This window comes from Streptomyces varsoviensis (genome assembly GCF_000718635.1).
Taxonomy (GTDB): Bacteria; Actinomycetota; Actinomycetes; order Streptomycetales; family Streptomycetaceae; genus Streptomyces; species Streptomyces varsoviensis.
The window spans coordinates 115344-173014 of the sequence record NZ_JOBF01000003.1 but is presented as its reverse complement, the minus strand read 5'-3'; the positions used below and the strand labels follow the sequence as shown (position 1 = coordinate 173014).

Below are 57671 nucleotides of genomic sequence, written 5' to 3'. Positions count from 1 at the left end.
CCGCGTCGTCGGCGAGGGTGTCGACGTAGTGCTGGACGGCGTAGTCGGGCAGCGGACGCGCGGCCTTGGTGGCGAACTGACGGCCGAAGTAGAGCTGCTCCCGTCCGCTGACCAGCTCCTCGTTGACGCCCGCGAGGCGGTTGAAGGCGAAGTGCCAGAGGCGGTCGTTGGCCGCGTCGCTGCCGAAGAGGGGCGGCGTGGGGGAGAGCCCCGGGATCGCGGCCTCGGCGACGGCCAGCCGGTCGAGGCGGCCGGGGTGGTCCGCGGCCAGGGCGTAACCGGTCCACATCCCGACGTCGTGCCCGACCATGGCGAACCGCTCGTGCCCGAGTGCGTCCATCAGCGCGACCATGTCGCGGGCGAGCGTGCCCGTGTCGTACCCGTCCCGCGGCTTGTCGGACAGCCCGACACCGCGCGGATCGACCGCGACGACCTGGAAGTCCCTGGCCAGCGCGGGCATCAGGAGGCGCCAGGCGTACCAGGTCTGGGGCCAGCCGGCCAGGAGCAGCAGCGCGGGGCCCGCGCCGCCGGTGACGGCGTGCAGGCGCAGTTCGCCGGTGTCGACGTAGCGGCTGGTGAAGGTCTCGGCGAACCCCGCCGGGAGCTGCGGCGCTCCGGAGACGGAGCCGGGGCCTTCGGGGGCGGGCAGGCTGGTGGTCGACGACAGAGTCATGATCATCCTTGTTGGTGTGGTGAAGAAGCTGCTCGGCGAGACGGCGGTCGTCCGCGCGGGGGCGCTTTGGCCGTGTTGGCCGTTGCTGTTCAGGCGGTCATTCGCGCGGGGCCGCAGTGGCCGGTGTCGCCAGGCGGTCGTTCGCGTAGGGGCGCAGTGGCCGGTGTCGCTCAGGCCGTCGTTCGCGCAGTGGCGCCCTTGTCGCTCAGGCGGTCGTTCGCGTAGGGGCGCGCTCGTCGCTCAGGTGGTCTTCGCCCCGGCCGTCGCGGCCGCGGGGCGGTTCAGCGCGCCGGCGAGGGTGATCGCCACGACCGTGGCGGCGAGGATCAGCGTCGCGATGTCCTGGTTGATGGTCTGGTCGAGGATGCCGAGGGCCAGCGTCGGCACGATCGTGCCGGTGTAGGCGGACAGGAAGTACGTGGCGAGCAGGTCCGCCCGGCGCCGCGGGTCGGCCAGCCGCTGGGTGACTTCGATGCCGCGCCGGAAGACCAGGCCGATGCCGATGCCCGCGAGCAGCGTTCCGGCGGCGAAGGTGGGCAGGGACCGGGCCCACAGGCCGGCCTCGAACACCGCGACGCCCGCGATGAGGAACGCCGGAGCCGCCCGGCGCCCGGAGATCCACCGCTCCGGGGCGGTGAGCTGCGCGATCAGGGCGACGATGAACAGCAGCCCGACCTGGGCGCCGATGGCCGCCGCGTTGTGGACATGCAGTTGTTCCCGCAGGAAGGACGGCACCAGTGACGAGAACAGCCCGCTGACCGCGAAGGCGGCAAGGACGCCAGTGGCGGCTCGCAGGAACTCGGACCGCGCCGCCCGCTGCTCGGGTACGGACGGACGGCGTACGGACAGCGTGGGGCGCCGCCGGACCGGGACGGTCTCCGGGGTGACGATGACGGCCAGGAGGGCGGGGACCAGAGTGCCGAGGTAGACCCAGAACACCAGGTGGGTGGGGTCCGCCCCGTACTGGGCGAACAGGCCGGCGGCTATGGTGCCCAGCCCCAGGCCGCCCATGTTGGCCACGGTGGAGATGGTCGACGCCCGCCGCGCGTGTCCGGTCCCGGCGAGTTCGCCCAGCGCGGCGGTCGCCGTGGCGGTGAAGACGCCGGTGCCCAGGCCGCACAGGAACCGCGCGGCCAGCAAGGTCGGGACGTCGTCGGCGACGAGGAACAGCGCCGTGCTCGCGGCAGCGGCCAGGAGCGCGGCGGCCAGCAGCGGGCGGCGGCCCACGCGGTCGGAGAGCGACGCGAAGACCAGCAGGGCGAGCACGGTTCCCAGGGCGTAGACGGCGAAGACCAGCGTCGTGGTGAAGGGCCCGAAGCCCATGCGCGGCGCCCAGAAGGCGTACAGCGGGATCGGCAGCGTTCCGCCCAGCATGACCAGGGTGTAGACCGCTGCTACGAGCCAGAACCCGGCCCGCGTCCGGCCCCTGTCCGTGGGCGGTGCGGTCTTGGGGCGGATGTCTGACGCGTCTGACGCGACGGACGCGTCAGAGGCAACTGAGGCGACGTTATCGATCATCGTTCGGCCTTTCGGGCGCTGTAACCACTGAGCGTCACGTTAGCCATCTTGGAACGATCAGTCAAAGATGCGTCCGTGAGTCGACGGGTGGCCGGTCGACCGATCGATCCAAGATGCGGGTAGGCTTGCGACGGGCGGGGGGCAGACAGCGGACAGGCGACGGAGAGGGAAGGTGCGCACCATGGCCGGCCGAAAGCAGTTCGACACCAGTGCGGCCCTGGATCAGGCCATGCGAGTCTTCTGGCAGCGCGGCTACGCCGACGCCTCGCTCGACGCCCTCGGCTCCGCGACGGGCCTCGGCCGCGGCTCCCTCTACGGCGCCTTCGGCAACAAAGACGCCCTGTTCCGCCAGAGCCTCGACCGCTACGCCTCCATCTACGGCGCGCGGTACGAGCAGGCGCTCGCCGCGCACCCGGGGGAGCCGGTACGCGCGGTCGAGGCGTTCTTCGACGTCATCCTGGACCGCATCGCCGACCCGTCCGTCCCCGTGGGCTGCCTCATCGCCCAGTCCGCCGCGCAGTCGCCGACCCTCCAGGACGAGAGCGGCAACCACGTACGCGGCCTGCTCGACGCGCAGCGCCAACGGGTCCGCGCGGCATTGGCGGACTCCTCGGCCGACCCCGCCACGCTCGACGAACTCGCCGCCTTCGTCGTCTCCGTCAACCTCTCACTGGCCGTACTGAGCCGCGCCGGCTCCTCGGACGCGGAGCTGCGGTCCGTGGCCCGGCTGGCTTGCACGACGGTGGGGGACACCCTGGCTCGTACGGCCGGCGGTTGATCTATCGCGGGGCGGCAGGGGCGCTCCGGCCCGTACGGCCGGTGGCTGATCCGGCGCGTGGCCGCCGGGGTGCCTTGGCTCGTACGGCCGAGGGCTGACCTCGGGCGAGGTGGCGTCAGCGTGGATGGCCTGGAAGTGGACGATCTAGAACACGTCGCGCAGCGTCTCCAGGAGGCGGGCGATGTTGGCCTCGTCGCGGCGGTAGTAGGTCCACTTGCCCCGCCGGGTCGCGATCACCAGCCCCGCTTGCCGCAGCATCGCGAGGTACTGCGAGGTCGTCGACTGTCCCAGCCCCGCGCGCCGCTGGATGTCGGTGACGCAGACGCCGATCTCGACGTCCTCGGGCTCCTGGCCGGGGAAGCTCATCGGCTCCTTGAGCCACACCAGCATCTGGCGGCGGGCCGGATTGGACAGGGCCCGGAACACAGCCAGCAACTCCGCCTCCGAGAACACATGGTGATCGTAACGCACGCTCACATTGACGATTCGCGATATTACGATCTAAGGTCCCCGCATGTCGACTTCGATGCGTGCGGTGGAACTCGTCCGCTTCGGCGGCGCGGACACCGCGTTCGCCACCCGGGAACTGCCTCGGCCCACCCCCGGCCCGTGCCAGGTACTGGTGCGCGTACTGGCCACGTCCGTGAACCCCCTCGACCTCCAGACCCGGCGCGGCGACTACCGCGACCAGGTCGCGCTGCCCACGGTGATCGGCAACGACGTCTCCGGCGTCGTGGTCGAGGCGGGCCCCGGGGCGGACGACTTCCAGCCGGGCGACGAGGTCTGGTACCTGGCGCCGGTCTTCGCCGGGCAGGGCACCTACGCCGAGTACCACGTGGTCGACCAGGCCCTGGTCGCCCGCAAGCCCGCGCGCCTGTCGCACGTGGAGGCCGCCGGTCTCGCGCTCGTGGGCGTGACGGTGTGGGAGGCGCTGGTCGAACGGGCCGGGGTGCGGGCCGGGGAACGGGTCCTGGTGCACGGCGGCGCCGGCGGCGTCGGCTCGGCCGCCGTCCAGGTGGCGAGCGCGCTGGGCGCCGAGGTGGTGACGACGGCGCGGGCCAGGGACCACGAGTTCGTCACCGGCCTGGGCGCGGATATCGCGATCGACTTCTCGGCCGGTGACTACGTGCCGCAGGTGCGGGAGTTGGGCGGGGTGGACGTCGTGCTGGACACGGTCGGCGGGGACACCCTCACCCGCAGCCCGGAAGTCCTCGCCGACCGGGGTCGCGTGGTGTCCATCGTCGACATCCCCGAGCCCCAGAACCTGCTCGCCGCCTGGGGCGTGAACGCCACCTACCACTTCCTCTTCGTCACCCCCGGCCGCGCGCGGCTCAGCGCCCTCGGCCGCCTGGTCGACCAGGGCAGACTCCGCCCCGTCATCGGCGCCGTGCTCCCCCTGTCCGACATCGCCCAGGCGCACACCCTCCTGGAGGGCGGCACCATCGGCGAGGGCCGCCGGCGCCCCCGCGGCAAGATCGCCATCGCCGTACACCCCGAGGCCGAGGCCGAAGCCCCGCACCGGACCACGTACGCGCCTTAGCTCGCTGTTCGGGGTTGGCGCCGAAGTCTGGGCGCGCCGTGAGCAACAGGCCGGGCCCCCTCCACGCGGCGAGAGATCGCTTGGGCGGCCCTGGCGTCACCCCGCCGTTCCCGGCCCGGGCCCGATCCGTGTGGAGGCGAAGGCGGCGACGGTGGCCCGGGGCGGTGCGGCCCGCCGGGGGTGCGGGCGGGGGTGGCCCGCGGCGAGGACGTAGAGGGGGGTCTGGCCGATGTTGTCCAGCGCGCAGCGTTCGGCGAGCGGTGTATCGCAGAAGGCGCCGGTCTGGAAGGGGCCGAGCCCGAGCGCGGTGGCGGTCAGCGCGAACGTCTGCCCCAGGTGGCCGGCGTTGAGCAGAGACACCCGATAGGCCCGCGGGGTGGCGTATTTGCAGCTCATGCGCTCCAGCCGCGCAGCCAGAACGACGAGGAAGGCGGCCTCCCCGGCCCACTCCTGGCCGGCGCACAGTGCGCCGGCTTCCTCACGGGTCAGCCCCTCGGCGAGGAGTTCGAGGGAGTGCTGCAACCCGTTGTAGTGGTACCAGCCGGCCGCCAGGCCGCTCACGTTCAGGACGCCCAGGTAGGCGTCGAGTTCCTGTCGCGCCCCGCCCTGCGGGCTGGTGCGGCGGTAGAGCGCGGAGCGGCCGGAGTCGATGAAGTCGACCGGCCCGAAGCACGTGGCCAGAAGCGTCGCCAGCGTCTCGACGGAGACGGGCTCGTCCGTGAAGTCCCGGTGGGTGCGCCGCTCGTACAACACGTGTCCATAGGGAGTGTCCAGTTCCGGCCTGCCGCCCGCCCGCGGCAGCAGCACTCTGGCGGCGTGCGGGTACTCCGTGAACAGCACCGGCTCCAGGGCCTCGCCCCGCACCGAAGCGTCCGGGTCGGTTTCCGCGTCGCTGTCGTCGTAGATGTCCTGGGACGCGTAGTGCAGGAACGCGGCTTCCGGCGCCCACGCTCCCCAGCGGCGCTCGATCTCCTCGTCCCGCGCCGCCCGCGGGGTGTCCTCACGGACCAGAGCGCCGGCCTCGGCCAGCGCGGCCACGGCCTCCTCGACCGTGCCGGCGGTGAGGTGGTCCAGACTCTTCGCCGGCCCCGGGCCCCTGACCCGCCGCCGCGGCGGACCGGGGGCTGCGCGCTCTGCGACCGCGGTGCCTAGGCGGCCGTGAGGCCGTCCTTCACCGCCGCTACGAAGGTGGTCCAGGCGGTGGGGGTGAAGGAGAGGGTGGGGCCATGCGTGCGCTTGCTGTCGCGGATCGGGACGATTCCGTGAGTCTGTACGGCGGTAGGGGCCCATTCGACGCATTCGCCGCCGTTCGCTCCGCTGTGCGTGGACTTGAACCAGCGGAGTGTTTCGGTTGTCACGGGGGCGTCCTTTCGTGCCTGGTGGCGCATGGCCCCTGACCCGCCGCTGTGGTGGCTCGGGGGCCATGCGCTCTGCGGTCACGGGCTTAGGCGACGGTGAGGCCGTCCTTCACTGCCGCTACGAAGGTGTTCCAGGCGGTGGGGGTGAAGGAGAGGGTGGGGCCGTCGGTGTTCTTGCTGTCGCGGACGGGGACGGTGCCGTGAGGAGCGGCGAGGTTGGCGGCGATCTCGATGCACTGGCCGCCGTTGCCGCTGTACGAAGACTTGAACCAGCGGGGGGACTCGGTCGTCACAGGGTGCCCTTTCGTACCTGGTTGATCATGGCCACAGACGCCGCCTGGGAAGGGGCTTCTGCCTGCAGTTGATGGTAGGCCGTCAGCAACGGGACCACGCAGGCACTTTCGCGCTCGAAATGGCCTTGCTGTGCGGATTCGGCGTACGACGTGAGCGACCGATCCGCCATCGTCAGTACAGTTATGGGCAGGTTGAAGGGGCGGCGCTCCCCCATATCGAACGGCGCGACCTGGAGCATGGTGTTCGGCAGCTCAGCAAACTCGACTAGGCGCGCCAACTGGGCGTCCATTACTGCCGGTCCACCGACGAGGCGGCGGATACAGCTTTCGTCCAACACTACGAAGACCAACGGCGAGTTTGCCCGAGTGAGTGCGGCTTGCCGCTCCGCAATGAGCGCTACCCTCTCCTGTGCCTGCTCGGATGTGATCGCCTTGCGCTTGACGCCGGCTTCTTCGATGCGCGACGCGTACTCCGGCGTCTGGAGCAGGCCGGGGACCACTCCCACCTCGTACAGTCGGATCTCGACCGCCCGGCTCTCGTAGCTGACGTACTCCGGGAAGCCTTCGAGCAGGCATCCGTGCCGCAACTCTCGCCACTCTCGTTCGAAGCTGTCGGGGCTGTCCGTGAAGTTGAGGGCGTTGTCAACTTGGCGAGCAAAACGAAGAGTTGCAGTTTTGCGGCCAGTTTCTACGGCCGAGATGTGTGTACTGGAGTACCCCGTGTGCTCGGCGAGACCTTCTTGTTTCCAGCCGCGCGCTTCGCGCTCCTTGCGTAGTCGGGCTCCGAACGCCGCTTGGGGGCCGCTGTCGGGGTTCAACTCTTTGATGTTCAAGGGCTCACGAGACCTTCCGTGCTCGACTGACACGTTGAGCGGGCCTCGACTGTAGGGCACTCTGATTCCGCTTGGTAGTGGGTTCACTACAGAGAGGAGCTGCAATGCCCTCGCACATTGCTCCGGACTGTCACCATGGGCCCCAGAGGGGCCCAGAAAACCCGGGCGCAAAAGGCGAATCCCTGGCGGAACTGGAGCGGGTGATCGCGGCCGGTGGGTTCTGGCGCTTGGTGCCGGATTGGGTGGCGCGTGAATACGCGGAGCCTACGCGGGAGTTGACCGAGCGGGTGCGGAACGGACTGAGGCGGTTGAATACATGAGGAGTGCGGCGCGGGAAGCGCTTTCGCGGTTGATGGAGGAATTGGGGGCCGACGGTGTGCTCCTGGTGCTCAAACCGACTTGGTCGGTGTCCAGTGCGTCCGGAGCGGTGCCGGTTGAGCCGGTCCGGCGGGCCGGTGTTTCGACAGGGTCCATCGCGTTTCCGCCGTGTACGTGCGCCGAGCACCGGGCGGGACGGGGCAAGCCCGATACGGCCGTGCGGCTCAGCGCCAAAGGCGGTGCTGAAGGCAACGGAAGCGGAAGCGGAAGGGGGAGCGGGGGAACGGACGGGGGCGGCGAGGGTTCCTAGTCCGGCCCGTACGCCCCCACCAGCCCGTACGCCCGTACCGTCATACGCGGCGGCCTGCCGTCTCAGCCGTCCAGGGTGATCGCGCTCTTCGCGCGGTCGCGCGCTGCCTCTGTTTCCGGTTCCAGGGGGCTGCGGCCCGCCAGGGCCTGGTTGAGGTGGATGTAGGGGCGCATGCGGTCCTCGGCGCGGGCGTAGGCGGCGCGGTGGTCGCCGTCGGAGGTGGCCAGGGAGTCGGCCAGTACGTACGCGCCGACCAGGGCCAGGCTCGTGCCCTGGCCCGTGATCGGAGAGGGGCAGTAGCCGGCGTCGCCCACTAAGGTCACGCGGCCCTTGGACCAGCGGTCCATGCGGACCTGCGCCATCGTGTCGAAGTAGAAGTCGGTGGACGCGGCCAGGTACGTCAGGAGCCGCCGGCTCTCCCAGCGCAGGCCGGCGAGGCGTTCGGCGGCCAGCGCCTTGTGGGCCTCGGTGTCGCGGTAGTCGTAGTCGGCCAGTTCGCCCTTGAAGCCCAGGGTGACCCTCAGCTCCGAGTTGTCGGGCACGGGGTAGGCGATGAGGGCGAAGGGCAGCACGCCGTCGGTGACGCGGATCTGCCAGTTCTCCAGGCCGAGGAAGTTCTCCGTGCTGAAGATGGCTATCTGGTGGCCGAGTTGGTGGAGCAGCGGCTTCTCGGGGCCGAAGGCCAGGGCCCGTACGGTGGAGTGCAGCCCGTCGGCGCCGACCACATAGTCGAACGTGCGGGGCGCGCCCTGCTCGAAGGTGGCCCGTACGCCGTGCGCGTCCTCGTCGAGGGTGGCGATGGAGTCGCCGTACACGTACTCGACGTCGTCCCGGGTCGCCTCGACGAGAAACCGCGAAAGGTCCTCGCGCATCAACTCGACGTCGGTGCTGTCCAATCGGCCGCCGGTGAACGTCCGCTCGGTGGTGCGGTCGAGCTCGTTGCCGTCGCGGTCGAGAGTGGTCATGCCGCGCATGCTGGTACGGGCCGCGCGCACCTGGTCGCCGAGGCCCATCCGGTCGATGACGTCGAGTGCGGAGCCGCGGATGTCGATGGCCTGGCCGCCGGGGCGGGGGGCGGGGTTGCGTTCGACGATGGTCGGGGCGAAGCCGCGGCGGCGGAGCCAGTAGGCGAGGGCGGGGCCGGCGACGCTCGCGCCGGAGATGAGAACAGTCTTCATGCGATCTCCTCAGTCCTTCGGCCTCCGGCGTGCGCCGCACGGAGGTCGCACGAAGGCCGCACGGAGGCCGTGCGGCATCCGTGCGGCGCACGGGAGACCGACCCGATCGAGAGGACACCTCGATGCAACAGCACATTACGTCCGGGGAGTTCGAGTCGACAGGGGCTCAGGAGACGCAAGGGGCTGAGGTCGCATGGGGGACAAGGGCTGTGGGTGCTTCGGTCTCGCTATTCTTTGCTGTTTGCTGACCGAAGTCCGACCCGCGCCCGGTGTTCGGCCGGCGACCGGAGACCGCCCCCGGCCGGCCGCTGACGGAGGCCCGCCCCGAGCGCCCGGCCGGCCGGGCGGCCAGGCAACCCTGCCCGGCCCCGGCCGTCCGACGCCGTCAGTCCTTCGCGGGGGCCTGGAGGCTCCACACGCGCCCGTCGGGGTCGCGGACCGTCATCTCCTGGGTCCCGAAATGCGTGTTCTCGAACGGCGTGACCACCTCGACGCCCGGCTCGGGCCGGAACGCCTCCGCGTCCGGCACCTTCAGCACGAGCCGCGTCTGAGGCTCCTCGCTCTCGGGGACCTCGGCGATGAACAGGTACGGGCCGTCGCCGTTGCGGAGCTGCCCGGAGTTGTGGTCCGTCGCGAACTCCAGCTCGTAACCCAGCGCCTGGAAGAACTTCGCCGCCTTGCCCCAGTTGTGGGTCGTCAGGAACACGGCCTCGACTCCCTCGGTCGCCGCCATATCGGATCTCCTGTTCAGTCGGTTTCGGTCGAGCGTGGTTCGGGCCGCTCGCGCCACGTGACCCGCCGGACGGCCCGGTGTCCTGGCAAGCTACACGGCCGGGGGCGGCGAGGTCGCATTCCGTGAGCGGGTGGCCCGAGTCACGGACAGGTTGGGCAATGCACGTATATGGTCCGGGTAAAGCGCCCGTCTACCGGAGCGCGTGGGAGTCGCGGAAGACGAGGGCGGACAGTGGGCGGGAGAGCCTATGGGCAGGCGCTGCGCGCGGCGGCCTGTGCCCTGATGGGCTGGCAGGTGTGGCTGGTGTGGTGGATCGCCAGTTACGACGCCTCCACGGTCGAGTGGACCTGCGACCCGGCCGGCGGCTGCTCCAGCGACCAGTTCGCGTCCATGGCCCCCTTCGTCGGGATCGGCACCACGCTGCTCTTCGGCTTCCTCACCGCCCGCTTCCTCCAGCGCGCCGCCGCGGGCGCGGCCGTGGCGCTCGCCGCGCTCGCCGCCATCGCCGGCTGGTACGACGCCGTGGACGCCGGCCGGGTCGCGTACTCCACCGTCACCGACTACTTCATCGTCATGCCCATCGGGCGCTTCCCGGTCTCCGGCTGGCTCACCTTCCTGTGGGCCGTCGCCGGGGCCGGCTGCCTCGCCGCCTGGTGGGGCGCCGCCGTGAGCCTCCGCCGCACCGCCCTGCTGCGCCGCCTCTCCCGCCGGTACGCGACCGCCGACGCCGAACTCCACGGCTGGCGGACCGTCGGCGGCAAGCACGGCGAGGTCACCGTGGTCTTCCACGACGCGCGCGGCGACCGGCACGAGGTGCCGACGATCGTGGAGCGCGTCGCCCTGGAACGTACCGTCCGAGCCGTGTACGACGAGGCCCGCCCCGACGACCCCGCGTGCACTCGGGTCGCCGTGTCCCGCAGAAAGCTGCTGCGTTTCTCATGACCCGTGAGACCCGTGAGACCCGTGAGACCCGTGAGACCCGTGAGATGAGTCGTGAGAAGGGCGAGAGCCGTTCGGAGGGTGCGGATGGTGCGGATGGTGCGGCCACTGGGGCCCGTACGGGCCGTACGGGCCGTACGGGCCGTATGGGTCGTTCGGGTCGCGTAGCCCGCATTGTCCGCCTCGCGCGTCAGCTCTTCTCGCCGCTCGCGCTGCCGGCCGCCGTGCCGGTGGCGGCGGCCCTCACCGCGCTCGTGCGGGGCGCGGCCGAGGGCCCGTTCTGGCTGCTGCTGATCGGCCTCACCACCAGCGCGCTGGCCCTCGCCTTCCTCGGCGGCGTCGCCGAGAGCCGGCAGGGCGGCCGGGCCGCCGAACTGCGCGCCCGGGGGCCGCGGGCCTACGCGCCCGCGCTGGTCAACTCCGTGCGGGCGGTGCACAAGGAGACCGGCACCACCGTCTTCGACCCCGGCGACCCGAAGTCCGTGTTCGCCTTCGATCTGACGGTGGTGCCGGAGGGCCGGCCCCCGTACCGCGTCGAGGTCCACCACCCGCTGGACCTCCAGAACCTGCTCCACCGCACGAGCGCCGTCGTGGAGTACGACCCCCGGCAGCCGTGGCGGGTCGTCGTGCCGAACAACCCGCCGGGGGAGTGGCTGGCGCGCGCCCAGCGGCTGGACCCGGAGGCGGTCCGCGCCGCCGGCGGCCCGCTGCGGGCCTGGCCGGCCGGGTTCCAGATCCTGGCGATGGCCCTGGTCGAGTCGGGGCTGCTGTGCTGGTGGCTGCTGGGCTGAGGCGGGCTGAGGCGGGCTGAGGCGAGTTGAGGCCGCCTCAGGGGCGGCCCTGGCGTCGTCAGTCGTGTGATCGCCTTGGGACTTCCTCCGGCGTCGTCAGCCGTGGCGGCGCGGGTTCTTCTGGATCACCTTGCCGTCCAGATCGGCCACCAGATACGCCGAGCCGTACGCGTCCGTCACATAGACCTTCAGCACCGGCTGCTTGTTCAGGAACGGTTCGGCGGGGTCCACGTCCACGAAGTGGCTGGTCGGCTTCGCCACGCCGAGTTCGTTGTCCGCCTGGCGCAGCAGCCCCGGAAGGGCGTCCCAGCGGAATCTGTCCAGGTCCACCGTCGCCGTACCGGGCATCAAGGTGCCGCCCGCGCGCTCGCGGGCGGCCTTGCCCTTCTCGTACGCGAAGTGGTCGTAGAGGTTCTTGTCGCCCTTGGTCGGCGCCTCGGCGCTCGCCCGCTTCTCGTGCACCGTGAAGTCGGTGACGCGGGCGCCGCCCATCACCGGCTTCAGTTCGCGGATGACGGTACGGACGCCGTCCGGCGTGAGCAGATCGGTGCCGTCTCGCCCGTTCGCCGATCCTGCCGCCCCCGTCGCCCCCTTCGCGTCGGGCCCGTCGTCGGCCGCCTGCCCCTCCGGCGCGGGCAGCAGCGCCCAGACCAGCGCGGCGGTAACGGCCGTTCCGACGAGCGAGGTCACCAGCGGCACCACCCGGGCCCGCCGCACCCGGCGGCGCGCCTCCCGCTCGCCGAGCGGGGCGGCGGGCGCCGAGGACGAGCCCCGCGGGCGGCCGCCGCCGGGGCCTCCGGGGCCGCCGGTGCTGCCTGTCGGCGACGGCATGACCCTGGTGCGGGCGGGCGGCACGACAGCGGTACGGGCCGGGGCCGCCGAACCTTCCGAGTGCTTGGCGCTCGTACGGACCGGGGACGCGGGGCCGCCCGTCGGGTTCTTGGCGGTCGTACGGGCCGGGGGCGCGGGCGTGGCGCTCGTCTCCGCTTTCCCCTTCCCCTTCTCGTTCCCCGACTTCTCCCTCCCTGTCTCCGCCTCCGCCTCCGCCAGCATCCGGTCCAGCGACTCGGCGTCCGGCCGGGCGGCCGTGTCCCGTGTGAGCAGCGCCGTCAGTACGGGCGTCAGGGGGCCCGCGTGCTCGGGGGCCGGGACCGGTTCGTCGAGGATGGCCGCGAGCGTGGCGAGGGTGCTCGCCTTGCGCAAGGGGTGCCGGCCCTCCACGGCGACGTACAGCAGCATCCCCAGCGACCACAGGTCGGAGGCGGGGTCGCCCTCGTGGCCGCGCAGCCGCTCCGGGGCCATGTAGTCGGGGGAGCCGATGAGCGCGCCGGTGGCCGTCAGGCTGGTGGCGTCGCGGATGGCGGCGATGCCGAAGTCGGTGAGCACCGGCCGGCCGTCGGGGCGCAGCAGGACGTTGGCGGGCTTGACGTCGCGGTGCTGGATGCCCGCGGCGTGGGCGGCGCGCAGCGCGGCCAGCACCCCGCGGCCGATCCGGGCGGCCTCGGCGGGCGGCAGCGGCCCCCGGGCCAGCCGCTCCTGGAGGCCGGCGCCGGGCACCAACTCCATGACGATCCACGGGTAGGCGCCCTCGCCCTCGTCCACGATGTGGTGGATGGTGACCACATTGGGGTGGTCGAGCCGGGCGAGGGCGCGGGCCTCGCGCAGCACCCGGTCGCGCAGGACGCGGGCGGCGGCGGGGTCGTTCTCGGCGAGGGCGGGGTCGGGCGGCCGTACTTCCTTCAGCGCCACGTCGCGGTGGAGGGCGAGGTCGCGGGCGCGCCACACCATGCCCATGCCGCCGCTGCCGAGCCGGTCCGCCAGTTCGAACCGGCCGTCGATCACCCGGCTCACCGTTCACCACCGCCTGCGCTCATGACAAGGAGCGTACGTGCCCCCTCGGCCCCCACCGAGGGCCACCCTCGCCACCCGCCCCACCGCGCACCCGGGGCCACCCGAGTCGCACCCTCCGGGGCCATCTGAGTCGCACCCCGACCCTCACCCCCCGGGGCCACCTGATTCGCACCCCGACCCCCACCCCGACCCCCGCCTTCCCCCGCCGCTGCCCGCGACGACAGCCGCCGCGGGCAGCAGGCATGATGAGTGGTACCGAAGTGATCGCAGGTGAGCACAAGGCCCCACGGGGTCCATGAGGAGGGAACGTCCGCGTGAGGCGTCATGTGACGGTCGGCCGGGATCAGAGCGACGACTACCCGACGATCGCCGAGGCCCTCCAACGGGCGGGCGACGGCGCCGTGATCACCGTACGTCCCGGGCGGTACGCGGAGAACCTCGTGGTCAGCCGCATGGTCACGATCACCGCCGAGGGCGGCCGGGGGACCGTGGAGGTGGCGCCGCGGCGCGGCACCGTGCTTCAGGTGACCGCCGAGGCCGCCAAACTCTCCGGCATCGTGCTGCGCGGCCAGGACGACGACCTGCCCGCCGTCGATGTGCCCCGCGGCCAAGTCGCCCTGGAGAACTGCGAGGTCAGCGGGGCCTGCTGGACCGCGCTGCTGACCCGCGACACCGGGTCGCTGGCGATGCGCGACTGCCGGGTCGTCAACCCGGCGGGCGCCGGGCTCGTCGAGACCTCGTCCGCCCGCAGCAACATCGAGGACTGCGTGCTCGAACACCTCGGCAGCTCGGGCGTGGTGATCGGCGAGAACGGCGACCCGACGCTGCGCCGCTGCGTGATCCGCGACGCCCGAGGCAACGGCGTCCTCGCCAACGGGCGGGCCCGCGGCACCGTGGACGAATGCACCATTTCCACCACCGACAAGCCCGGCATCGCGCTGGAGCAGGAGAGCGCCACCCGCGTTCTGCGCACTACCGTCCGCGACGCGGTCGTCGGCGTGTACGTGGCCTCCGCCGCCCGTACCGAGCTGGCGGACTGCACGGTGACGGACGTCTCCGGGCACGGCATCGTCCTGGACTCCGGCACCGATCCGAAGCTGGTGCGCTGCGCCACCGCCCGTACCGGCGGCAACGGCATCCACGTCACCGGCCGTTCGCGCGGCGTCTTCGAGGAGTGCCTGGTCTCCGACGCCCGCTCCGCCGGGGTGTGGGCCGGCGACTGCGCGGGGCCCGCCTTCACCCGGCTGACCGTACGCGGCGGCGAGGCCGACGGCGTCGAACTGGTCGAGGAGTGCGCCGCCGAGTTCGACCGGCTCGTGGTGCGCGACACCAAGGGCAGCGGCGTCCTGGTGCGCGGCGGCGCCAACCCGTTGCTGCGCCGGGTGGAGATAGCCGACGTCGGCGGGTACGGCGTCGACGTCGCGGAGGAGGGGCGCGGCCGGCTGGAGGGCGGCGAGATCTCCGGTACGAAGCGGGCCGGGCTGCGGGCGGCGGGCGGCGGCGACCCGTACGCCGGACAGCTCGCCTTCCGGGCGACGGCCGGGTCCGGCGTCTCCGTCGGCGCCGAGGGCCGCTGCACGCTGCGGGACTGCGAGATCACCGCGGCGGGCAAGGAGGGCGTGGCCGTCGAGGAGGGCGGCGAGCTGGCCATGGCCCGGACCCGGGTACGGGAGAGCGGCAAGCACGGCGTGCTGGTGGCCGGCGGCGCCCGCGCGACGCTGGGCGGCTGCGAACTGGCGGCCAATCAGGGCGACGGGCTGCGCGTCGACAGCCTCGACGCCGTGGGCGTCACCGACTGCACCGCGCTGGAGAACCGGGGCGCGGGGCTGCGGGCCCCCGCCAACGCCGCGCGGCTGTCCGTGGAGGGTTTGACCAGCCGCGACAACGGGGCCGGTGACTCCTGGGACGGGGCGCCGGAGCCCCAGCCGGAGACGAGCGCCGGTACTGGAGGTACGGGAGGGGCTGCCGGTACGGGCGGCACGGGACGTACAGGCGATATGGGCGATATGGGCGCGGCGTCGGCCGTCGACGGTGCCGCACCCCCGGAGCGCGCCGATCCCGAGGGCCCGCTGGCCGAGCTCCAGTCCCTCGTCGGCCTGGAGGCCGTCAAGCAGCAGGTGATGACGCTCGTCAACCTCAACCGGCTGGCCCGGCGCCGCCGCGCCGCCGGGCTGCCGGTGCCGTCCACCGCCCGGCACCTGGTCTTCGCGGGCCCGCCCGGCACCGGCAAGACCACCGTCGCCCGCCTGTACGGCGCGATCCTCGCCTCGCTGGGCGCCCTGCGCACCGGGCACCTCGTCGAGGTCTCCCGCGCCGACCTCGTGGCGCAGGTGGTGGGCGGTACGGCGATCCGCACCACCGAGACGTTCGAGAAGGCGCTCGGCGGCGTGCTGTTCATCGACGAGGCGTACACGCTGAGCCAGGAGAGCGGCAGCGGCCCGGACTTCGGGCAGGAGGCCGTGGACACGCTGGTGAAGCTGATGGAGGACCACCGCGAGGACATCGTGGTCGTGGCCGCCGGTTACGTACCGCAGATGCGCGCCTTCCTGAACTCCAACCCCGGCCTCTCCTCGCGCTTCAGCCGGACCGTCGAGTTCGAGAACTACTCGGTCCGCGAACTCGTCACCATCGTGCGGACCATGTGCGAAGCGCACCGCTACGAGCTGACGGAACCCGCCGTCCTCGCGCTGGAGCGCCACTTCGAGGGCATGACGCGGGACGAGAACTTCGGCAACGGCCGGGCCGCGCGCAAGGTCTTCGAGGAGATGATCGACCGGCAGGCGTTCCGGCTCGCCGCGGTCGCCGAGGTCCCCGAGGCGGAGCTGACCCGGCTCACCCCGCAGGACGTCGGCGTGCCGCTGCCCGCCGCGACCGGGGCGGGCGCGGGCAAGCGCGACGAGGGCCGGGTCGCGGAACTCCTGGAACGGCTGCACGCGATGGTGGGGCTCGCGGCCGTCAAGACGGAGGTCGAGGACCTCGTCAACCTGCTGGCCCTCGCCCGGCGGCGGCAGGAGGCGGGGCTGCCCGCGCCGCCCATCGGCAACCACCTGGTGTTCGCCGGTTCGCCCGGCACCGGCAAGACCACCGTCGCCCGGCTGTACGGCGAACTCCTCGCCGCCCTCGGCGTCGTCGCCCGCGGCCAGCTCGTGGAGGTCGCCCGCGCCGACCTCGTGGGCCGGTACGTGGGGCACACCGCGCAGCTCACCAGGGACGTCTTCGAAAAGGCCCGCGGCGGCGTGCTGTTCATCGACGAGGCGTACACCCTGACCCCCGAGGGCGCCACCGGCTCCGACTTCGGGCAGGAGGCCGTGGACACGCTCGTCAAGCTGATGGAGGACCACCGCGACGAGGTCGTGGTCGTCGCCGCGGGCTACACCCGCGAGATGGAGGGGTTCCTGGCCTCCAACCCGGGCCTGGGCAGCCGCTTCTCCCGGCGGGTCGTCTTCGAGGACTACAGCGACGACGAACTCGTCTCCATCGTCCGCGCCCAGGCCGTCGCCGACGGCTACGAATGCGCGCCCGAAACCGTCGAGGCCCTCCACCACCACTTCACCACCCTGGAACGCGGCCCCCACTTCGGCAACGCCCGTACGGCCCGGCGCGTCCTGGAAGCCATGGTGACCCGCCAGGCGGGCCGCCTGAGCCGCGCCGCCGACGCCGGCATCGACGACTTGCGGCTGCTGCTACCGGAGGACTTGGCGGGCGGCCGGGCCATGCGCTGAGCGCTGGGCGCCGGGCGCTGGGCGCCGGGCGCTGGGCGCCGGGCGCTGGGCGCTGGGCGCCGGGCGCTGGGCGCTTGGCGCTGGGTGCCGGGCGCTGGGCGCTTGGCGGGCGGGCCTCGGCCCTGGCCCTGGCCCTGGGCCCGGCCCCGGGTCTGGCCCCGGGTCTGGCCTTGGCCCTGGCCCTGGTCCCGGCCCCCGCCCTGGTCGCGGTCCTGGCCCCGGCCCTGGCCCCGCCCTGGTCGCGGTCCTGGCCCCGGCCCCGGGTCTGGCCCTGGCCCTGGGCCCGGCCGGGCGGGCTTCCGAATGGGCGGGCCGGTGGGCTTCGCCTTGGCTGGGTGGGCTTCCGAGGGGGCGGGCCGGGGGCTTCGCCTTGGCCGGGTGGGTTCTTGAGGCTCGTAGGTGTCTGGTGTCCGGCGTCGGCGGGGACGAGGCGCGGTCGCGCTCGGCCATTGCCCTGGCCGGGTGGGCTTTGAGGCTCGTAGGGCATCCGGCATCCAACAGCCGGCATCCGGCGTCGGCGGGGTCGGGGGCGGTTGCGTTCGGCCGTTGCCCTGACCGGGCGGCTCTCGGTGCCGCCGGCCGTGTGACCTGGCGGTCGATGGGCGCTGTCGCGCGGCTGTAGGCGACGGCTGCCGAACCGGCCGCCTGGCGGTGCTCGGCGGCGAGGCCGGGCCCGGTGGCGGCCGTAGCGGCCGGGGCGGCAGGCGATGCCGTCGCGGTGCCGGTCGGGAGAGCCCGGGCGGCAGCCCGGTGGTGGCGGGCCGCCGTTACGATCGGCCTATGCGATCTTCCCGCCGCCCCGTGTCCCGTGGACTCGCCGGGGCCGCCTTGGCCGCCGCGCTTCTGATACCGGCGCTCGCCGCGCCGGCGGCCGCCGGGCCGCGGGAGGACAGCAGTTCGCTGCCGCAGATCCCCTCGACCGTTCCCGAGGGGCAGAAGTGCACGCCCGCGTCCAAGAAGAGTTCGTCCCAACTCCCGTGGGCGCAGGGCTTCCTGGATCTGGAACGAGCCTGGCAGCTCACTCGCGGCGCGGGTGTAACGGTCGCCGTCGTGGACACCGGGGCCGACACCGAGCACGTGCCGGCGCTGGCCGGGCGCGTGGAGGCGGGCCCGGACGTGGCGGGTTCCGGCTCGGCCGAGGGCGACTGCGTCGGGCACGGCACGTTCCTGGCGGGGATCGTGGCCGGACGGCAGCTCAAGGGTGTCCGGATGGCCGGGGTCGCGCCGGAGGCACGGGTACTGGCAATACGGGCCACCGACAAGCAGGGCGGGACGACGCCGGACCTCCTGGCCAAGGGGGTTCGGGCGGCGACGGACGCCGGGGCGCGCGTCATCGATGTTCCGCTGGGCACCGAATCGGCCTCCGCCGACCTGAAGGCGGCTGTCAGCGCCGCGCAGGCCAAGGGGGCGCTGGTGGTGGCCGCCGCCGATCCGTCGGGCAGCGGGAAGGGGCCCTCCTACCCGGCGGAACTGCCGGGCGTCATGGCGGTCTCCTCCGTGGGGCCGGGTGGCGCCCCGCCGCAGCGCAACGGCCAGGGCGCGGGCGCGAGCACGCCCGAACTCAGCGCTCCCGGCGTGTCCGTGGCGGGCCCCGGGCCGGGCGGCGCGGGCCAGTTCACCGGCGGCGGCGACGGGGTCGCCAGCGCGTTCGTCGCGGGGGCGGCGGCCCTGGTCGCGTCGTACCACCCGCGGCTGACCGGCCCGGAAATCGCCCGGCGGCTGGACGCCACGGCGAACGGCACGGGCGCCGCCGCCCCCGACCCGGTCTTCGGCTGGGGCACGGTCGACCCCGTCCACGCCGTCTCCGCCACCCTCACCGAGGAACACGGCGCGGGCACGCGTACGGGCGAGACGGCCGCCGCCATGCCGCCCGCGGCCTCTTCCGCCCCGCGCCACCAGGCCCTCACGATCGCCGCCGCCGCGGGCGGCACGATCCTGCTCGTCGCCTTCGCGGCGGCGGTCCTCCCCCGAGCCCGCCGCCGCGCCTGGCGCCCCGGCCTCCCCACCAACCGCCCCACGGGCTGACCTCGCCGAAACACACTCCGCTGGGAGCGTTGTGATCCGGCTAACGCGGCGTCAGGGCGCGCTTGGCCGCGTTGATGACGCTATGGGCATCGGCCCCACAGACGGCCGACTCGCGCAAGGTGTGCCAGACCTTCGAGTACAAGGCGATGTTGTCGGCGTCGTCCAGCCACATCTCGGCGTGCCAGTCCTCAGCGACCACCACCCGGTCATCAAGGACCCAGAAGCCGTTGGCGGGAACGATCTTGACGGAGGACGCGAAGGGGACGACGCCCAGCTCGACCGTGTCCATGCCGATCATTCCGGTAAGGCGGTCGAGCTGGGCGGCCAGCACGGAGGGCGGGCAGATCAGCGAGCGCAATGCGGCTTCCCACAGCAGGACGTGCAGCTTGCGGCCGGGCCGGTACAGCCACTCCTGCCGCTGCACCCTGGAGCGCACGGCGGCGTCAATGTCACTGGGCCCGCCCAGCAACTCGGCGTACCGCCGGATGACGTGGTGGGCGTACTCGGGGGTCTGCAACAGCCCGGGGACCACCGACTCTTCCCAGAGCCACATCTCCGAAGTGCGGTCGATCTCCGCGCTCAGCCCCTCGTGCATCGGCTTGAAGCCGTTCGCCAGCGCCCTGTGCCAGGACCTGATGTGGGACTCGAACCCCGCCAGCCGGGCAGCCAGCTCGGCGTACACCTCGGGCTGCTCGGTCGCGTCAGCCCACGCTCTCAGGTCCTCGGGGGTAGCTGTCTGCCTACCGTTCTCCAGCTTGCTGACCTTGGAGCCCTGCCACCCGAGGCGCTGAGCGAGCTGCTGACCGGTGAGTCGACCACCAGGGCATGAGAAACGCAGCTCACGCAGCCGCGTGCCCAGGGCCGCCCTGGCTTGCTGGTAGTCGGTGCTCACCGGTCGGACGCGCTATCCGGCCGCAGCCACCTGCGCGGCGAACTCGTCCCGCGAGACCGCGTGGTGCATCGCCGCGTCACGGACCATGCAGTACCGGACGATTTCGGCCGGTTCGGTGATCAGTTCGATGTCCGTGATGTCGTCGGCGTCGTCGAAGTGCAGAACCGCGACGAGCCGCGAGTCGAAGATCCAGAAGTCTTCGGCGGGCAGCGCGGCGCGGTCGGCATCCTCGCGCCACAGGTAGCGGATGTCCTCGCCCACCGCTGCGTTGTGCCGGGCGTAGTCGAGCAGGAACAGTTGCTCGGTGGTGGGCGGGCTGTCCGCGACGCGCACCCGGCCGACCGTCTTACCCGCCTTGGTCTGGGCCTTGATGTTGACGAACCAGGGTTCATCGGGATCGCACGGCGAGGACCCGGTGGCCAGGAACGCCTGAAAGTCGGGGTCCTGGCGGTCCGAGGCGTAACCGTGTCGAGTCTCCAGCCTCCACGCGGTGTGCTTGAAGGTTCCGAACAGGCGGCGGAAGGTGGCGCGGTCCACGACTTCCGGCACGCGCTCCATCTCCTTCGGTCCCCAGTTCACGAGCAGTTCGCGGGGCACGGCCACCGCCGCCTCGCCGGGCCCGAAGTGCTGGAGCAGCGCGAGGTCTTCGGGATCGGTCACGGGCGTGCCCTGCACGATGACCTCGCCGGTGCGCTTGTCGGTGTGCAGGGCGGGGCAGCCATCGACCTTGCTGTCGGTGCCGGTGAAGCGGAGTTGACGGGCCATGAGCGCTCTCCGTTCCAAGGGGTGTGATCCAACAGCATGGCCGGGGCCCTGCCTCGGCGCCACGGGGTCAGGGTGGGCCAAGAAGAAAACACCAGCAATATTCGTGAGCGGCCGAGCAAATCCGAGAAAACAGCATACCGCTGGTCAACCCGCCCGTTCTAGCGTCCCGTTCATGGCGACCAACGAACAGCAGGACATCGACCCCTTCGCGGCGATGGAGTCTCTCAGGGTGGCACTGGCCGAGGCGGGGGTTGTTCTCCCCTCGCTCGCGGTTGATGTCGCGTCTCCGCGACTGCGGCTCGTGGACCTCGGGCGGGTGCGCGCCGACGTGGCCGTACGACTGGCCGACGCGCTCCGGAAGGGAGGACGGGAGTGAACGGCAGTGGGGTTGCCCCGGCACGGCGGCCGTTGCGTCACCGCCCGCACCCGGCTCGTACGGGCGGAGTGCTCGTGCCCGTAAGCCCGTAGGCTCCGCCCTGAAGCGGAGCCTACGGGCGGCCGTCAGGGAAGCTCCGCCGGCCCCTCCTCCCCCAGCGGGGTCTGGACCTGCACCGTCCCCCGGCGGGTGATGTGGAGGGCGCGGCCCACGGGGAGTTGTTGGGGTTTGATGTTGCCGAAGAGGTAGCCCTCGGAGGGCGGGCAGGACAGGAGGAGGCCGGGGGTGTTGACCTCCAGGAGGCGGCGCAGGAGGGCGTCGCTCATGGCGCGGGAAGCGCCGTTGGCGCTGCGGGCGACGATGAGGTGGAGGCCGAGTTCCACGCCCTGGGCGAGGTAGTCCAGCATCGGGCCGAAGTGGTTGGACATCGAGCTGCCGGCGACCATGTCGTAGTCGTCGATGACGAGGAACAGTTCGGGTCCGGTCCACCAGTCGCGGCGCTTGAGCTGCGCGGGGGAGATGTCCTGGCCGGGGAGGCGTTCGCGCATGGCGCGGGAGACGCCGTCCACGACCTGCTTGAGGATGTCGACGGAGACGGCGTAGCCGAGCCGGTGCGACTCGGGGACGCTCTCCAGCAGGTCGCGCCGGTAGTCGATGAGCATGACCTGCGCCTCGTCGGGGGTGTAGCGGTCGGCGACGGCGCGGCATATCGAGCGCAGCAGGTTGGTCTTGCCGGTCTCGGCGTCGCCGACGACGAGCAGGTGCGGGTGCTGGCCGAAGTCGTGCCACAGGACGTCGAGGTGGTCGCCTTCGAGGCCGAGGGGTACGCGCAGGTCGTCGCCGACGCGCTCGCTCTCGGGGAGGGCGCCGGCCTCCAGGATGGCGGGGAGCGTACGGACCTGGGGCGCGCACGGGCCGTCCCAGTTGCGGGCGACGCGTTCGACGGCCTCGGCGACGCCCGCGCCGAGGTCCGCGGCGTCGCCCTTGCCGTCGAGGCGCGGCAGGGCCGCGAGGAAGTGGTGCTGGGACTCGGTGAGGCCGCGGCCGGGGTTCTTCGGCACGGTGGCCGCCGCCCGCATATTGATCATGGAGTCCATGCTGTCGCCGAGCCGCAGCTCGAAGCGGGTGCCGAGCTGGTCGCGGAGGGCCGTGCCGATCTCCGCCCACCGGGTGGCGGCGACGACCAGGTGCACGCCGTAGTTCAGGCCGCGGGCGGCCATCGTGGTGAAGGTGGCCATGATGTCCATGAAGTCCTGGCGGACCGTGGTCCAGCCGTCGATGACCAGGAACACGTCCCCGTACGGCTCGTCGGGCAGCTCGCCCGCCGCCCGGCGGGCCCGCAGCGTGGCCATCGAGTCGATGCCCAGCTCCGCGAACTGCTGCTCGCGGCGGGCGATCAGGGCGTTGATCTCGGCCAGGGTGCGGTGCACCCGCTCCAGGTCGAGGCGGCCCGTGACGCCGCCGACGTGCGGCAGGTCGCGGAGGCCGCCGAGCGTGCCGCCGCCGAAGTCGAGGCAGTAGAACTGCACCTCGCGCGGGGTGTGGGTGAGCGCGAGCCCGAGGATGAGGCTGCGCAGCAGGGTGGACTTGCCGCTCTGCGGGCCGCCCGCGACGCCGATGTGGCCGCCCGCGCCCGACAGGTCGGCGATCAGCGGTTCGCGGGTCTGCTCGAAGGGCCGGTCCACGATGCCCACCGGCACCGTCAGCGTGGCGTGGGTACTGGCGTCGGCGGGGGTGAGGCCCCGCCGGGGATCGGCGTGCAGCGGCGGCAGCAGCTCGTCCACGCAGGGCGGTACGTCCAGCGGCGGCAGCCACACGGTGTGCGCGGGCGGGCCCGAGCCCTGGAGCCGGGAGACGGCGACCGTCAGCAGGCTCTCGTCGGTCTCCTCCTCCGCGGGGTCGTCCGCGAGGGCGACCAGGCGCGGCGCGACCCAGTCCGTGCGGTACGGCACCACCTGGTCGGCGACGACGGACTGGCCGACGCGGCGCGCGCCGCGGTAGGCCCCGGAGACGTACGCGGCCTTGAACCGCACCAGCGCGCCGGTGTCCTTCTTGAGGATGGCGCTGCCGGGCACCGACGGGAGCTGGTAGGCGTCGGGCACGCCGAGCACGCCGCGGCTCTCCATCGCGGAGAACGTGCGCAGCGCGATCCGGTACGACAGGTGCGACTCCAGTTGGTGCATCCGGCCCTCGTCCAGCCGCTGCGAGGCGAGCAGCAGGTGCACGCCGAGGCTGCGGCCGAGCCGGCCGACCATCACGAACAGGTCCATGAAGTCGCGGTGCGCGGACAGCAGCTCGCTGAACTCGTCGACCACGACGAAGAGGGTGGGCAGCGGCACGAGGTCCGCGCCGCCCGCGCGGGCCGTCTCGTACTCCAGCGCCGACGTGTAGTTGCCGGCGCTGCGCAGCAGTTCCTGGCGGCGCATCAGCTCGCCGTGCAGGGCGTCCTTCATGCGGTCGACCAGCGCGGACTCGTCCGCGAGGTTGGTGATGACCGCGGAGGTGTGCGGCAGGCCGTCGAGCCCGAGGAAGGTCGCGCCGCCCTTGAAGTCGACGAGGATCAGGTTGAGTTTCTCGGAGGAGTGCGTCAGGGCGAGCGCCAGCACCAGCGTGCGCAGCAGTTCCGACTTGCCGGAGCCGGTCGCGCCGATGAGCATGCCGTGCGGGCCCATGCCGCCCTGCGCGGACTCCTTGATGTCCAGTTCGACCGGGTTTCCGTCGCCGGAGACGCCGAGCGGCACCCGCAGCCGCGCGCTGTCGCTCCGGCTCGCGTGCACCCGCGCCACGTCCATGCCGCGCAGATCGGCCACGCCCAGGAGGCTGGTGAGCTGCACGTCGCTGGTCAGCGCCTCGCCGGTGTCGACGGTGACGCCCATCCGGTACGGGGACAGCAGCCGGGCCAGCGCGCGGGAGCGCGCCGGGCCGAGCGCGTCGGGCCTGCCGAGCGGCGTCGTGGCCTCCTTGCCGGACCGTTCGGTACGCACCATCTCCAGCCGGTCGGCGGCGATCCGCAGCCGCAGCGAGTGCCGGCCCGGCCGCCAGGCGAGAGCCTGGCCCACGTCCAGGGAGACCGCGTTGCGGTAGCCCTCGCCCGCCAGCCGGGCGTCGCCGGGCACGCCGGGGTGGTCCAGGACGATGACGTAGTACGGCTCCTCGGGGCTCGGCGCGGCGTCCGGGTCGAACGGCGGCCGGCCGGCGAACTCCTCGCCGAGCAACTGCTCCAGCCCGGCCACCGAGTCCGTGACCAGCCGCACCGCGCCCGCGCCGTCGGTGTCCAGCGGGTGTTGAGCGTGCGGCAGCCACTTCGTCCACTCCCACGCGGCCCGCCGCTCCGGCTCCGCGACGACCACGATCCGCAGATCCTGCGGGGCGTGCAGGACGCTCAACTGCCCGAGCACGGCCCGCACCATGGCGCGAGCCGCCTCCTCGTCGCCGTGCACCAGCACCCGCGCGTACGTCCGCAGGTACAGCGCCACGGGCTGGTCGGGCACCGTGCCGTACGCGCGGATGAACCGGCGCAGCGCGTGCGCGCACAGCGGCTCCAGGTCCTCCACCGGCTTGGTGCTCAGCGGCGTCAGCTTCATGCCGAGCTGCTGCTCGCCGACGGCGATGCGGATCTCGCCGAAGTCCTCGTGGGTGGCGCGGCGCTCCCACAGCCGCCCGGTGCGCACCAGGCTCCACAGCGCCGCGGGCTCGGGGTGGCGCCAGGCCTGGGCGCGCTGCTGCTGGTGGATCAGTTTGCGGATGCGCCGCCGGCTGATCGACAAGTAGCGGAGGTAGTCGCGGCGTTCGCCGCGCAGCTTGCGTTTGCGGTCGCCGGAGCTGCGGATGATCTGCGAGACGAGCATGCCCACGGCGGACACGGCCATCAGGCCGATCGCCACGTACACCAGCGGGCCGCCGCCCTCCCCGGGTTTCAGGAAGATGATCACCATGCCGAGTGAACTCAGCGCCATCGGCATATAGGTGACCATGTTGCCCATGGCGCTCTGCGTCTCGGGCAGCGAAGGCGGCTCTTGAAGACTCAGCTCGCCTTCCGGCATCTCCGGGCCGAGTCGCCGGGGAGGCCGTCTGAAGAGGACCACGGTCAAAAGGATTCGCCTTCCTGCGGGAAACGCGACTGCGCGGGACCGGCCCTCGCCGGGGAATCCGGCAATTCCGGTGTAAAGAGCGCGGACATGAAAGGAGTTCATGTCCTCGTGGCGACCTAAGGGATCACCCGTACCGACCTCACGATAATGTGATCACCGAGATCGCGTCGACCGCCCCTCCCGGAAGGGTTGAGCCACGCTTGAGTGACAATTCCACCGCATCTCTGTGTCGTCTGACTATCCAGGCACCGGAAAGAACCGTCGAACTCGCCGTCCCCTCGGACATCGCGCTCGCCGACCTGCTGCCCACGATCGTCGATCACGCGGGATCAGATCTGCACGAGCGCGGCGCCGAGGCCGGCGGCTGGGTCCTGCAACGCCTCGGCGAAGCACCCCTGGACGAGGAGCGGACCCCGAACGCGCTCGGCCTCCACGACGGCGAGACCCTGCACCTGCGGGCCCGCAACGAATCGCTGCCGCAGATCCACTTCGACGACCTCATCGAGGGGCTCTCCAGCGGCCTGCGCGCCCGCCGCGACTCCTGGCGGCCCCAGTGGTCGCGGTACCTGATGATCGGCCTGACGCTGACCGCGCTCGGCGCCGGACTCCTCCTGCTGACCCTGCCCGGACCGGCCCCCACGCGCGCCGGCTGCGCCGCCGCCGTCGCCGTGCTGCTGCTGGCCGGCGCCGGTTCCGCGTCCCGCGCCGTCGGCGACGCCGGGGCGGGCGGCGCGCTCGGCGCCGCCGCCGTGCCCTACCTCGTCCTGGCCGGCGCCCTGGTGCCCCAGCACACCGGCGACGCCGCCGAGACGGGCGCCCGGCTGCTGGCCGGCTGCGCCGCGGGCGCGGGCTGCGCGGTGCTCGCCGTCGCGGCCGTCGGCGCCTGCGCCCCGCTGTTCCTCGGCATCGCCGTCACGGCCGTACTCGGCGCGATCGGCGGCGCCGTCATGCTCTACGGCGTGCCGCTCGACGAGACCGCCGCGCCGCTCGCGCTCCTCGTCGTCATCCTCGGCGCCTTCCTGCCCTCCCTCGCCTTCCGCCTCTCCGGCCTGCGGCTGCCGCTGCTCCCCACCAACGCCGAACAGCTCCAGGAGGGCATCGACCCGGTCCCCGGCCAGGAGGTCGGCGCGCGCGGCGCGATCGCCGACGGCTACCTCACCGCCCTGTGCGCCGCCACGGGCGCCACGGCCGCCGCCTGCGTCACCGCGCTCTCCGTCGGCCAGGACACCTGGCCGCCGCTGACCGTCGCCGCCGTCCTCAGCGTCCTGCTGCTGGTCCACGCCCGCTCCCTGGGCGGCGCCTGGCAGCGGCTGTCCGCCGTCCTGCCCGGCGCGTACGGACTCACCCTGCTGACCGTGCTGTTCGCGCTGCGCCTCGCGCCCTCGCAGCGGCCCCTGCTGCTCGCCGGGACCGTCGTACTGGCCGCCGCGCTGGCCATCGCGGGCTGGACGTTCCCGGGCCGCCGGCTGGTGCCCTACTGGGGCCGCGCCGTCGACCTGCTGCACACCCTCCTCGCCATCGCCCTCGTCCCGCTCGCGCTGCTCGCCGCCGGGCTCTACCACTACCTGCGCGGCGTGGGCGGCTGACCCGCTCGCTCCGGGAGGGCGGCGCCGCGTCCCGGCGCGCCCCCGGCGAAGCACCCCTGCCCGGCGGAAAAGCCTGAAAGCCCGACAGAACAGCCCGAAAGCCCGACAGAAAAGCCTCAGAGCCCGACAGAAAAGCCTGAAAGAGAGGCGGTGCCATGCAGTCCAGGCGGGACCAGGTACAGGCCCACATGTTCGTGATGGGCCGCCTGTCCACGGGCCTGTTCCGCGACGACCCCGACGCGGCCGACCCGCCGCACCGGCGCACCACCAAGGGCGTCGTCATCGGGCTGGTGATCGGCGCGCTCGTGGCGCTGGTCGTCACCGTCTACGGCGTGATCGTCCCCGGCGGCGCGGACGGCTGGAAGAAGCCCGGCACGCTCGTCGTCGACGAGGACACCGGGGCGCGCTACATATCCCTCGACAGCGTCCTGCACCCCGTGCTCAACCAGACCTCCGCCAAACTCCTGGCGGGGGACCGGATGCGGCTGGAGACCCTGTCGTCCGCCTCCATCGCGAAGGCGCCGCGCGGCTCCACCGTCGGCATCGTCGGCGCCCCCGACGCGCTCCCCGGCCCGGGCGCGCTCACCCGCGACCCCTGGTCGGCCTGCGCGGTCCTGCCGCCCCGCAAGGGGAGCGACCCGGTCCCCGACGCGGCGAGCAGCCGGCTCGTGCTGGGCGTCGGACTGCCCGTCCAGGGCCGCCCCGTCACCTCGGACCGGGCCACGCTCGTACGCGCCGCCACGGGCCACGACACCTACCTCCTGTGGCACGGCACGCGGATGCGCCTGAACACCGATCACGCGGCGGCCCAGGCGCTCGGCTACGGCGACACGGCCGCGTACCCCGTACCGGACGGCTTCTTGAACGCGCTGCCCGCCGGGCCCGACATCGCCTCGCCCGACGTGCCGGACCTCGGTGCCAAGGGCCCCGAGCTGGCCGGGCGGCCGACCAAGGTGGGACAGCTCTTCGGCGCCGCCGACGGCCGGCGCTTCCTGCTCCGCAAGGAGGGCCTGACCCCGGTCACCGGCCTGGAGTTCGCCCTCCTCAAGGGCGACCCGCGCACCCAGCACACGGCCTACGACGGCGGCGCCGTGGACGTACGGCAGGTGGGCCCGGACGACCTGGAGCGGCACCGGGCCCCCGCCGCCCCGCCGCTGGTCGGCGGCGCGGGCGGCGGCGTACCCGGCAGCCCGCCAAAGGCCATGCCGGTCAAGCTGGGCGAGGCGGTGTGCGCGGTGACGGAGAGCGGTGACCGGGCCCCGTCCGTCTCCGTGGTGCTGCCCCAGGCGTCCGCCATCGACGGCCACCCGCCGTCCCGCGAGCCGGGCCTGACGGCCGATTCGCGGACCGCGGACGGGGTGGCCGTGCGGCCGGGCAAGGGCGCCCTGGCGGTCTCGCTCTCCTCCTCGGGCGCGGGCGGCACGTACTACCTGGTGACCGAGTCGGGCGCCAAGTACCCGCTGGTGGGCGCGGACGGGCCCCAGCAGCTCGGCTACAACCCCGCCAGGGCCGTACGGATGCCCTCCGCGCTCCTGGGGATGCTGGCCACCGGCCCGACCCTCGACGCCAAGGCGCTCCAGTCGCGCGGGCTCGTACAGCCCCCGTCGGGGCCCAAGGGGCGGGCGGCATCCGGGAGTTGAGCCTCCGCTGAGCTTGAGACCTTCGCAGGCTGGCTATTACCGCAGGTCAGCAAGGTAAAACAAGATTCTTACGGAAGCTTGAGCCCCTGGACACCAGTAGTTCCGATGTTCGTACTAGTGTGATCGACAATCGGGTGGCCGGACTCGGCCATTCCGGTTATCTCTCGCAGTCTTCAACCTCTCCAACCTCTCTCGGTCCTCCCTCGTCAAGGAGCACAGTCATGGGTGAGCCCCACCTCGACAGCAACCAGGCAGGCTTGCTGTCCAAGGACGACAGCGCGATGCAGCAGACGCTGAACGCGCTCAAAGAGCACCTCAACGAGATGGCCAACGCCGGTACGACCGTCCAGGGCATCAAGCAGGAGGTGGCGCAGGTCTACCAGGCCAGGTCCAGCCAGAGCCACTGCGCCGCCATCGACGACTGGCTGGCCATCCACGCCCGCATCACGCAGGCCACGGAGAACTTCCACGAGGGCACCCACCTCACCAACCTCGCCATGAACGACGCCGAGGACGAGTCCGACAGCTACGCCGCCAACCTGATGGCCAAGCTCGGGGGCGGCGGGCGCTGACCCGCCGGCCGGTTCGCCACCCGGCCGCCGCTCTTCTCGTCCTTCCGCTTCCTTGATCCCTCACTAGTCAGGAGACCCTTGTGTCCGTACACATCCAGAAGGCGGGCCTGGAGAACGCCGTCACCCGGATGCAGCGCGCCCACTCCGAGATGGTCGACGCCGTGAACTGGCTGGAGCAGAACTTCAGCACGCTGCGCGAGACCCTCAACGGTGAGGCCCGCACCCAGTGGGACGCGTTCCACGTCGAGCTGAAGCAGGCCAAGGACAAGCTGGACCAGGACTACCTGCAGGCGATGGTCGTCCTCCAGCAGATGTACGACCGGCAGATGCAGGGCGACCGCCAGGGCGCCAAGGCCATCGCCTCCCTCCACTGACCTCCGGGCATGAGGATCAGGAGGTACGAGCATGGGTAAGGACCATTCCGGCTCGCACGGCGGCGGTACGTACAAGGTCACCGACGGCGTCCTCAAGGACTACGCGAACCAGAAGATTCCCCAGTTCGAGCAGGGGCTGAGCGCGAACCCCGAGTACGCGAAGCTGGGCGACTACGCCCCGACCGGCGGCGGTACGCACCTGGCGCTCGGCAGCCCCGACCAGTTCCTGGCGGCCAAGAACCTCCAGACGCGGTTCGGCACCTTCGCCTCGGACCTGCACGCGCGGCTGGAGAGCGCGGTCCAGCTCATGGGGAAGTTCTCCGAGCAGTTGAACCACGTCGACCTGGTGCTCGACGACGCGGAGAAGGACGCCGAGAACATCTCGGCGAGCGAGCTGGCCGACGACCTGGCGGCCATCCTCCGGGGCGGCGGCACGGGCGGCACGGTCTAGGGGTCCGACCGCCGGACGCCCTGGCGGTCCGGCGGCCGGCCGGTGGTCATTGCAGGAAAGACGAGAGGAACCGAGAGGAACGCCGTGGCCGACCCGATCAACTGGGACCAGCGGGTCGGCGTGTTCGCCGACACCGGAACCCCGCCGCTGGACCGCAACAAGGTGGCCGGCCCGGGGTCCGAGAAGTGGATCGCCAACTACGAGACCGGCAGGACCATCGCGTACGGCGCCGACATGCACATGGACGTCTGGTGGTCGTACAACTACACCTACAGCGGCAGCGGTGGCAGCGGCGGGTACGGCGTCGGGCTCAACTACGACTGGTCGAAGTTCGGCAACGACGCCGGCGCGCTCATCGACTACACCGGCGGCGCGGACAAGATCCTGACGTCGGTGCTCAGCGGCGGCAACAAGGTCGCCAACCCGCAGACCCTGGGGCAGGCCGCCGACACGGTGGACTCGATCAAGCAGTGGATCGACGGCTGGGAGGCCCAGTTCGGCCAGTGGGCCGGGACGATCGGCGGGAGCGACAGCGATCTCCAGGGCGAGGCGGCGGGGCTCTTCAAGGTGACCCTCGAAGCGGTCCAGCGGTCCCTGAAGGACACCAAGGACTACATCGAGCGTGGCAACATGCCGGCCAAACTCCACGAGGCCGACACCAACATGCGCACGGCGATCGCTTCCTTGCACAACGTCTTCTACGACTGGATGAACGACCGGTTGTCCATGCCCATCAACTGGTTGCACGATGTTTTCTTCGAGGGCATGAATTCGATATCGGGGCTGCCCACCAGCATCCCGACCAACCAGACCGTCGCACAAGCCATCGGCGGGGCGCTCCAGACCAAATTCGGGAAACCCAGTGAGGCCGGGTTCTGGGAGAACATCGAAGCCGAGGCGAAACAACGCTGGTTGAACCATTTGGTGACGGGGCTCGACAACCCCTCCAAAGCCCCCATGGACACCTTGTCGGCGAACTACTACACCGCCGCGCAATCGATTCCCGGCAATGTCAACAAGGTCTTCAGCCTCCAACTCCCCAAGAACGCCGCCCAGACGTACCTGACCCCGAAGGGGGCCGGCGGCGGAGGCAATGGTCAAGGCGGCCTCGGCGGTGGCTTGGGCGGTGGCCTGGGCGGGGGCGACGGCAAGGGCGGCGGCCTCGGCGAAGGGGGCCTCGGCGAAGGGGGGCTCGACGGCGGCAAGGGCGGTGACGGCGAGGGCAACGGCCTGGGCCCGAACGGCCTCGGCGACCTCAACGGCGGCAAGGGCACGGGCGGCGAGGGCGGCGACGGCGGGCTCGGCGACGGCAAGAACGCCGGGCCGGACGGCAAGTCCCTGCTCATGAACGGCAACATCGGAGGCGGCGGCAGCCTGGGCAACCAGAACGGCCTCGACCTCCTGAACAAGAACAAGAGCGGCGGCAGCGGAACGGGCCTGAACGGGAGCATCGGCGGGAACGGGGCCGGGACCGGCACGGGGGGACTCGGCAACACCGTCCTCGGGCCGGACCACAAGCCGCTGCGCAACGCCGACGGCAGCCTCGTCACCGTGCCGCCCAACGCGAAGATCGACCCGAAGACCGGCGCGGTCACCGACGCCAACAACAAGCCCATCCTCGGCGCCGACAAGAAGCCGCTGACCGTGCCCAAGGGCTCCACGCTCGGCCCCGCCAACACCGGCACCGGCGGGACCGGCCCCGGCACCGGCAACAAGAACGGCCCCAGCGAGGCCGAGCAGCAATTGCGCCGCCTCCAGAGCTCGGTCAACACCAGCTCCGGCGGGCTCGGCGGCAGCCACGCGGTCGGCGTCGACGAGCACGGCAACCTCGTGCTCCCCAAGGGCGCCAAGGTCGACGCGCAGGGCAACCTCATCGGCGCCGACGGCAAGCCGCTGACCAACGGCCTCGGCGGCAGGCTCAGCGTGCCCCCGAACTCGAAGATCAACGCCGACGGCACCATCACCGACCCGCGCGGCCGCCCGATCACCGAGGGCAGCAGCAGCCTCAAGACCCGCACCCCCACGACCAGTGAGGAGACGTGGACGCCGCCGCGCCGGCCCCTCACCTCCTCCAGCACCGGGGAGGGCGGGCTCACAGCGCCCAAGGGGATGGGCAGCGGGCTGCGCAGGATGGTCGACAGCAACGGCAACCCGGTCGGCGAGAGCAGCATCGCGACCGGCATCAGCCGCCGCGCCCGCGCCGCGATGGGCGAGGCGGGCGCCGAGAGCGCCCAGCAGATCCGGGCGGCCCAGGCGGCCGCCGCCGAGAGCCGCGCGCTGGGCCGCGCGGGCGCGGGCGGCGGCTCCGGCACCCCGTTCATGCCGCCGATGGGCGGCGGCGCGGGCGCCGGCGGCCAGGGCGCGGGCGCCGACCGGCAGCGCAATGTCTGGCTGTCGGAGGACGAGGAAGTGTGGGGCACCGACCCCGACACCGCGCCCGGGGTGATCGGCCGATGAGCGCGAGCGGAGCGGGTACGGGCTCGGGTACGGGCGTGAGTACGGCTACGGGCGTGAGTACGGGCTCGGGTACGGGCGTCCGTACGGGTACGGACGCCCGTACGGCCCCTGGTACCGGCGCGGGCGGGGCGGCGGGGTCCGGCACGCCGCCCGCCATGCCGCCCGCCCCCGAGGACATCCGGGAGGCGGCCCGTACCGCGCCCGACCACTGGTTCGCCATGACCGACCCGGCGTGGACGGGAGAGGGGGCGCCGCCCTCCTGGGCCGTCATCGGCCAGTGGCGCTCCGACGCGCGCGGCGACCTCGTCGGCTGGCAGGACAACCCCGACTACCGGCCGTCCCCGGGCATGCTGGGCTGGCCGGAGCCCACCGACGACGTGGACGCGGCGATCCAGTCGGCGGCGACCGGCTACGGACCGCCCGAGGCCGTCGCCCGTGCGGCGGCCACCGCGGAACTCGCCGTGTTCACCGCGCCGGGCGGCGGGCCGGTCGTGGCCTGCGCCCCGGACGGCGGCCCGGTCGTGCCGGCCTACACCGGCCCCGCCCAACTGGAGCGGGCCGGCGCCCTCGCCCACCGGGTGCTGCCCGCGGACCAGCTCTTCGCCATGATCCCCGACGGCTGCGACCTCTACCTGAACCCCACCGGCCCGGCCCCGATGCGGCTGACCGCGGCGGACTTCGAGGAGGTCGTCGCAGGGGCCGGAGGGGAGGCGGGAGAGGAGACCGTCGAGGCACTGGCCCCCGGCCCGCCGGGAGTCGGTGCGCCGGGAGACGGTGCGCCGGCGGACGACCGCGATCAGGAGAGGGACGCACGCTGATGACGTCATTGCAGGAGCAGCTCCAGTCGGCGATGGCCGAGCTGGCGGAGCACACCGAACGCATCCAGGAGGTCCAGAAGGAACTCGGCCGCGCCCGCGCCTCGGCCACCTCCAAGGACCGGATGGTCACCGCCACCGTCAGCGCGCACGGCGAGATCACCGACCTGAAGTTCCACACCGAGGACTACCGGGACATGCCCTCCGCGCAGCTCGCCGCCGTCCTGATGGCCACCGTCAACGAGGCCCGCGCCGCGATGAGCGCGCAGGTCGGCGGGAAGGTGCGGCCCCTGATGCGGCAGCAGGACAGCCTCGCCGACGGCATGTTCGGCGGCAGCTCCGTGGAGGACCTGCTCGCGCCGCTGCGCGCCATGCGGCCGCGGGGGCTGGCGGACACGGTGCTCGGCGACGGAGGCAGGCCGCCGAAGCCGGCCCGTACGTACGAGGACGAGGAAGAGTTCGATGGCTGAGGGCACCGGCGGCAGCGGACACGGCAACGGCAACATGTTCGTCCCGAGCGATCTCCAGCGGCGGTTCACGCAGATCGACGAGATCGCCCGGATCACCGACGAGCTCAAGACCCTCACCGGGCGCATCAACGAGCAGAACAAGACGGCGGGCGGCAAGGACGACCAGTACGCCAAGGCGTACCACAAGTACACCGACGAGCACGGCAAGGGCCTGGAGAACGGGCTCAAGTCCCTCGCCGAACTCTTCGAACTGCTGGGCATCAACGGCCGGAGCGCCGCGCGCACGCTCGACGAGGCCGAGCACGAGTCCGACCAGTTGGCCCACAAGCTCACCGGGTCCTGAGACCCCGGGCACACGGGTTCCTGGGCGGGGCGACTTCCTGAACGGACGGGTTACGGCAGCGCACGATGGCGATCGAGATATCCGAGGACTGGGCGAAGTTCCTCAAGGCCCTGACGGGCACGGACTGGCCGCAGGCCAACGAGGACGAGCTGCGCCGCGTCAGCCACGAGTACACGGACGCCGCCGAGAAGTTCGGGCAGTTGGAGGAGTTGCTGCGGCAGGTCGTCCAGCAGGTGAAGATGGACTTCGAGGGCGCGTCCGCAGACGCGTTCGTGCAGTACACCAACCAGTTCTTCGTCGGCGGCGAGGACAGCATCCTCGGCCGCGCCAAGAAGGACGCCGAGGACCTGTCCAAGAACGCCTTCAAGACCGCCGCCGACGTCGAGTACACCAAGTGGTCGGTCTTCGGGCAGCTCGCCCTGCTCATCGCCCAGATCGCGCTGGCCCAGGCCCTCGCGCCGTTCACCGCCGGGGTCTCCGAGATCTGGGCGGCGGCCGCGGAGGCGGCGTTCCGGCTCTTCGCCCAGCTCCTCGCCAAGTACCTCCTCCAGCAGATCATCATGCAGATGGTGATGGGCATCGTCGGGGGCCTGCTGCTCGACGCGATCCTCCAGGTCACCCAGATGCTCCAGGGCAACCGCACCGAGTGGAACACCGACTTCACCAAGGGCGCCGCCGAGTTCGGCGCGATCAGCGGGCTCGTCGGCGGCCCGTTCTCGTTCATCGGCGACAGCCTCGGCAAGTGGCTCGGCAACACCATCGGCAAGGGGCTCGGCTCGGCCCTCTCCCACGACGCGGGCGAGACGCTGGCGAACAGCCTGGGCAAGGCCGCCTCGCACGGCGCGGACGGGGGCTCGAAGGACCTCTCCGCGGGCCTGGGCAAGGGCGCGGCCAACCTCGCCGAGCACGGCACGGACGGCGGGACGAAGGACCTGTCCAAGGGGCTGGGCAACGCGCTCGGCCACGGCGCGGACGACGTGGCCGCGGGCGGCGCGGAGGGCGGCGCGAAGGGCGGCGCCAAGGGGCTGGGGAAGACCGGCGCGGGCGACGGGCCCGGCCCTGGCGCCGGCCCCGGGAAGGGCGCGGGCGAGGGCGCCGGTCCCGGTGGCGGGCTCGGCAAGGGCGGCGATGGCGGCGTCGGTCCCGGCGGTGGTACGGGCGCGGGTACGGGCAAGGGCACCGGTGCTGGTACGGGCAGCGGTGCGGGCAAGGGCGCCGGTGCCGGTACGGGCCGGGGTACTGGCAGCACGGCCGGTGACGGCGTGGGCAAGGGCGCCGGCAGCACGGCCGGTGACGGTGCGGGCGGCGCCGGAGGCAAGGCGGGATCGGCGGGGTCCAAGGCCGGTTCCGGGGCCGGTTCCGGCGCCGTGGACCACGGCATCAGCGAGTCGGCCGCCCGAAGCCTGGGCAACGACATCGGCGACATCCTCGGCAAGACCAACGACTCCCTCAACCAGGTGGGCAAGGCCGGCGTCCACGGCGCGGCCGCCGACGTGGTGGGCCAGGGCGTCGTCCGGGACATGGCGAAGTCCTTCGAGAACCGCCTCGGCGACGCCCTGGGCAAGGACACCGCGCACGCGCTCGGCCAGGACTACGGCGAGGCGTTCGTCAAGAACTGGGCGGGCAAGGGCGACTGGCAGGCGCTGACCAAGTCCCTCGACGACGCGCTGGCCCCGTACGCGGGCAAGCTCGGCGCCGACGGCGTGCACGCGTTCTCGCACGAACTGCCCGGCTCGCTGGTGCAGAGCGTCGGCAAGAATCTGCACGGCAACTTCGGCTACAAGGTCGGGGAGATGATCGGCGGATCGGCGGTGGACGCCGGTCACATGGCCGTCAGCGAGGGGCTCTACAACCTCATCTTCGGGCCGGACCACGAGTTCAAGGTCACCGGCTTCACCCCCGTCGCGGGCGCCCTCGGCGGGGTCGTCGGGCGCGGGCTCGGCCACGGCATGAGCGCGCTCCACTCGGCCATCCACAGCAGCCCGCCCCCGCAACTTGCTCCCCCTGGCCCGGAGTTGAAGCCGGGCGGCGCGGGCTCGTCCCCCTCGGGGCCGGGCGCGTCGTCGGGCTCGGGTACGTCGTCGGGTTCGGCTCCCACGCCGCCGCCGAAGCCCGTCGAGACGTCGTCGTCCGGCCCTCGCGGGGCAACGGGCGGCGGCGCGGGCAAGTCCGGCGCCGGACGGCCGTCGGACTTCCTCGGCAACTCTCCGTCGTCCGAGCGCGGCTCGGGCGATTCGGACGCGCATGTTCCCTCGGACTCGGCCTCGGGTACGGCGGGGCCGGCCCCGGGCCCGAGCGCGACTGCGAACTTCACGCGCCCGGAGACCTCTTCCCGGTACGACGGCTCCTCGTCGCATTCTTCCGCCAACACCCCCGCTATGGGCGACAGTTCTGCCGCGGGTGTCGGCGGCGCCGGCACGAAGGAGGGGGCCGGAACCGGAAGCGGTCACGCGCCCTCCACGGAGTCGGCACGGTCGGTGCTGGACGACCTGCCGGAGGTGCCGAGCGCGCCGCCGCGCGTGGTGACGGAGTCGTCCGGCAGCGGTGGGGGCGCCGAGCACACGGGGGCAGGGTCCGAGGCCGGGAGCGGCGGCGAGGGGAGCGCCGGCGACCGCCGTGGTTCCCTCGATGTCGAGGACGAGTCCGTATGGCCGAAGCCGCCGCGGACGCTCCACGAGCCGACGGGCGTGGGGGCGGAGCCGGAGCGCGGCGCGGTCCTCGATGACATCGAGGCGTCCCTCGCCAAGGGGGACACCGCCGAAGCCCTTCAGCACCTGGACAAGCTCAAGGAGTTGGAGGCCGATGCCAGGGAGATGCTGGAGGACGCCCGGCGCTCCCTGCCGGTCGACCGCGACGACGCCGAGCCGTGGAGCCTCCCGCCCGAGGCGGCCGGCGCCATCGCGCACGCGATAGCGGACGGCAGGTTCGCGGACGTGACCGACCTGATCCGGCCCGTACGCGACCACCTCGCCGAGCAGCAGCGGCAGCGGGACCAGAACCTGAAGTGGATCGAGGGCGACGGGCCGAGGCCGCCCGCGCGCAGCCTCGGCGACGACGCGGACGCCGCCCTCGGCGAACGCCTCAAGGACCTCAAGCGCCCCCACGACGGCACCGACCCCTTGCAGCGGCGGCTCCAGAGGCTGAAGCACGGGGACGACGGCGACGCGGGCGCGATCGAGGAGCGCGTACGGAACCTGCGGGCCGAGTACCGCAAGGCGCTCCGGGACGAGCGGGAGTGGGGCTTCGGCGACCAGGAGGGCGGTACGCGCGCACGCTCCACGGACGACGGGGCGGCGAACGGACTCTTGGAAGAGCTGACCTCGCTGCCCCCGGTCCCCTCGCACGACCCCGGCGGCGCGGCGCGCCCGCCGCATGAGGAGAACGGCGGCTCGGGCCGTTCGGAGGCCGACGAACTCGACTCACTGCTGCGTGAGTTGCCGTTCGCGGACCGGTCGGACCTCGACTCGGCGGACTCGGGCCTCGGCGACCTGCCAAAGGTCCCCGGTGGTGCGGAAGAGTTCGGGCCCAAGGCCCCCGAGGCCGTACCCGGCGCGGCGACCACCATGGACAAGCGCGTCGGGCAGGCGCTCAAGCACCTGGGCGAGCAGGCCCGCCGGCACGGCATGGACCCCGACGAGCGCCGGGAACTCACCCGGAAGATCACCGAGGACTCGGCGGCCGGGAAGTACCGCGAGGCGGCCGAAGGGCTGCGCGAGCTCCAGGACAAGGTGGCCGTGGCGGGGCTCGGCGAGCGCCTTCAGCACTTCCGCCGCCACCTCGACGGCGGGTACGACCGGGTGTCCGGGCTCGGCATGCGGCGCTCGGAGTGGTACCGGCGCGCGCTGGACATCGAGTCCTCCGCCCAGCACGGCACGCCGCACGAGACCACCGAGCTGCTGCGCCAGTACGACGACCGGCTCGGCGAACTGCGGGACGAGGTCGCCGCGCGCGGCGACGCCTCCTCCCTGGACGACGAGCTGCGGGCGGCGCGGTGGCTGAGCGACAGCCGCCGGGCGCGCGAGGAAGCACTCGGCATGACGCCGGAGCGCGGCGCGGAGTGGGCGAGCCGCTGCGACACCGCCGCGAGCGCGGAGGACGAACTGAAGATCCTCTCCGAGTACGAGGCCGAACTCGCGGCCCTCGACATCGCGCGCCGCCTGGGCGACCTCGAAAAGCTCGGTGCCTCGGAGCGCGAACTGGGGGAGTGGGGGCGGCGGTTCGAGCAGCATGGGCTGCGGGACGACATCAAGGAACAGTACGACCGGCGCGTCCGGCACCTGCGGGAGGACGCCGAAACCGCCGACTTGCGGCGGAGGCTCGAAGAGCTGAAGGCCGGCGGGCCCGACGCCGAGGGCTTCGATGACTTCGATGGTCCCGTCGGCTCCGGCAAGGACGCGGAGCCGAACACCAAGGCAACCGCCGAGGAGCCGGGCGGCGCGGCCGACGAGCCCGGAAAGAAGGCGGCCTCCGAACACGACGAGTGGGAGGCCAGGGAGCGCCGTTGGGTCGCCGAGCGGGAGGAAGCGCTCGGCATGCCGCCAAAGGAGCGGCGGCGGTGGGCGGAGCGCAGGGCCGGGGCCCGTACCGGCGAAGAGCGCGACCACGTCGACATCGAGCACCTGGAACGGCTCCGGGACCTGTCCCGCGAGCGCGAGGTGCGGCAGATCCGGGACGGCGATCCGGACGGCCCGGCCCGTACGGAGGAGCAGCGGAAGGCGTGGAACCGCAGGTTCGAGGCCGCCGCGCGGAATCCGGAGGCCACCGACCTGCTGCTGGAGGAGTACCGCCGGCACTCCGCCGACCTGCGCGACGCCGAGCTCGCGCGGCTCGATGACGCGCTGACCGCCCCCGATCCGCTGAACCCGCTCAACCGCCGCATCGACCAGGAACTCGACGCCCTGCCGGCCTCGGCCAAGGCCGCCGCCGCCCGCGACAGCGCGACGCTGCTGGAGCGGCTGGGACGGCTGGGGCTCGACGGCGACGGACCGCCCCTCGGCCCGCCGCCCCACCCCTCCGACGACGCCAGCGCGGCGCCGGCGCCGCAGGAGCACCAGCAGCACGCGAACGAGCCCACCACGCCGACCGGCACGGACGCCGAGCGCGGCGGCCTCGCCACCGACGACGACCACGGGCCGCTCCCGCATCTGCCCAACCCCAACACCAGCGCCACGCCGCCGCCCCCGGGGCGCGCCACGGGCAACGCGGAAAACAAGCCGGGGAGCCGGCAGCCCGTCGGCTCGCTGGAGACCGAGCGGCCGAAGACCGAGAGCGAGAGTACGGGCGCGAGCGAGGACGAGGCCGCCGGCCTGCGGCACGGGCTGCCGAGGAAGACCTCCGGGCAGTACGAGCCCGACTCCGCTGAACCGCAGACGCAGCCGCGGATGCAGCCGCCGGTCTCCAAGGAATGGGAGGCGCTGGCGCGCCGGCTCGCCGCCCTGCGCGACCCCGCCCCTTCGGGCGGCGACGTTCCGACGCCGCTCCAGCAGGAGCCGGTCAGTCCGGGAGAGCCCGGCGGCGACGGGTCCGGCGGAAAGGCCCCGGAGAAGCAGCCATCCGCGGCGTCGAAGTCCGAGCGGGACGCCGAACTGGACAAGCTCTCCGCCGACGACTACGAGAAGCTGCTGTACAAGACGCGGCAGCGGTTCCCCCGGGCGACCGAGGAGACGATCCTCGACGAGGCGTACGCGCACCTGAAGGGCGACTCCGAGAAGGTCGTCAAGAGCGCCGAGCCCGGCGGGGAGCGCGAGATCGCGCTGGAGAAGGGGCCGACTCCGCCGGACTGGAAAACGCAGGACCTCGTCAAGTTCGACGACGAGTCCGAACTGCCGCGCTCGCTCGAAGGGTTCGGGCACAGCAAGGTCACGTTCCGCGGTCTCGACCTGCTCGGGGACGACCTGAAGGCGGCGCTCAAGCCCGCGGCGGGCGAGTTCGCGGAGCTTGAGCGCGAGCTGATGAACAACCCGCATACGTTCGTCGACGGGCGGCCTTTCACGTTCCGGGCGGAGGACGGCGGCTACCGGCAGGTGACGCTGACGGTGCGCAACTTCGGCAACTGGTCCCGGTACACCGAGCCGCCCAAGACGCCCGAGGCCGCCGAGGGCGAGGCGGCCCCCGAGAAGAAGGCCGACGAGGACACTGAAGGGAAGACCGAGGGGCAGACCGAGGAGAAGGCCGAGGAGAAGGCCGGGGAAAAGTCCGGGGAAAAGGCCGAGGAGCAGACCAAGCAGGAGAAGCCCGAGTCCGGCCAGGAGACGAAGGTCGACACCGAGATCCGCAGCCGCCCCGGCGCGGGCGACTCCAAGACCCTGGGCGCGAACCGCAGCTACGGCGCGAGCGTCCCACTGGGCCCCGCCGCCGGGTTCGCCAGCCCGTACGGCTCCATTGGCTTCTCGGTCCGGCGGATGGAGCCCAGTTACTCCTACGGTACGGAGAACCGCGCGCAGACCAGCATGACCTCGGTCGGCAAGGACAGCAGCCACGTCCACGTGGACGACCTGCACATCACCGTCGAGACGAAGAGCTGGGACAAGAACCACAACGAGATCACGCCCGAACGTGCCGGCGTCCCGGAGAAGTCGACATACGCGGTGCGCGGCGGCCTGATGTGGCGCGCCCCGGACAGCATCACCCACCCCGTACGGCCCGACCGTCTGCCGTCCGCGTTCACCTTCGCGCCGGGCGACCGGCCCCGGCTGTACTCGCCGGTCTCGGTCGATACGGACCAGCATCTGCTGGCCTGGGCCCTCCAGGCGTTCCCCGAGGCCAAGCCCGGTACGGCGGCCCACGAGGACATCACGGCGTTCGTCTCGCCGGAGAGCCTGCGCACCCTGCTCGGCCCGGCCACCACCAGCACGGCCATGAGTCAGGCGCTCTTCGCCGGCCTCGGCGGGCAGCGCTCCCTGGGAGCGATCGAACTGAAGCTGGAGCCGGTCTCCGCCAAGCTGTCGACGGCGTCCGACAAGAGCGAGGTCAAGAAGGCCGACGCCAACCGGATGACCGCGACGGTGGAGCGCCGCAGCGCCCAGGGCGGCACGGTCACGGCCACGCTCGGCCCCGCGTTCTCGCCGCTGGGCGACAGCCGGCTGAAGGCGCAGGCCGCGGCGGTCGCCTCGGTCTCCAGTCAGCGCTCCGAGTCCTCCACCAGCGGCAACAACGTGGAGAGCGGTCGCACGCTCAACAGCCGCGGGCACGCCGGGCTGTACGACGTGGCGTACCGTCTCAAGGTCCGCAAGCTCGGCGGGGAGTGGGCCTCCCCGCACCCCGAGGGGCTGCCGTACCAGATCAGCGCCAAGCTGCTGATGTCGCGCGCCGAGGCGCGGCGGCTGGCCGGCTGGGACGACGGCACCAAGCTCGCCGAGGACGCCCCCGCCCCGAAGCCGCCCGCCTATCTGCTGGAGAACGACCCGGTCACCTTCGGCCCGCACGCCGTCGTGGAGCTGGACTCCGGCCCCGGCGGCGGCAGTTCGCGGGACGCCGCCCACCGGCAGAAGGAGGGGCAGGACGGGCAGGACGCTGCGGCGGCGACGAGCGCGTCGCTCGTCGAGAAGGTGCGCGATCAGATGCACCGGCGGCTGTACGAGGAGTACCCGGAGCTGGTCCTGTCGCCCGACGAGCACACGCCCCAGCGGTTCCGATACGTGAAGGATGCCGAGACCGGGGAACTGGTCCCCAAGCGCTTCGCCGGGCGCGCGCAGGACTACGCCAACGCGCTGCGCAACACCCACAAGCTCCACCAGGCCCTCTCCCAGGTCCAGGTGGAGAGCGGCCTTGAGGCGCTGACCAGCACCGGCGTCTCCTTCGAGCTGGAGCGGCTGGGCCAGCTCTACGACGGCGACCTCCGCCCGCTGGACAAGGAGTACGTCTCCGTCACCCTCAAGGCCACCGCCGCCAACCTCCGCTTCGACGGCGTCGCACACGACCTCGGCCAGGCCAACAACCTGGCGTCGATGCGCCACGGCGACTCCGCCAGCACCCGCACCCAGGGCTTCGCCGCCGGCTTCGACCTGGGCGTCTCCGGCGGCGGCGACCTCGGCGCGTCGGCCGGGTTCAGCGCCCGGTACGGCTGGTCCACGTCATACGGCACGACGTACGGGCCGATGGCCGCCACCGACGGCGGCGTCACCAGCACCGGGCCGCAGCACCTGTGGACGTACGACCTCCAGTTCCACGCCACCGCCACCTCGTTCCGGCGGCCGCGCCAGGCCGCGCGCGTGCTCAGCGGCCAGCTCATGAGCCTGCCGTGGTTCGTACGGCCCAGCGAGCCCATCGCCCTGCTCGGTTCGGAGCCGGAGCGGTTCGCCGGGCATGTCACCATCGCGGTGCCCGCCGCCCTGTCGCCCACCCACGCGCACCCGCGACCGACGGCCGAACGGAAAGAACAGGAGGCACAGCCGCAGGAGGTCCCCCTCGGCGGGCTCCGGCGCGACCGGGCCGTCGAGCCGGTCCAGGCGATGAGCGAGGAGCTGGCCGAGAAGCTCTCCTCCGGCCGGCCGGTGCCCGACTGGCAGCCGCACGAGATCTTCGGCCACCCCCACCTCGTACAGAAGGTGGTGGCCCCCGAGGTCGTACAGGAACACCTCACGGGCCTGCTCGGCGAGGTGTCGGGCGGCTCCTGGGTCTATCAGGTGAAGGGCACGCCGGCGAGCCGCGCCCTGGGCAACTCCTTCGGCGCCGGGCGCAACGAGGCGGACTTCAGCGACGCCGCGCAGACGGGCAAGCACGTCGGCGAGTTGTACGGCAAGACCGCCTTCACCGACGACACCGCGACCGTCAGCGCCTGGCCGAAGATCAAGAATCCGCGGGTCCTCGCGGTGGCCGACTCGGGCGATCTCTCCGCGTCCATGATCGGCTCGGCGCTGACCGGCGCCGGGCACTCCGTCTCCTCGGCCACCAACGGCAGCGTCGGCCTGAACGCCGCGTTCCGCGCCAAGCAGCCCGACGCCCACCAGACCACCGGCAACTACGGCCTGACCTGGACCCCCTACCAGCGCGGCCGCACCACGACGGAGTCCGCGAGCCTCACCGCCAACCCGGCCAACACCACCGAGCACGCCGGCCCGCTGGCCCTGGTGGTCGCCGACGTCGACTGGCACCTGGCGGCCCGCTACCGGCACGCCGGGCTCGCGGCGCCGGCGGTCAACGCCGTGACCGCCAACACCCCCAAGGGGCGGGTGGTGAACGTACCCGACGGCGTCCTGCTGTGGATGCCGCTGGCCGACGCCAAGGCCGCCGGGCTCTACGACGACGGGCTCGGCGCCCAGCCGACGCCGGAGCGGTTCGCGGCGAGCGACCTGACCAAGCTCGCCGCCTTCCCGGTCGGCCGCCTCGACATGGCGGGCGCCCTCGACGCGTTCACCGCCCGGGTCAGGAAGGAACTGCCCGCCCAGGCCGGGTGGCTCAACCCGCACAGCATCCTCGACGACCAGCTCGGCAGCCTCGCCGGCAAGAACCTGCTGCTCTCCCCGGAGGCGCTGCGCGGCCTGCGCGCCACCATGGAGAACGGCGGCGCGTCGCTGCGCATGGTGCGCAACAACCTCGGCCCGTCGAAGCAGGGCCGGCTCGTCGTCACCCTGCGCCGGGAGACCTCCGGTGGCGGCACGCTGCGCCACGACGTGAAGCTGACCACGGCGAAGACGCTGCTCGCCGCCGAGACGCTGACCGAGAAGGTGTCGTCCGGCTCGGACGGCGGCTACAAGGTCACCGAGACGCCGACCGTGGACTCCACGCCGAACGTGAAGTCCGCCGCGGCCGGCTTCGACGACCGGGCCGGCACCTCCCGCTCCACGGCCCGCGCGACGAACGCCACCGACATGCCCACCGCGTCCATCGCCTGGTCCGGCCCGGCCGTGCGCAGCCGCACCCGCTTCACCCTCTCCATCGACCTGGAGCTGGACGGGGTGCGGCAACTGGCGTTCCGCCACGATGTCGGCGAGCTCGACGAGAACGTGCCGATCAGCCTGACCGTGCCCCGGAGCGGCGGCGGCCCCGCGCTGCCGGCGCTGAAACCCGTGGCCACGCCGGGCGGCGGCGACCGGCCGAAGCTGCTGCCGAGCGCGGGCGACGACGTGCTCAAGCGCGGCGCGCAAGCCCGCTACCGGAAGGGGAAGGAACTCTTCGCCTCCGCCCCCGAGAGCCTGGTCGTGCTCGGCGTGGGCGGTGTCGCGAAGCTCCGCGAGGCCGGCGCCTTTGCCCTCGACACCGCCGAGCGGCCGCGCCACCGCCGGCCGCGCCCCGGACAAGAGGCGGCCGGCCCGAAGGGCGCCCCCTACCTGGGCCAGGGCAAGCTGACCAAGCCCGGCACGGCCGGCGCGGAGGCGCACTACAACAACGTCTCCGACGAGGTGCTGGCCGCCGCGTTCCCCCGGATGGTCCGCGACAAGTTCACGCTGCCGCCCCTGCACGACCACACCACCGCCGTCGGCGGCCTCGACGCCACCCTGTCCCTGCACGCGAGCGTCGACCTCGGCCACGCGCAGGTGGTGACCTTCGACCCCGGGGCGGGGCTGGGCGCCAGCACCCGCGCGCTGACCAACACCACGTACACGGGCGACAGCACCGAGACGCACCAGCCGGGGTTCAGCGCCGGCCCGAACGTCGCGGCGGCCCCCGGCCCCCTGCCGCCCGGCGGCGCCTCCGGCAGCGGCCCCGGCTGGTCGGACTCCGCCACTTCCGGCATCGCCTCCGACCGCCGTACCTCCGCGCTGACCACGGTCAAGCCGCCCGCGGGCGGTGCCGTGCTCGTACGGCTGCCGGTGTACTGGCAGCACTCCGCCAAGGTCACCCAGCGCATCGCCGACGCGCCGTTCGTCACGAAGCTGAACAACCTGGTGCCGCAGGTCGTCCGCAAGGAGCTGGGGCTCCCCGAGGCCGCGGTGGGCCACACCATCGGCGACGGCGTGTACGTATGGGTCGCCAACGACCTGGCCAAGAAGTTCGACCTGCTCCCGCCGCAGGTCGAGGACGCCCAGAAGGCCGTGAAGGCGGAGACCGAAGCCTTCGAGAAGGCCGCCAAGGCATGGGACGCGACCGCGCGTTCCCTACGGGCCTTCCCGGCGGAACTCGCCGAGGCGCGGGCCGGCTTGGCGGCTGCCCGCGAGGCGCTGGCGAAGGCTGAGGCCGAGGCGGCGGGCGCGGGTGCGGTGGAGGGCGGGGCAGCCTCGGGAGGGCCGCTCACCGCCGCCGAGGCCGAGACCCGCGTCAAGGAGCGGCAGGCGGCCTACGACGCCGCCGAGCGCCGGCTCGCCACGCGCGAGGAACACCACGCGAAGCTGCACCAGGACCTGGCCGACCACGCCCGCGACCGTACGAAGGCCGAGCGGCGGCTGGCCCGCGCCTGGACCGCCGCCCACGACACGCTGCGGTACCACGGGCTCCCGGAGGCGGACCGGCAGGGGCCGCCGCCGAAGCCCTGGGACCCGGAACTCAAGGACGATCATGAGACACCGCCGGTACCGGAAGCCGCGCCGGGCTACCCGCACCCGGACGAGGCGACGGCGGCCGGAGAGGCGCAGCAGACCCAGCTCACCTCCGTGGCGGAGGTCGAGAAGGAGACCGCTCCCTGGCTGCCGGGGACGCCGGGGGAGCGCGACCCGCTGCTGACGGCCGAGACGCTGACGGAGGCCGCCGCCCGCGAACGGGACAAGGCGGCGGCGTTCGCGCGGCAGTGGCGGCTGGAGGACGCCCGGTACCGCAAGGCGCTGACGGAGGCCCGTACCGCGCGGGAGGAATGGCTGGCCGCGGACGAGAAGGCCCGCGCGGCCACCGGAGCACCGGGAGAACCGAAGGGCGGGGCGCGCGACGCACTGCGGACCGCCGATGGCGCGTACGCCAAGGCCCGCGAAAAGTTGGAGACTCGGCACGGCGCGGTGGTGCGGGCCCGCGAACGGTTCCTCGCCGCCCAGAAGTCGGCCCGCCGCTCCGGCGAGCCGGATCACCGCCCGTGGTACCCGGAGGCCGACCCCGAGACGTACGAACGGGCCACCGACGACGACCCGGCGCCGGACCCGTACACGGTGCTGGACAAGGACGGCGACGGCGAGCCGCTGAGCCTGACGGGGCCGGACGGCACGACGGTCCTCGACCTCGTGGAGCCGCCGAGCAGCAAGCAGGAGACGGGGGCCGAGGGCGACAGCACGGGCCAGGGCGCCGCCCGGCACGACCCGGACACCGGCACCGGCTTCCACCGGTCGCTGCTCCACGCCCTGCGCCGGGCCGACCCCGAGAAGTTCGCGGCGCTGCGAGCGGGGCAGGACGCCCAGGCCGTGGGCGATGTGACCACCCCTGCCCTGATCACTCCTGCCGAGATCACGCCTGTCGAGATCGCTGCGCTCAAGAACAAGCTGGCCGCGCAACTGTCGGCGGACAAGGACGAGTTGGCGGGCTTCTTGGCCGTGGACGACTGGGACCGGTTCACGGCCGACGACCTGGCCGAGGCCGGCATCCAGCTCGACTCGGCGCAGCGCCAGGAGTTCGAGACGTGGCAGCGGCTGCCGAAGGACGTCACGCTCACCGCCGACCAGCGGCTGGCCCTGGCCCGTAAGGAACTGCTGCGCGCGGGCGACGACCGCATCGGGTACCGCAAGGACACCGGCTGGAACCACGCGGGCGGCGACCTGCTCCCGCTCCTCGCCGCCCGCGCGCTGGGCGTGCCGGTGACGGTGGTCCGAGGCGACCTGGGGTTCCAGAAGTTCCTGCCGCACGGGACGGAGGGGGCGAAGGAGGCGCAGCCGGAGCGCGGCGGCGTCGTACTGCACGTCAAGGACGACACGTACCGCTCGGCCGTCCCCAGGCCCGACGCCCAGGAAGCCCAGAGCACCGACGACGCCACCGAACCCGCGTCCCTGGAAGGCACCACCACCCTCGTCCTGCCCGACGGCAGCCGCCACACGCTGAACCCGGTCACCGGGCCCGGCTCGCGCTTCGCCGAATCGCTCGCCGCGTCGATGAAGGCGGTGGAGAAGGCCGGCGGCAAGGAGGCCGAGGCGGCGACCCGGCACGGTGTGCCGCGCGGCGACGAGAAGCGGGAGGCCGCGGGCGTACGCGACCGGCTGGCCCGCGAGCTGGAGCAGCCGCGCTTCCCGGACCTCGGCGACGAACTCCTCTTCCAGCACCCCTTCACCCAGGCCGACCTGGACGAGGCGGGGGTGCGGCTGGCCCCCGGACAGCGGGCGGAGTACGTACGGGACGGCCGGCTGCCGTCGTCGGTGTCGCTGACCACCGCGCAGCGGGAGGCCCTGGGGCGGCGGATGTTCCCGGCCGCCGACGACGAGTTCACCCCGGAGGAACTGGCGGCGGCGGGCCTGCCGCCCGGGCCCCTGACCCCCGCGGCCCTCACCGACGGGCAGCGCCGCGAGCTCACCGCCGCGCTGCTCTCCCGCCCGACGGCGCAGCCGTCCCCGTCCCTCACCGCGCTCGCCCGCGGCCTGGCCGCCTCCCTCTTCGGCGGGCTGCGCGTCGTCGACAAGGACGGCCACATCACGTCGTACGGCAAGGACCCGTCCGGCGGCCCGCTGCTGCGCCACGACGGGAACACGTACGCGCCGACTACGGCGGAGCCCAAGTCCGAGGCGGGGAAGACGGAGACCAAGCCCGAGGCGGGTTCGGTGGAGGCCAAGCCCGAGGCGGGGAAGGCGGAGGCCAAGCCGGCCGCCGAGCCCGTTCCCGCTGTCGAGCCGAAGCCCGCGCCCACTGCCCAGCCGCAGCCGCAGCCGCAGCCGAAGCCCGCGCCCCCGAACGAGCCGGAGACGCTGACCAAGCCCAAGGAGCGGCAGGAGCCCGACGCGGCCAAGGGGCGGCAGGAGTCCGACGCGGCCAAGGAGCGGCAGGAGCCCGACGCGGCCAAGGGGCGGCAGGAGCCCGACGCGGCCAAGGGGCGGCAGGAGCCCGAGGCGGTACGGCCCAAGGTCACCGAGCCGCGTGAGGCCGGGGCCAAGAGCAAGGCGGCCACCGAGGAGCGGTCCGAGACGGGCCGGTTCACCGTCGACGGGCGGGAGTTCCGGGTTCTCGGGGTGACCGGCGACGGGGACTGCCTCTTCGCGTCCGTCCTGGCCGGCGGGTACCGCCAGGGCGTGGCCGGGCAGGTGCTCCACCTCGACGTGCCCGGGCTGCGCGACCATGTCGCGGACTGGCTGATGAGCGAGGGCGCGGACGCGCGGACGACGGTGGCGGAACTGGACGAGCTGGGGTTCGCCGACCTCCCCGACGCCACGGACCCGGAGGCGTGGCAGCGGCTCGGATCGAGCCTGCTGGAGTACGCGCCCAACAGGGCGACGGCCGAAATGCTGGGCGCGCGGCAGCTCGTGGCGGCGGCCCTGCGCGACACCAGGCTGTGGAACACACCGCTGTTCGACCACGCCCCGCTGGTCCTCGCCCGCGCGCTGGACGTGAACATCCGGGTCGTGCAGGAGGGCGTCCCCACGCAGTCCTTCAACCCCGGCGCCCGCGGCGGCACGCTGTACGTCCACTACAACGGTGAGGACCACTACCAGGCCATGGGCCCGGTGGAGCCCGTACGGCCGGCCCGGCCCGTACGGCCCGCACCCCCCGTACAGCAGTCGGCGCAGCTCCTCCAGCAGCACCAGCAACAGCCCGCCGAACAGCGGCGCTCCAGCGGCTTCGCCTCGCTCGCCGAGCGGTTGCGCGCGACGCGGGCGAAGCTCAAGCGGTGGGGCGGCGGGCCGTCGCCGGCCGCTTCCCGCCCGCCGTCGCAGCAGCGGGAGCCCCTGCCCCCGACGCTCGTCACCACTGACGGCCGCCACGTCCCGGTCGGCAAGTTCACTTCTCGGCTGCACGCGATCAAGAACGCCGAAGGGCAGGTCATCGGCCACGCGTCGCACTCCGGCGAGGAATGGGCCGCCCGCGAGAAGTTCTACGCGAACTTCCGGCGGGACGGCGCCACCTACTGGCACTACAAGGGGCCGAAGGGCGCCGAGACCCCCGACGGCACGGTGCACACGGCCACCGACACCACCCCCTGGCACGTCAAGGGCCCGCAGCAGGGGGCGACGGCGGGGGCCGGGAGCCGCCGGCGGCCGTACTTCTTCGACGCGCACGGCACCGGCAAGGGCGTGCTCCTGCACGCCGAGGGCGAGGCCAAGCCGCTGGAGGTGGGCGGCGATCAACTGGCCGCGTTCGTCGGGTCGTTGACGAAGGACACCGGCGCGCCGGTCGTACTTGTCGCCTGCGAGGCGGGGAGCGGCAAGTCGGGCGGCGCGAGCGTCATCGAGCGGGCCGCCCAGGCCACGCCGGGGCGTCGCTGGTACGGGCCCACCGGCGTCGTCGGACATGTCGAGGCCGAGCGCCGCGACGGGCTCGGCCGGGAGGGCGTGCTCGCCCTGCTCGCCGACCAGGGGACGGGGCGGCGCGGCCGATGGGCGACGGCCTTCGTGCCGCACGGGACCCAGCAGCCGGCGGTCCACCCGGGCCCGGGAGGCGAGAGCCCGTTGGCCCGTACGGGTACGGGCACGGGCGGCGCGGAAGCTCGTACGGGCACGGGCGCTCGTACGGGCGCGAAGCAGCCGACCGAGTCGGGGTCCGACTTCCAGGCCAACTCCCCGGCCTTCGGGTCGGGTTCGGGATCGGGTTCCGGCTCCGGCTCGGGCTCCGGTCACAAGCAGTCGCTGTCCGACATGCTCGTCAGCAGGCTCGGCGGACGCCGCTCCGCGGCACAGTCGTCCCAGCAGGCACAACCGGCGCAAAGGGCCCAGCAGTCCCAGCCCTCCTCGGAAGCGGCGGCGGGCGGTGGCCTGATGTCCGCCGACGCCTTCAAGGAGCGGACCAAGGGGCCGGGCACCCGCCCGAAGGTGCTCAAGAACATCGCCGACCGGATCGCGGAGTTCCATGCCCTCCCGGCGGACGACCACCTCGCCAGGAACGCCGCCCTGCAAGCGCTGTCCGAGGCCGCGACGGACGCCCAGGACGTGGTGAAGGGGGTGCGTCAGGACGGCCTCCAGGCCCTGCTCGGGGAGGTGGCCGGCCAGATGGGCGCGTTGCGGTTGCCCGCCCTCGTGCAGGAGACCGTGCGGCTCGCCCGCGACTACCGCGAGATCCACGACCAGCTCGCGCTGGCCAAGGAGATGCATGATCCCTTCGAACTCTTCGTCCAGCTCACCGGCGCGCACGAGAAGGTGCTGACCCGTATCCACGAGGGTTCCGGCGACGCCGCGCTCACGATCCTCGGCCCGAAGGTGGGGGAGTGGCTGACCATGGTGGTCGGGAACGCCTGCGACAAGGCGGTGCACGCCTCGGGGGCCGAGCAGGCCGACGCGGCCGAGGCCGTACAGCGGATGATCGGCAGCGACCTCGACGGCCTCCAGGAGATCGCCGACGACCCCTCGGCCCCGCCGCTCACCCGGACCCTCCTCGCGGAACTCCTCGCCCACCGGCCCGCGGTCGCCTTCAGTTCCGGCATGCCCGGCACGAGCCTGTCCCGCTCCGCCGACGCCCCGAAGTACAAGATGCGGCACTCGCTGAGCCAGCCGCAGGGTGCGGTGGAACGGCTCGGTTCGCTGGCCCACGAGATGACGCACGTCGACGTCGGCGAGGCGTACGGCAACACCGAGCTGCTGCTGATCTGCCGACCGCACATGACGGCCGATCAGATGGTGGCGCTGGCCGAGGAGCGGGCGCAGAAGACCGCGGAGCTGCGCGAACTCCTCGACGACGGCGTGACCGCGAACCCGGGGCGCCGGCAGCTCATCGACAACAAGCTCGGCTACATCACCCGCCCCGCCCAGCTCGGCAAGTACATCATCGGGCCCGGCGCGGGCCTCGCCGAGGAGCAGAAGGACATACTCAAAGACGTGGCGAAGCGGGCGCCGGAGAAGAGCACGGCGCTCGTCGAGTACGACACCGTGCTCACCCAGCTCCTCGTCTATCTGCACTGCTGGGGCGTGCCGCACACGCACCCCTTCTACGCGAGGGTGCTGGAACTGGCGGCCGAGCAGCATGCCGAACGATCATCCGCTGAGCGATCATCTGGCTGAGCGACGCGCAGCACGACCGTGTCCGGCCCACCGGCCGGACGCTACCCCCGCCGCCCTCCGGGACGGTGGCCGACAGCGAGGAGGGAACCGATGGGACAGACCCACGGCCGGGCCGCGGAGCCGGACGGCGGCGACAGCGGCGATGGCGGCGGGGCAGGGGCCGAGGTCGGGGCCGAGACCGGGGCCGGGGAGGCGCGCGGCCCGGCCTCAGGCTCCGGCTCCGGCGGTACGCGCACCGGGAGCGGCGCCGCCATAGTCAACGGCGTGATCGGCGCCCCGGCCCCCCGCGCCACGGAGAACGGCGCCGACGACTCCGCCACCGCGCCCTCGGGCGGGCCCGCCCCCGCGCCGGGCACGCTCGGGCGCGGGGCCGCCGAGGCCGACGAGGAGCCGGCGGCTGAGTCCGCCACCGCCGGTGACGGGGGCCCGGCCTCCGGTACGAGCGCGCGGGCCGCGACGGCCGTGGGTGCGGGCGTGGGCGTCGCGACCGCGGACGGCACCGCGACCGCCGCTGAAGCCTCCTCCCGCCCGGCGGGCGGGGCCGAGCCCACGACCGGTGTGGCCGAGGGGCCCGTGGCGCCGGTTCCGGGAGAGGCCCCCGGCGCGGCCGAAGCGAAGACCGACGGCGCGGGCGAGGCCGTTCCCACGGCTTCCGCGGTCGCTTCCAAGGCCGCTTCCAAGGCCGCTGCCACTCAGGCCGCCGCCGCGGCGACCGCCACCGCCGCTGTCGCCGGCGCACCCCCCGGCGGCGGTTCCCGTACGGGCGGCAAGAACCCGCCCAGGCGGCCGGGGCGGGTGCCGAAGCCCATGGTCGCCGCCGCGGCCTTCGCCGGTGCCGCCCTGCTGGCCACGCCCTTCGTCGTCACCGCCCTCCAGAGCGGCGGCGGCGCGGCCGGGCACGGCGAGCGGGCCGCGGCCTGGAGCGCGGGCGACCCCGCCGAGGGGTACGTGCCCGGCACCGATCCGGCCGAGCGGCAGGCCGCGGGCCTGCCGGCCGTCGGCGGCCCCACCAACGGCGCCGACGGCCATGGCGGCTCCGACGACGGCGGCCCCGGGGCGCCGGGCGGCGGCGCGAGCAGTGCCGGCGGCGGCGCCCGTACGGACGGCGGCGCGGACAAGAAGGCCGACGGCAACGGGGGCACGGGCAAGGACGGCGGGAGCGGCGACGCGGGCAAGGGCGGTGGCGGCGGGAGCGACAGCACCACCAAGAGCGGCGGTTCCACGGGCAGCGGCTCCACCGGCACCGGGAGCGCCGACGCGGGCAAGGGCGGCGGCTCCCAGGGCGGCGGCGGGGGAGGCACCTCGAAGTCGGTGAACCGCATGGCGTCGTCCGTCGTCTTCAGCGCCGTCACGGGCCCCGGCTGCGACGACCAGCGCTTCCAGAAGAACGGCTACTTCACCAACGGCAAGAAGGGCTGGACCTCGTCGTCCGGCGGTTACAGCGGTTCCGGCTGCGACGGCTCGTACCTCTCGGTGCCGATGTCCGGCGACTCGCACGACAAGGGGAACAGCGCCAACTGGCTGTTCGACACGCCCGCGAACGCCAAGCAGTGCAGCATCTCGGTGTACGTGCCCCGGAACAGCAGCGTGCAGAAGGTGGGCGGCGACCCCTCGTACTACACGGTCTACAAGTACTTCACGCCCAAGAGCAGCAACCAGACCGGGTCGTTCTCGATCCGGCAGGTCGACAACCAGGGCGGCTGGTACAACGTGCCCGGCACGTTCCCGGTGACCAGCCAGAAGCTCGCGGTCCAACTGCACGACCGCGGTTACGACTGGCACGGCGACACGAGCACGTACGCGCACCACGCGGCCTCGGCGCTCAAGGTCTCCTGCACGTCATAGCCGACCCCGTGCCGCAGTGCCTGGACGCCGACGAGGGGCGAGCCGCCGGACTCGCCCCTCGTCGTCTGGATCCGTACGTGCCGCGCGTTCCCAGCGCGCGTACGTCTATGTGCCGCGTGGTTCAGCGCACGGTGACCGTCACCACGGGGGAGACGGCGCCGCCGCCGGCGACGCGCAGCTCGTTCTTGCCCTTGATGCCGAGCTTGACGCGCATCGAGTACGTGCCGGACTTGTTGACGGCGACGGTCGCGGGCAGCGAGACCCACTTGGCGCCCTGCTTCTGCTGCAGGGTGACGCTGGTGCCCGCCTTGATGCCGGTCGCCGTGCCGGAGACCCGGAACTGCTCCCACGCCTTGACCGAGTTGACGCTGGCCTTGGCGGTGAGCGCGGCCTTGGCCGCGGGCTTCGCGGGGGCCGGCTTGGCGGGCGCGGCCTTCACCGGGGCGCGCTTCACCGGCGCGGCCGGGGCCGGGCCGGGCTTCACGGGTGCGGACTGCGCCGGGGCCCGCTTGACGGCCGGGGCCGGGGCGGAGTCCGCCATGGCGGCGGCCGCGCCGCCGGTCAGGACGGCGACGCTGACGACACCTACGACGGCGAGCCGGAATGCACGGTTCATGGGGGGTTCCTCCCTGGTGTGCGTGTTGTGATCCTTCACGGAGGAACACGGTGAAAATGGGGCTGTGGTTGCCTCTGTGCCGAGGTTCTTCATAATTCTCCGCCATTCGCCAAGTCAGGTGATGGCCAAAGCTTTTGACCGCTGCTCCGGCACCACCCGCCCGTGCGCCTGGCCGACCCGTACACCTGCCCGTACGCCCAGGACGTACGCCTGCCCCGTACAGCGCACCCGTACGCGAGGCCCGTACGCGTGTCCGTATCCGAGAAGCGGCGCGTACCGGCCTTCCCAACCGGTCCCCGCGGCGCGACGCTGACCCCATGGCCCCGCAGACGCTCACCGAAAACCCCTTCACCCTTGGCGTGGCGTCCGGCGACCCGCTGCCCGGCTCCGTCGTGCTGTGGACGCGGCTCGCGCCCCGCCCCTACCAGGTGGGCGGCGGCCTGCCGCCGACCGGCAGTGTGAGCGTCGGCTGGGAGATCGCCGACGACGACAGGTTCGGCACGCCGGTGCAGAGCGGCACCGTGGCCGCGCCCGCCGCGGACAACTACACCGTCCACCTCGACGTACGCGGCCTTGAAACGGCCCACGTCTACTACTACCGCTTCCACGTGGGCCAGTGGACCAGCCCGGTCGGCCGCACCCGTACCGCGCCCGCCGCCGGCGCGGCCGTCAGCGGGCTGCGGCTGGGGCTCGCCTCCTGCCAGCAGTACGACGAGGGCTACTACACGGCCCTCGCGCACCTCGCGCGCGAGGACCTCGACGCCGTCCTGTTCGTCGGCGACTACATCTACGAGAACGCCATCAACGCCCAGGCGGGGGCCCGCCGGTACACCGACCGACCGCTGCCCGCGGTCTTCAACCACTGGACGGTCACGCTGGACGACTACCGGCTGCGGTACGCGCTCGGGAAGTCGGACCCCGACCTCCAGGCCGCGCACGCCTCCCACCCCTGGATCGTCACCTGGGACGACCACGAGGTGGAGAACAACTACGCGGGCGACATCTCCCAGCACAACGACCCGGTCGCCCAGTTCCGCAAGCGCCGCGCCGCCGCGTACCGCGCGTACTGGGAGAACATGCCGCTGCGCGAGGCGCAGCGGCCCAAGGGCCCGGACATGATCCTCTACCGCCGCTTCCAGTACGGCGGGCTGGCGCAGTTCGACGTGCTCGACACCCGGCAGTACCGCTCCGACCAGGCGTACGGCAACGGCTGGAACTACCCCGGGCCCGAGTCCGAGAACCCCGCCCGCACCCTCACCGGCGCCGCGCAGGAGCGCTGGCTGCTCGACGGCTTCCACGCCTCCACCGCCACCTGGAACGTCATCCCGCAGCAGGTCGTGTTCTGCCGCCGCAAGAACACCACCGCGGCCCGCTCCCGGCTCTCCATGGATGCCTGGGACGGCTACCCCGCCTCCCGCCAGCGGGTGCTGGCCGGGGCCCAGCAGGCCGGCATCGGCAACCTGGTCGTGCTCACCGGGGACGTGCACGTCCACTACGCCATGGACATCAAGAAGGACTTCAACAAGCCCGCCTCCCCGACGCTGGGCGTCGAGTTCGTCGGCACCTCGATCTCCAGCGGCTTCGACGGCGTGGACAAGCCCGCCGACTGGCCCACCATGACGGCCGCCAACCCGCACATGAAGTTCTACAACGGCCGCCGCGGCTACGTCCTGCTCTCCCTCGACGCCCAGCGGGTACGGGCCGACTTCCGCACCGTGACCGGGGTCCGCAACCCGGGGGCGCCGATCTCCACGGCGGCTTCCTTCGTATCGGAGGCGGGTAATCCGGGGCTCAAGCGCGCTTGACCGGCGATGCGACCGGGGTCATACGGAGTAAGGGTCACAGGCGCTCACGGTCATGACACCATGGTGTATCAACCAAGTACCCCATGGAGAGACGGATGACGGACCCCGGCCCCACCACGGCCGAGACCCAGAAGACCCCCGAGGCCCCCAAGACCCCCGCGAACGCCGAGAGTGCCGCGAACTCCGCGAACCCCGCAAGCGCTGAGAACGCCGCGAACCCCGAGATCCCTGCCGGCACCCGCATACCCACCCCGCCCAAGGCCGCGGCACGCCGCGCCGGCCTGCTCGTCACCCTGGTGCTCGGCGGTCTCACCGCGCTTCCGCCGCTCTCCATGGACATGTACCTCCCGGCGCTCCCGGAGGTCACCGACGCCCTGCACAGCCCGGCCGCGACCGTACAGCTCACCCTGACCGCCTGCCTCGTCGGCATGGCACTCGGCCAGCTCGTCGTCGGCCCCATGAGCGACAAGTGGGGGCGCCGCCGGCCGCTCCTCACCGGCATGGCGATCTACATCCTCGCCACCGCCGTCTGCGCCGTCGCGCCGACCGCGCCGCTGCTCATCGGCTTCCGTCTGATCCAGGGGCTGGCCGGGGCCGCCGGCATCGTCATCGCCCGCGCCGTCGTCCGCGACCTCTACGACGGCATCGCCATGGCCCGCTTCTTCTCCACCCTGATGCTCATCTCGGGCGTCGCCCCCGTCGTCGCGCCCCTCATCGGCGGGCAGATCCTGCGGCTCACCGACTGGCGCGGCGTCTTCGTCCTGCTGACCGTCATCGGCATCCTGCTCACCCTCGTCGTCTGGCGCTGGCTGCACGAGACCCTGCCGCCGGACCGCCGCCACGCGGGCGGCCTCGGCGACGCCCTGCGCACGATGCGCTCGCTCCTCGCCGACCGGGTCTTCGCCGGCTACACCCTCGCGGGCGGCCTCGCCTTCGGCGCGCTCTTCGCGTACATCTCCGCGTCGCCCTTCGTCGTGCAGGACATCTACGGGGCCTCCCCGCAGACCTTCTCCCTGCTGTTCGGCATCAACTCCGTCGGGCTCGTCGCCGTCGGCCAGCTCAACGGCAAGGTCCTGGTCGGCCGCGTCAGCCTCGACAAGGCCCTCGCCGTCGGCCTCACCGTGATCACCCTCGCCTCCGTCGCGCTGCTCCTGATGACCTCCGGCGTCTTCGGCGAACCGGGGCTGGCCCCCATCGCCGTCGGACTCTTCGTGCTGATGTCCGCGATGGGCCTCGCCATGCCCAACACCAACGCCCAGGCCCTCATGCGCTCCCGCGACGCCGCCGGCTCCGCCTCCGCCCTGCTGGGCACCTCCACCTTCCTCCTCGGCGCCATCGCCTCCCCCCTCGTCGGCATCGCCGGCGAACACACCGCCGTCCCCATGGCCGTCGTCCAACTCTCCTGCGCCCTGGCCGCCGTAGCCGCCTTCCTGGGCCTCTGCCGCCCCTGGCAACACCGCGACACTCCCACGACCTGACGCATACTCCGCAGGGCCCGCCTCAGATGCACGGGCCCGGAGCAGGGGCGGACCCGCCGCCCTTACTCCGGGCCCGTTTCCGTGCGTTCCAGGAGGCGTTCGTGGCGTTGGCGGGCGGCCTGGGGGGTGCCGAGGCCGAGGCCGAAGGCGATGTCGGGCCAGGTCATGCCGCGGCCTCGGGCCATCTGGAGGAGGCCGGCTTCGAGTTCGTCGAGTTCGCCGCGGACGAGGGGGAGGAGGGAGAGGGCGGCGGTGATGTCGGCGTGGTCGACGTCGGGTTCGCCGTCCTCGGGGAGGGCGGCGCCGCTGAGCAGGAAGGCCACCAGCCGGACGGCCTCGTGGGGGCCGAGGAGGGCGGGGTTGGTCTGGCGGCGGCGCTGGGCGTCGGTGGCCGCGTGCCGTTCGGCGATGCGGAAGAGGGACGCGTGGACGCGCTGGGCGCGGGCCTGTTCGGGGTGCTGGGGGGTGAAGGGGTCGGGGGTTTTGCCGGAAGGAGAACTAGAAGGAGGGGTCATGCGGCCAGCATGGGGTAGCGCACAAGCTAGTGTCAATGGATTGTGGTGAACAATCTGTTTGCATCCTGGCTTGTCGCCTCGACCCATGCCGGCCGCCCTGCCCTCCGGTGTTACAGGGAGCGCTCCACGCGCTCGGCCATCAGCTTGATGAACCGCGACGGGTCGCTCAGCTCGCCGCCCTCGGCCAGCAGTGCCATCCCGTACAGCAGCTCCGCGGTCTCCCCGAGCGCCGCGCCGTCGTCGCCGGACCGCTCACCGTGGGCCTTGTTGAGGGCGCTCACCAGCGGGTGCGTGGGGTTCAGCTCCAGGATGCGCTTGGCGTGCGGCACGTCCTGGCCCATCGCCCGGTACATCGCCTCCAGCGCCGGCGTCGCCTCGTTCGCGTCCGAGACGACGCAGGCGGGCGAGACGGTCAGGCGCGAGGACAGCCGTACCTCCTTCACGTCCTCGCCCAGCCGCTCCGTCATCCACGTCAGCAGCGCCCCGTACTCCTCCTGCCGCTTCTCGCGCTCGGTCTCGGCCTCCTTCTTCTCCTCCTCGCTGCCGAGGTCGACCTCGCCCTTGGCGACGGACTGGAGCTGCTTGCCCTCGAACTCGGGGACGGCCTCGACCCACACCTCGTCGACCGGGTCGGTCAGCAGCAGCACCTCGATGCCCTTGGCCCGGAACGCCTCCATGTGCGGGGAGTTCTCCAGGGCCTGCCGGCTCTCGCCGGTCAGGTAGAAGATGTGCTCCTGC

36 protein-coding genes (2 of these 36 cut by a window edge) are annotated in these 57671 nt (G+C 72.8%); 20 read left to right on the top strand and 16 right to left on the bottom strand.

Going from position 1 to position 57671, the window contains the following annotated elements; all coding sequences use genetic code 11:
* Both IF55_RS05365 and IF55_RS05360 read right to left on the bottom strand, forming a co-directional pair.
* Positions 1 to 673: the 5' portion of an alpha/beta fold hydrolase gene (locus IF55_RS05365; protein WP_037962782.1), read on the bottom strand. It extends 326 nt beyond the left edge of the window; only the first 673 of its 999 coding nucleotides appear in the window; it begins with the start codon at positions 671 to 673; its stop codon lies beyond the left edge, outside the window.
* Between the two features lie 240 nt (positions 674 to 913).
* Positions 914 to 2191, bottom strand: coding sequence for an MFS transporter (locus IF55_RS05360; RefSeq protein ID WP_030876054.1), 1278 nt, complete (start codon positions 2189 to 2191; stop codon positions 914 to 916).
* Between the two features lie 181 nt (positions 2192 to 2372).
* Between IF55_RS05360 and IF55_RS05355 the strand changes: the two genes are divergently transcribed.
* Positions 2373 to 2969: a TetR/AcrR family transcriptional regulator gene (locus IF55_RS05355; protein ID WP_030876052.1), complete on the top strand. Its 597-nt coding sequence runs from the start codon at positions 2373 to 2375 to the stop codon at positions 2967 to 2969.
* A 144-nt stretch (positions 2970 to 3113) separates the two neighbouring features.
* On the opposite strand, the gene IF55_RS05350 is transcribed toward IF55_RS05355, so the two are convergent.
* Positions 3114 to 3422, bottom strand: a complete 309-nt coding sequence (locus IF55_RS05350) for an ArsR/SmtB family transcription factor (protein ID WP_030876049.1) — start codon at positions 3420 to 3422, stop codon at positions 3114 to 3116.
* A gap of 61 nt (positions 3423 to 3483) precedes the next feature.
* Between IF55_RS05350 and IF55_RS05345 the strand changes: the two genes are divergently transcribed.
* Positions 3484 to 4509, top strand: a complete 1026-nt coding sequence (locus IF55_RS05345; RefSeq protein ID WP_048831571.1) for a zinc-binding dehydrogenase — start codon at positions 3484 to 3486, stop codon at positions 4507 to 4509.
* A 96-nt stretch (positions 4510 to 4605) separates the two neighbouring features.
* Here the strand turns inward: IF55_RS05345 and IF55_RS05340 are convergent, their stop codons facing one another.
* From IF55_RS05340 to IF55_RS05315, 6 genes are all read right to left on the bottom strand, one after another.
* Positions 4606 to 5547, bottom strand: a complete 942-nt coding sequence (locus IF55_RS05340; protein ID WP_211269944.1) for a SagB/ThcOx family dehydrogenase — start codon at positions 5545 to 5547, stop codon at positions 4606 to 4608.
* Positions 5548 to 5657: 110 nt separating this feature from the next.
* Positions 5658 to 5867, bottom strand: a complete 210-nt coding sequence (locus IF55_RS05335; RefSeq protein WP_030876039.1) for a DUF397 domain-containing protein — start codon at positions 5865 to 5867, stop codon at positions 5658 to 5660.
* 86 nt (positions 5868 to 5953) lie between these two features.
* On the bottom strand, positions 5954 to 6160 hold the full coding sequence (locus IF55_RS05330) for a DUF397 domain-containing protein (protein ID WP_030876035.1): 207 nt from the start codon (positions 6158 to 6160) through the stop codon (positions 5954 to 5956).
* Positions 6157 to 6993 (bottom strand): helix-turn-helix domain-containing protein, encoded by an 837-nt coding sequence (locus IF55_RS05325; protein WP_030876032.1) that lies wholly within the window; start codon positions 6991 to 6993, stop codon positions 6157 to 6159. Before IF55_RS05325 ends, IF55_RS05330 begins: the two co-directional genes overlap by 4 nt.
* A 690-nt stretch (positions 6994 to 7683) precedes the next feature.
* Positions 7684 to 8799, bottom strand: coding sequence for an FAD-dependent monooxygenase (locus tag IF55_RS05320; protein ID WP_030876030.1), 1116 nt, complete (start codon positions 8797 to 8799; stop codon positions 7684 to 7686).
* A gap of 385 nt (positions 8800 to 9184) precedes the next feature.
* The gene (locus IF55_RS05315) at positions 9185 to 9532 is read right to left on the bottom strand and encodes a VOC family protein (RefSeq protein WP_030876027.1); all 348 of its coding nucleotides are present in this window, start codon (positions 9530 to 9532) and stop codon (positions 9185 to 9187) included.
* 231 nt (positions 9533 to 9763) lie between these two features.
* Here IF55_RS05315 and IF55_RS05310 point away from each other — a divergent pair, with 231 nt between their 5' ends.
* Positions 9764 to 10474, top strand: coding sequence for a hypothetical protein (locus IF55_RS05310; protein ID WP_030876026.1), 711 nt, complete (start codon positions 9764 to 9766; stop codon positions 10472 to 10474).
* 44 nt (positions 10475 to 10518) lie between these two features.
* A complete protein-coding gene (locus IF55_RS05305) occupies positions 10519 to 11262 on the top strand; it encodes a hypothetical protein (RefSeq protein WP_157854264.1) in 744 nt (247 codons plus the stop codon).
* Between the two features lie 96 nt (positions 11263 to 11358).
* Here the strand turns inward: IF55_RS05305 and IF55_RS05300 are convergent, their stop codons facing one another.
* Positions 11359 to 13113: a serine/threonine-protein kinase gene (locus IF55_RS05300; RefSeq protein WP_030876020.1), complete on the bottom strand. Its 1755-nt coding sequence runs from the start codon at positions 13111 to 13113 to the stop codon at positions 11359 to 11361.
* 314 nt (positions 13114 to 13427) lie between these two features.
* On the opposite strand from IF55_RS05300, the gene IF55_RS05295 reads away from it, so the two are divergent.
* Both IF55_RS05295 and IF55_RS05290 read left to right on the top strand, forming a co-directional pair.
* On the top strand, positions 13428 to 16835 hold the full coding sequence (locus tag IF55_RS05295; protein ID WP_030876018.1) for a right-handed parallel beta-helix repeat-containing protein: 3408 nt from the start codon (positions 13428 to 13430) through the stop codon (positions 16833 to 16835).
* A gap of 780 nt (positions 16836 to 17615) precedes the next feature.
* Positions 17616 to 18860, top strand: a complete 1245-nt coding sequence (locus tag IF55_RS05290; protein WP_030876016.1) for a S8 family serine peptidase — start codon at positions 17616 to 17618, stop codon at positions 18858 to 18860.
* 40 nt (positions 18861 to 18900) lie between these two features.
* On the opposite strand, the gene IF55_RS05285 is transcribed toward IF55_RS05290, so the two are convergent.
* Both IF55_RS05285 and IF55_RS05280 read right to left on the bottom strand, forming a co-directional pair.
* The gene (locus IF55_RS05285) at positions 18901 to 19752 is read right to left on the bottom strand and encodes a helix-turn-helix domain-containing protein (RefSeq protein WP_030876014.1); all 852 of its coding nucleotides are present in this window, start codon (positions 19750 to 19752) and stop codon (positions 18901 to 18903) included.
* Positions 19753 to 19764: 12 nt separating this feature from the next.
* Entirely contained in the window at positions 19765 to 20517 is a 753-nt protein-coding gene (locus IF55_RS05280; RefSeq protein WP_030876010.1) for a DUF6879 family protein, read from the bottom strand.
* A 172-nt stretch (positions 20518 to 20689) separates the two neighbouring features.
* Between IF55_RS05280 and IF55_RS05275 the strand changes: the two genes are divergently transcribed.
* Positions 20690 to 20893: a hypothetical protein gene (locus IF55_RS05275; RefSeq protein ID WP_030876006.1), complete on the top strand. Its 204-nt coding sequence runs from the start codon at positions 20690 to 20692 to the stop codon at positions 20891 to 20893.
* Between the two features lie 125 nt (positions 20894 to 21018).
* Here the strand turns inward: IF55_RS05275 and IF55_RS05270 are convergent, their stop codons facing one another.
* On the bottom strand, positions 21019 to 24936 hold the full coding sequence (locus tag IF55_RS05270; RefSeq protein WP_030876003.1) for a type VII secretion protein EccC: 3918 nt from the start codon (positions 24934 to 24936) through the stop codon (positions 21019 to 21021).
* 248 nt (positions 24937 to 25184) lie between these two features.
* On the opposite strand from IF55_RS05270, the gene eccD reads away from it, so the two are divergent.
* From eccD to IF55_RS38220, 11 genes are all read left to right on the top strand, one after another.
* Positions 25185 to 26570 carry a type VII secretion integral membrane protein EccD gene (gene eccD / locus IF55_RS05265; RefSeq protein WP_030876000.1) on the top strand — a complete coding sequence of 462 codons (1386 nt, stop codon included), beginning with the start codon at positions 25185 to 25187 and terminating at the stop codon, positions 26568 to 26570.
* Between the two features lie 155 nt (positions 26571 to 26725).
* The gene (gene eccB / locus IF55_RS05260) at positions 26726 to 28210 is read left to right on the top strand and encodes a type VII secretion protein EccB (protein ID WP_037962765.1); all 1485 of its coding nucleotides are present in this window, start codon (positions 26726 to 26728) and stop codon (positions 28208 to 28210) included.
* A gap of 221 nt (positions 28211 to 28431) precedes the next feature.
* On the top strand, positions 28432 to 28782 hold the full coding sequence (locus IF55_RS05255; RefSeq protein WP_030875995.1) for a hypothetical protein: 351 nt from the start codon (positions 28432 to 28434) through the stop codon (positions 28780 to 28782).
* Between the two features lie 80 nt (positions 28783 to 28862).
* Positions 28863 to 29156 carry a hypothetical protein gene (locus IF55_RS39195; RefSeq protein ID WP_030875994.1) on the top strand — a complete coding sequence of 98 codons (294 nt, stop codon included), beginning with the start codon at positions 28863 to 28865 and terminating at the stop codon, positions 29154 to 29156.
* A 31-nt stretch (positions 29157 to 29187) separates the two neighbouring features.
* Positions 29188 to 29607, top strand: coding sequence for a hypothetical protein (locus IF55_RS05245; protein ID WP_030875992.1), 420 nt, complete (start codon positions 29188 to 29190; stop codon positions 29605 to 29607).
* A gap of 84 nt (positions 29608 to 29691) precedes the next feature.
* Positions 29692 to 32064: a hypothetical protein gene (locus tag IF55_RS39190; protein ID WP_030875991.1), complete on the top strand. Its 2373-nt coding sequence runs from the start codon at positions 29692 to 29694 to the stop codon at positions 32062 to 32064.
* Entirely contained in the window at positions 32061 to 32882 is an 822-nt protein-coding gene (locus IF55_RS05235; protein WP_106980314.1) for a type VII secretion system-associated protein, read from the top strand. The genes IF55_RS39190 and IF55_RS05235 overlap by 4 nt, the downstream gene beginning before the upstream one ends.
* Complete coding sequence (locus IF55_RS05230) at positions 32882 to 33349, top strand: YbaB/EbfC family nucleoid-associated protein (RefSeq protein ID WP_037962763.1); 468 nt, start codon at positions 32882 to 32884, stop codon at positions 33347 to 33349. The genes IF55_RS05235 and IF55_RS05230 overlap by 1 nt, the downstream gene beginning before the upstream one ends.
* Positions 33342 to 33692: a hypothetical protein gene (locus IF55_RS05225; protein ID WP_030875988.1), complete on the top strand. Its 351-nt coding sequence runs from the start codon at positions 33342 to 33344 to the stop codon at positions 33690 to 33692. The genes IF55_RS05230 and IF55_RS05225 overlap by 8 nt, the downstream gene beginning before the upstream one ends.
* A gap of 65 nt (positions 33693 to 33757) precedes the next feature.
* Positions 33758 to 50674: a WXG100-like domain-containing protein gene (locus tag IF55_RS05220; protein ID WP_037962759.1), complete on the top strand. Its 16917-nt coding sequence runs from the start codon at positions 33758 to 33760 to the stop codon at positions 50672 to 50674.
* 90 nt (positions 50675 to 50764) lie between these two features.
* A complete protein-coding gene (locus IF55_RS38220; protein WP_030875986.1) occupies positions 50765 to 52519 on the top strand; it encodes a hypothetical protein in 1755 nt (584 codons plus the stop codon).
* A gap of 121 nt (positions 52520 to 52640) precedes the next feature.
* On the opposite strand, the gene IF55_RS05210 is transcribed toward IF55_RS38220, so the two are convergent.
* Complete coding sequence (locus tag IF55_RS05210) at positions 52641 to 53135, bottom strand: hypothetical protein (protein WP_030875984.1); 495 nt, start codon at positions 53133 to 53135, stop codon at positions 52641 to 52643.
* A gap of 317 nt (positions 53136 to 53452) precedes the next feature.
* Here IF55_RS05210 and IF55_RS05205 point away from each other — a divergent pair, with 317 nt between their 5' ends.
* A complete protein-coding gene (locus IF55_RS05205) occupies positions 53453 to 54940 on the top strand; it encodes an alkaline phosphatase D family protein (protein ID WP_048831567.1) in 1488 nt (495 codons plus the stop codon).
* Positions 54941 to 55035: 95 nt separating this feature from the next.
* A complete protein-coding gene (locus tag IF55_RS05200; protein WP_030875981.1) occupies positions 55036 to 56418 on the top strand; it encodes a multidrug effflux MFS transporter in 1383 nt (460 codons plus the stop codon).
* 62 nt (positions 56419 to 56480) lie between these two features.
* Here the strand turns inward: IF55_RS05200 and IF55_RS05195 are convergent, their stop codons facing one another.
* Together IF55_RS05195 and htpG are read right to left on the bottom strand one after the other, a co-directional pair.
* Positions 56481 to 56933 carry a hypothetical protein gene (locus IF55_RS05195; protein ID WP_030875979.1) on the bottom strand — a complete coding sequence of 151 codons (453 nt, stop codon included), beginning with the start codon at positions 56931 to 56933 and terminating at the stop codon, positions 56481 to 56483.
* Positions 56934 to 57043: 110 nt separating this feature from the next.
* Positions 57044 to 57671: the final stretch of a molecular chaperone HtpG gene (gene htpG / locus IF55_RS05190; RefSeq protein WP_030875976.1), read on the bottom strand. The gene runs 1334 nt beyond the window's last position; 628 of the gene's 1962 nt are visible here — the last part of the coding sequence; its start codon lies beyond the right edge, outside the window; the stop codon is at positions 57044 to 57046.

Excerpts from the sequence above, each read along its gene's own strand:
- IF55_RS05360 (WP_030876054.1), bottom strand. The coding sequence starts at position 2,191 with ATGATCGATAACGTCGCCTCAGTTGCCTCTGACGCGTCCGTCGCGTCA.
- IF55_RS05355 (WP_030876052.1), top strand. The coding sequence starts at position 2,373 with ATGGCCGGCCGAAAGCAGTTCGACACCAGTGCGGCCCTGGATCAGGCC.
- IF55_RS05345 (WP_048831571.1), top strand. The coding sequence starts at position 3,484 with ATGTCGACTTCGATGCGTGCGGTGGAACTCGTCCGCTTCGGCGGCGCG.
- IF55_RS05320 (WP_030876030.1), bottom strand. The coding sequence starts at position 8,799 with ATGAAGACTGTTCTCATCTCCGGCGCGAGCGTCGCCGGCCCCGCCCTC.
- IF55_RS05315 (WP_030876027.1), bottom strand. The coding sequence starts at position 9,532 with ATGGCGGCGACCGAGGGAGTCGAGGCCGTGTTCCTGACGACCCACAAC.
- IF55_RS05305 (WP_157854264.1), top strand. The coding sequence starts at position 10,519 with ATGAGTCGTGAGAAGGGCGAGAGCCGTTCGGAGGGTGCGGATGGTGCG.
- IF55_RS05290 (WP_030876016.1), top strand. The coding sequence starts at position 17,616 with ATGCGATCTTCCCGCCGCCCCGTGTCCCGTGGACTCGCCGGGGCCGCC.
- IF55_RS05280 (WP_030876010.1), bottom strand. The coding sequence starts at position 20,517 with ATGGCCCGTCAACTCCGCTTCACCGGCACCGACAGCAAGGTCGATGGC.
- IF55_RS05275 (WP_030876006.1), top strand. The coding sequence starts at position 20,690 with ATGGCGACCAACGAACAGCAGGACATCGACCCCTTCGCGGCGATGGAG.
- IF55_RS05270 (WP_030876003.1), bottom strand. The coding sequence starts at position 24,936 with ATGCCGGAAGGCGAGCTGAGTCTTCAAGAGCCGCCTTCGCTGCCCGAG.
- eccB (WP_037962765.1), top strand. The coding sequence starts at position 26,726 with ATGCAGTCCAGGCGGGACCAGGTACAGGCCCACATGTTCGTGATGGGC.
- IF55_RS05255 (WP_030875995.1), top strand. The coding sequence starts at position 28,432 with ATGGGTGAGCCCCACCTCGACAGCAACCAGGCAGGCTTGCTGTCCAAG.
- IF55_RS05245 (WP_030875992.1), top strand. The coding sequence starts at position 29,188 with ATGGGTAAGGACCATTCCGGCTCGCACGGCGGCGGTACGTACAAGGTC.
- IF55_RS05235 (WP_106980314.1), top strand. The coding sequence starts at position 32,061 with ATGAGCGCGAGCGGAGCGGGTACGGGCTCGGGTACGGGCGTGAGTACG.
- IF55_RS05230 (WP_037962763.1), top strand. The coding sequence starts at position 32,882 with ATGACGTCATTGCAGGAGCAGCTCCAGTCGGCGATGGCCGAGCTGGCG.
- IF55_RS05225 (WP_030875988.1), top strand. The coding sequence starts at position 33,342 with ATGGCTGAGGGCACCGGCGGCAGCGGACACGGCAACGGCAACATGTTC.
- IF55_RS05220 (WP_037962759.1), top strand. The coding sequence starts at position 33,758 with ATGGCGATCGAGATATCCGAGGACTGGGCGAAGTTCCTCAAGGCCCTG.
- IF55_RS38220 (WP_030875986.1), top strand. The coding sequence starts at position 50,765 with ATGGGACAGACCCACGGCCGGGCCGCGGAGCCGGACGGCGGCGACAGC.
- IF55_RS05210 (WP_030875984.1), bottom strand. The coding sequence starts at position 53,135 with ATGAACCGTGCATTCCGGCTCGCCGTCGTAGGTGTCGTCAGCGTCGCC.
- IF55_RS05205 (WP_048831567.1), top strand. The coding sequence starts at position 53,453 with ATGGCCCCGCAGACGCTCACCGAAAACCCCTTCACCCTTGGCGTGGCG.
- IF55_RS05200 (WP_030875981.1), top strand. The coding sequence starts at position 55,036 with ATGACGGACCCCGGCCCCACCACGGCCGAGACCCAGAAGACCCCCGAG.
- IF55_RS05195 (WP_030875979.1), bottom strand. The coding sequence starts at position 56,933 with ATGACCCCTCCTTCTAGTTCTCCTTCCGGCAAAACCCCCGACCCCTTC.